Source organism: Acinetobacter sp. TY2 (genome assembly GCF_046269225.1).
In the GTDB taxonomy this organism is placed as follows: domain Bacteria; phylum Pseudomonadota; class Gammaproteobacteria; order Pseudomonadales; family Moraxellaceae; genus Acinetobacter.
The window spans coordinates 1-57671 of sequence record NZ_JBJZOR010000015.1 but is presented as its reverse complement, the minus strand read 5'-3'; the positions used below and the strand labels follow the sequence as shown (position 1 = coordinate 57671).

The 57671-nt window shown below is 37.6% G+C and carries 58 protein-coding genes and 1 tRNA gene (1 of these 59 running past the window's edge); 31 read left to right on the top strand and 28 right to left on the bottom strand.

Annotated features, from left to right (window positions below):
• The 4 genes from ACK1JC_RS10965 to uvrB all read right to left on the bottom strand — a co-directional run.
• A protein-coding gene (locus tag ACK1JC_RS10965; RefSeq protein WP_409511910.1) for a hypothetical protein crosses the window boundary here: on the bottom strand, window positions 1–1569 show its 5' portion. The gene continues 165 nt to the left of window position 1, outside the view; 1569 of the gene's 1734 nt are visible here — the first part of the coding sequence; the start codon lies at window positions 1567–1569; its stop codon lies off the left edge, out of view.
• A 146-nt stretch (window positions 1570–1715) separates the two neighbouring features.
• Window positions 1716–2645 carry an EamA family transporter RarD gene (gene rarD / locus ACK1JC_RS10960; protein ID WP_409511909.1) on the bottom strand — a complete coding sequence of 310 codons (930 nt, stop codon included), beginning with the start codon at window positions 2643–2645 and terminating at the stop codon, window positions 1716–1718.
• Window positions 2646–2743: 98 nt separating this feature from the next.
• Entirely contained in the window at window positions 2744–3277 is a 534-nt protein-coding gene (locus ACK1JC_RS10955; RefSeq protein ID WP_409511939.1) for a lipocalin family protein, read from the bottom strand.
• A 152-nt stretch (window positions 3278–3429) separates the two neighbouring features.
• Complete coding sequence (uvrB, locus tag ACK1JC_RS10950) at window positions 3430–5451, bottom strand: excinuclease ABC subunit UvrB (protein WP_409511908.1); 2022 nt, start codon at window positions 5449–5451, stop codon at window positions 3430–3432.
• Window positions 5452–5620: 169 nt separating this feature from the next.
• Between uvrB and ACK1JC_RS10945 the strand changes: the two genes are divergently transcribed.
• The 3 genes from ACK1JC_RS10945 to ACK1JC_RS10935 all read left to right on the top strand — a co-directional run bounded on the left by ACK1JC_RS10945 (window position 5621) and on the right by ACK1JC_RS10935 (window position 8487).
• Window positions 5621–6400, top strand: a complete 780-nt coding sequence (locus tag ACK1JC_RS10945) for a hypothetical protein (protein WP_409511907.1) — start codon at window positions 5621–5623, stop codon at window positions 6398–6400.
• A gap of 227 nt (window positions 6401–6627) precedes the next feature.
• Window positions 6628–6822 (top strand): hypothetical protein, encoded by a 195-nt coding sequence (locus ACK1JC_RS10940; protein WP_409511906.1) that lies wholly within the window; start codon window positions 6628–6630, stop codon window positions 6820–6822.
• 222 nt (window positions 6823–7044) lie between these two features.
• Window positions 7045–8487, top strand: coding sequence for a diguanylate cyclase domain-containing protein (locus tag ACK1JC_RS10935; protein ID WP_409511905.1), 1443 nt, complete (start codon window positions 7045–7047; stop codon window positions 8485–8487).
• Window positions 8488–8787: 300 nt separating this feature from the next.
• Here ACK1JC_RS10935 and ACK1JC_RS10930 read toward each other — a convergent pair whose 3' ends face one another.
• Window positions 8788–8970 (bottom strand): hypothetical protein, encoded by a 183-nt coding sequence (locus tag ACK1JC_RS10930; protein ID WP_409511904.1) that lies wholly within the window; start codon window positions 8968–8970, stop codon window positions 8788–8790.
• 218 nt (window positions 8971–9188) lie between these two features.
• Here ACK1JC_RS10930 and ACK1JC_RS10925 point away from each other — a divergent pair, with 218 nt between their 5' ends.
• From ACK1JC_RS10925 to ACK1JC_RS10915, 3 genes are all read left to right on the top strand, one after another.
• Window positions 9189–10415, top strand: a complete 1227-nt coding sequence (locus ACK1JC_RS10925; RefSeq protein WP_409511903.1) for a pyridoxal phosphate-dependent aminotransferase — start codon at window positions 9189–9191, stop codon at window positions 10413–10415.
• A 365-nt stretch (window positions 10416–10780) separates the two neighbouring features.
• Window positions 10781–11026 carry a hypothetical protein gene (locus ACK1JC_RS10920; RefSeq protein ID WP_409511902.1) on the top strand — a complete coding sequence of 82 codons (246 nt, stop codon included), beginning with the start codon at window positions 10781–10783 and terminating at the stop codon, window positions 11024–11026.
• 127 nt (window positions 11027–11153) lie between these two features.
• On the top strand, window positions 11154–11597 hold the full coding sequence (locus ACK1JC_RS10915) for a PaaI family thioesterase (RefSeq protein WP_409511901.1): 444 nt from the start codon (window positions 11154–11156) through the stop codon (window positions 11595–11597).
• 98 nt (window positions 11598–11695) lie between these two features.
• On the opposite strand, the gene ACK1JC_RS10910 is transcribed toward ACK1JC_RS10915, so the two are convergent.
• Complete coding sequence (locus ACK1JC_RS10910) at window positions 11696–12154, bottom strand: hypothetical protein (protein WP_409511900.1); 459 nt, start codon at window positions 12152–12154, stop codon at window positions 11696–11698.
• A 249-nt stretch (window positions 12155–12403) separates the two neighbouring features.
• Between ACK1JC_RS10910 and ACK1JC_RS10905 the strand changes: the two genes are divergently transcribed.
• Window positions 12404–12479: transfer RNA gene (locus ACK1JC_RS10905), tRNA-Asn, on the top strand.
• 137 nt (window positions 12480–12616) lie between these two features.
• Here the strand turns inward: ACK1JC_RS10905 and ACK1JC_RS10900 are convergent.
• The 11 genes from ACK1JC_RS10900 to ACK1JC_RS10850 all read right to left on the bottom strand — a co-directional run bounded on the left by ACK1JC_RS10900 (window position 12617) and on the right by ACK1JC_RS10850 (window position 22053).
• Window positions 12617–13267, bottom strand: coding sequence for a tRNA-(ms[2]io[6]A)-hydroxylase (locus ACK1JC_RS10900; protein WP_409511899.1), 651 nt, complete (start codon window positions 13265–13267; stop codon window positions 12617–12619).
• 44 nt (window positions 13268–13311) lie between these two features.
• Window positions 13312–14037: a pyridoxine 5'-phosphate synthase gene (pdxJ, locus tag ACK1JC_RS10895; protein ID WP_409511898.1), complete on the bottom strand. Its 726-nt coding sequence runs from the start codon at window positions 14035–14037 to the stop codon at window positions 13312–13314.
• A gap of 33 nt (window positions 14038–14070) precedes the next feature.
• On the bottom strand, window positions 14071–14790 hold the full coding sequence (locus ACK1JC_RS10890) for a DNA repair protein RecO (RefSeq protein ID WP_409511897.1): 720 nt from the start codon (window positions 14788–14790) through the stop codon (window positions 14071–14073).
• Between the two features lie 22 nt (window positions 14791–14812).
• Complete coding sequence (locus ACK1JC_RS10885) at window positions 14813–15004, bottom strand: NF038104 family lipoprotein (RefSeq protein WP_409511896.1); 192 nt, start codon at window positions 15002–15004, stop codon at window positions 14813–14815.
• 40 nt (window positions 15005–15044) lie between these two features.
• Window positions 15045–16073 carry a GTPase Era gene (gene era, locus ACK1JC_RS10880; protein ID WP_409511895.1) on the bottom strand — a complete coding sequence of 343 codons (1029 nt, stop codon included), beginning with the start codon at window positions 16071–16073 and terminating at the stop codon, window positions 15045–15047.
• Window positions 16074–16078: 5 nt separating this feature from the next.
• Complete coding sequence (gene rnc / locus ACK1JC_RS10875; RefSeq protein WP_409511894.1) at window positions 16079–16771, bottom strand: ribonuclease III; 693 nt, start codon at window positions 16769–16771, stop codon at window positions 16079–16081.
• Entirely contained in the window at window positions 16743–17117 is a 375-nt protein-coding gene (locus ACK1JC_RS10870) for a DUF4845 domain-containing protein (RefSeq protein WP_409511893.1), read from the bottom strand. The genes rnc and ACK1JC_RS10870 overlap by 29 nt, the downstream gene beginning before the upstream one ends.
• 30 nt (window positions 17118–17147) lie before the next feature.
• Complete coding sequence (gene lepB / locus ACK1JC_RS10865; protein WP_409511892.1) at window positions 17148–18002, bottom strand: signal peptidase I; 855 nt, start codon at window positions 18000–18002, stop codon at window positions 17148–17150.
• Window positions 18003–18028: 26 nt separating this feature from the next.
• The gene (gene lepA / locus ACK1JC_RS10860; RefSeq protein ID WP_409511891.1) at window positions 18029–19846 is read right to left on the bottom strand and encodes a translation elongation factor 4; all 1818 of its coding nucleotides are present in this window, start codon (window positions 19844–19846) and stop codon (window positions 18029–18031) included.
• Window positions 19847–20056: 210 nt separating this feature from the next.
• A complete protein-coding gene (locus ACK1JC_RS10855) occupies window positions 20057–20494 on the bottom strand; it encodes an acyl-CoA thioesterase (protein WP_409511890.1) in 438 nt (145 codons plus the stop codon).
• Between the two features lie 167 nt (window positions 20495–20661).
• Window positions 20662–22053 (bottom strand): Do family serine endopeptidase, encoded by a 1392-nt coding sequence (locus tag ACK1JC_RS10850; protein WP_409511889.1) that lies wholly within the window; start codon window positions 22051–22053, stop codon window positions 20662–20664.
• A 236-nt stretch (window positions 22054–22289) separates the two neighbouring features.
• Between ACK1JC_RS10850 and nadB the strand changes: the two genes are divergently transcribed.
• Entirely contained in the window at window positions 22290–23954 is a 1665-nt protein-coding gene (nadB, locus tag ACK1JC_RS10845) for an L-aspartate oxidase (RefSeq protein ID WP_409511888.1), read from the top strand.
• Window positions 23955–24034: 80 nt separating this feature from the next.
• Here nadB and ACK1JC_RS10840 read toward each other — a convergent pair whose 3' ends face one another.
• The 4 genes from ACK1JC_RS10840 to pabC all read right to left on the bottom strand — a co-directional run bounded on the left by ACK1JC_RS10840 (window position 24035) and on the right by pabC (window position 27056).
• The gene (locus ACK1JC_RS10840; protein WP_409511887.1) at window positions 24035–24454 is read right to left on the bottom strand and encodes a PaaI family thioesterase; all 420 of its coding nucleotides are present in this window, start codon (window positions 24452–24454) and stop codon (window positions 24035–24037) included.
• A 99-nt stretch (window positions 24455–24553) separates the two neighbouring features.
• Window positions 24554–25153, bottom strand: a complete 600-nt coding sequence (gene tmk / locus ACK1JC_RS10835; protein WP_409511886.1) for a dTMP kinase — start codon at window positions 25151–25153, stop codon at window positions 24554–24556.
• Between the two features lie 9 nt (window positions 25154–25162).
• Entirely contained in the window at window positions 25163–26227 is a 1065-nt protein-coding gene (gene mltG, locus ACK1JC_RS10830; RefSeq protein ID WP_409511885.1) for an endolytic transglycosylase MltG, read from the bottom strand.
• Window positions 26220–27056: an aminodeoxychorismate lyase gene (gene pabC, locus ACK1JC_RS10825; protein WP_409511884.1), complete on the bottom strand. Its 837-nt coding sequence runs from the start codon at window positions 27054–27056 to the stop codon at window positions 26220–26222. Before pabC ends, mltG begins: the two co-directional genes overlap by 8 nt.
• Before the next feature lie 165 nt (window positions 27057–27221).
• On the opposite strand from pabC, the gene ACK1JC_RS10820 reads away from it, so the two are divergent.
• The 6 genes from ACK1JC_RS10820 to ACK1JC_RS10795 all read left to right on the top strand — a co-directional run bounded on the left by ACK1JC_RS10820 (window position 27222) and on the right by ACK1JC_RS10795 (window position 32737).
• Window positions 27222–28226 (top strand): sulfate ABC transporter substrate-binding protein, encoded by a 1005-nt coding sequence (locus ACK1JC_RS10820; RefSeq protein ID WP_409511883.1) that lies wholly within the window; start codon window positions 27222–27224, stop codon window positions 28224–28226.
• Window positions 28227–28272: 46 nt separating this feature from the next.
• Window positions 28273–28878 carry an RBBP9/YdeN family alpha/beta hydrolase gene (locus tag ACK1JC_RS10815; RefSeq protein WP_409511882.1) on the top strand — a complete coding sequence of 202 codons (606 nt, stop codon included), beginning with the start codon at window positions 28273–28275 and terminating at the stop codon, window positions 28876–28878.
• A gap of 78 nt (window positions 28879–28956) precedes the next feature.
• A complete protein-coding gene (gene cysT / locus ACK1JC_RS10810; protein WP_409511881.1) occupies window positions 28957–29790 on the top strand; it encodes a sulfate ABC transporter permease subunit CysT in 834 nt (277 codons plus the stop codon).
• Window positions 29787–30674, top strand: a complete 888-nt coding sequence (gene cysW, locus ACK1JC_RS10805; protein ID WP_409511880.1) for a sulfate ABC transporter permease subunit CysW — start codon at window positions 29787–29789, stop codon at window positions 30672–30674. Before cysT ends, cysW begins: the two co-directional genes overlap by 4 nt.
• 11 nt (window positions 30675–30685) lie before the next feature.
• A complete protein-coding gene (locus ACK1JC_RS10800) occupies window positions 30686–31747 on the top strand; it encodes a sulfate/molybdate ABC transporter ATP-binding protein (protein ID WP_409511879.1) in 1062 nt (353 codons plus the stop codon).
• Between the two features lie 60 nt (window positions 31748–31807).
• Window positions 31808–32737 carry a CysB family HTH-type transcriptional regulator gene (locus ACK1JC_RS10795; protein ID WP_409511878.1) on the top strand — a complete coding sequence of 310 codons (930 nt, stop codon included), beginning with the start codon at window positions 31808–31810 and terminating at the stop codon, window positions 32735–32737.
• A 78-nt stretch (window positions 32738–32815) separates the two neighbouring features.
• Here the strand turns inward: ACK1JC_RS10795 and carO are convergent, their stop codons facing one another.
• Window positions 32816–33544 carry an ornithine uptake porin CarO gene (carO, locus tag ACK1JC_RS10790; protein ID WP_409511877.1) on the bottom strand — a complete coding sequence of 243 codons (729 nt, stop codon included), beginning with the start codon at window positions 33542–33544 and terminating at the stop codon, window positions 32816–32818.
• A gap of 314 nt (window positions 33545–33858) precedes the next feature.
• On the opposite strand from carO, the gene dapD reads away from it, so the two are divergent.
• The 5 genes from dapD to ACK1JC_RS10765 all read left to right on the top strand — a co-directional run bounded on the left by dapD (window position 33859) and on the right by ACK1JC_RS10765 (window position 37136).
• Complete coding sequence (gene dapD / locus ACK1JC_RS10785) at window positions 33859–34680, top strand: 2,3,4,5-tetrahydropyridine-2,6-dicarboxylate N-succinyltransferase (protein ID WP_409511876.1); 822 nt, start codon at window positions 33859–33861, stop codon at window positions 34678–34680.
• A 110-nt stretch (window positions 34681–34790) separates the two neighbouring features.
• On the top strand, window positions 34791–35501 hold the full coding sequence (gene queE, locus ACK1JC_RS10780; protein ID WP_409511875.1) for a 7-carboxy-7-deazaguanine synthase QueE: 711 nt from the start codon (window positions 34791–34793) through the stop codon (window positions 35499–35501).
• A gap of 30 nt (window positions 35502–35531) precedes the next feature.
• Window positions 35532–36200 (top strand): 7-cyano-7-deazaguanine synthase QueC, encoded by a 669-nt coding sequence (queC, locus tag ACK1JC_RS10775; RefSeq protein WP_409511874.1) that lies wholly within the window; start codon window positions 35532–35534, stop codon window positions 36198–36200.
• A 15-nt stretch (window positions 36201–36215) separates the two neighbouring features.
• On the top strand, window positions 36216–36614 hold the full coding sequence (locus tag ACK1JC_RS10770) for a hypothetical protein (RefSeq protein WP_409511873.1): 399 nt from the start codon (window positions 36216–36218) through the stop codon (window positions 36612–36614).
• Between the two features lie 63 nt (window positions 36615–36677).
• A complete protein-coding gene (locus tag ACK1JC_RS10765) occupies window positions 36678–37136 on the top strand; it encodes a peroxiredoxin (protein ID WP_409511872.1) in 459 nt (152 codons plus the stop codon).
• Between the two features lie 152 nt (window positions 37137–37288).
• On the opposite strand, the gene ACK1JC_RS10760 is transcribed toward ACK1JC_RS10765, so the two are convergent.
• Complete coding sequence (locus tag ACK1JC_RS10760; RefSeq protein ID WP_409511871.1) at window positions 37289–37894, bottom strand: LysE/ArgO family amino acid transporter; 606 nt, start codon at window positions 37892–37894, stop codon at window positions 37289–37291.
• Between the two features lie 174 nt (window positions 37895–38068).
• Here ACK1JC_RS10760 and ACK1JC_RS10755 point away from each other — a divergent pair, with 174 nt between their 5' ends.
• Entirely contained in the window at window positions 38069–39001 is a 933-nt protein-coding gene (locus tag ACK1JC_RS10755; RefSeq protein WP_409511870.1) for a LysR family transcriptional regulator ArgP, read from the top strand.
• A gap of 16 nt (window positions 39002–39017) precedes the next feature.
• On the opposite strand, the gene ACK1JC_RS10750 is transcribed toward ACK1JC_RS10755, so the two are convergent.
• Window positions 39018–39587, bottom strand: coding sequence for a nicotinate-nicotinamide nucleotide adenylyltransferase (locus ACK1JC_RS10750; RefSeq protein WP_409511869.1), 570 nt, complete (start codon window positions 39585–39587; stop codon window positions 39018–39020).
• Window positions 39588–39686: 99 nt separating this feature from the next.
• Here ACK1JC_RS10750 and ACK1JC_RS10745 point away from each other — a divergent pair, with 99 nt between their 5' ends.
• Window positions 39687–40487, top strand: a complete 801-nt coding sequence (locus tag ACK1JC_RS10745) for an enoyl-CoA hydratase-related protein (protein ID WP_409511868.1) — start codon at window positions 39687–39689, stop codon at window positions 40485–40487.
• Window positions 40488–40603: 116 nt separating this feature from the next.
• Window positions 40604–41362, top strand: a complete 759-nt coding sequence (locus tag ACK1JC_RS10740) for a nitroreductase family protein (protein WP_409511867.1) — start codon at window positions 40604–40606, stop codon at window positions 41360–41362.
• 119 nt (window positions 41363–41481) lie between these two features.
• On the opposite strand, the gene ACK1JC_RS10735 is transcribed toward ACK1JC_RS10740, so the two are convergent.
• Window positions 41482–41796 (bottom strand): NGG1p interacting factor NIF3, encoded by a 315-nt coding sequence (locus ACK1JC_RS10735; protein WP_409511866.1) that lies wholly within the window; start codon window positions 41794–41796, stop codon window positions 41482–41484.
• Between the two features lie 302 nt (window positions 41797–42098).
• Here ACK1JC_RS10735 and ahcY point away from each other — a divergent pair, with 302 nt between their 5' ends.
• The 9 genes from ahcY (at window position 42099) to ACK1JC_RS10690 (ending at window position 54814) form a co-directional block, all read left to right on the top strand.
• Entirely contained in the window at window positions 42099–43481 is a 1383-nt protein-coding gene (gene ahcY / locus ACK1JC_RS10730; RefSeq protein WP_409511865.1) for an adenosylhomocysteinase, read from the top strand.
• 161 nt (window positions 43482–43642) lie between these two features.
• Window positions 43643–44479: a methylenetetrahydrofolate reductase [NAD(P)H] gene (gene metF / locus ACK1JC_RS10725; protein ID WP_409511864.1), complete on the top strand. Its 837-nt coding sequence runs from the start codon at window positions 43643–43645 to the stop codon at window positions 44477–44479.
• A gap of 43 nt (window positions 44480–44522) precedes the next feature.
• Window positions 44523–45230: a 16S rRNA (uracil(1498)-N(3))-methyltransferase gene (locus ACK1JC_RS10720; protein ID WP_409511863.1), complete on the top strand. Its 708-nt coding sequence runs from the start codon at window positions 44523–44525 to the stop codon at window positions 45228–45230.
• Between the two features lie 184 nt (window positions 45231–45414).
• On the top strand, window positions 45415–48279 hold the full coding sequence (locus ACK1JC_RS10715) for an EAL domain-containing protein (RefSeq protein ID WP_409511862.1): 2865 nt from the start codon (window positions 45415–45417) through the stop codon (window positions 48277–48279).
• Between the two features lie 135 nt (window positions 48280–48414).
• Window positions 48415–50694, top strand: a complete 2280-nt coding sequence (locus ACK1JC_RS10710) for an NADP-dependent malic enzyme (RefSeq protein ID WP_409511938.1) — start codon at window positions 48415–48417, stop codon at window positions 50692–50694.
• A gap of 92 nt (window positions 50695–50786) precedes the next feature.
• Entirely contained in the window at window positions 50787–52028 is a 1242-nt protein-coding gene (locus tag ACK1JC_RS10705) for a multifunctional CCA addition/repair protein (protein WP_409511861.1), read from the top strand.
• Between the two features lie 250 nt (window positions 52029–52278).
• Window positions 52279–52779 (top strand): GNAT family N-acetyltransferase, encoded by a 501-nt coding sequence (locus tag ACK1JC_RS10700; protein WP_409511860.1) that lies wholly within the window; start codon window positions 52279–52281, stop codon window positions 52777–52779.
• A 200-nt stretch (window positions 52780–52979) separates the two neighbouring features.
• Window positions 52980–53582: a TetR/AcrR family transcriptional regulator gene (locus tag ACK1JC_RS10695; protein ID WP_409511859.1), complete on the top strand. Its 603-nt coding sequence runs from the start codon at window positions 52980–52982 to the stop codon at window positions 53580–53582.
• A gap of 77 nt (window positions 53583–53659) precedes the next feature.
• A complete protein-coding gene (locus tag ACK1JC_RS10690; protein ID WP_409511858.1) occupies window positions 53660–54814 on the top strand; it encodes an MFS transporter in 1155 nt (384 codons plus the stop codon).
• Window positions 54815–55116: 302 nt separating this feature from the next.
• Here ACK1JC_RS10690 and epmA read toward each other — a convergent pair whose 3' ends face one another.
• The 3 genes from epmA to ACK1JC_RS10675 all read right to left on the bottom strand — a co-directional run.
• Window positions 55117–56100 (bottom strand): EF-P lysine aminoacylase EpmA, encoded by a 984-nt coding sequence (gene epmA / locus ACK1JC_RS10685; protein WP_409511857.1) that lies wholly within the window; start codon window positions 56098–56100, stop codon window positions 55117–55119.
• Window positions 56097–57164, bottom strand: coding sequence for a 4-phosphoerythronate dehydrogenase (locus ACK1JC_RS10680; RefSeq protein WP_409511856.1), 1068 nt, complete (start codon window positions 57162–57164; stop codon window positions 56097–56099). Before ACK1JC_RS10680 ends, epmA begins: the two co-directional genes overlap by 4 nt.
• A gap of 204 nt (window positions 57165–57368) precedes the next feature.
• Window positions 57369–57671: citrate/2-methylcitrate synthase (locus ACK1JC_RS10675; RefSeq protein ID WP_409511855.1), on the bottom strand; the 303-nt coding region annotated here is incomplete at its 5' end.

Below are 57671 nucleotides of genomic sequence, written 5' to 3'. Positions count from 1 at the left end.
TGAAGTTAAGCTTTCAAACTCAATGAATACGCTATATCTAAGTAAACTTTTTGGTACAGCAATAATATCAAGATAGGCTTGTTTTTTCATACGCATAGCTGCCGCTTCAGCCTGAATTAAATCTTTTTCAACTTTTTCACCTTTAATAATACGTTTTAAAAACGAACCCTTGGTCATGGTTTGTTCTTCTAATAAATGTCCCATATAGGTTTTTAAATCAAAGAAATCCTGCATATGAAATTCAAGTAAATCTTGGATTTTACGCACAGGTTGCTGTGAGCGCTCATTCATTTTTGCCCATTCGGTACCATACATGGGAATAAAAATTTCATCTTTACGTTTTTCAAGTAATTTCAAATATGCCATAATTCGATATTCAAGCAACTGAATATCGGTGTTAAAAAACAAAGATGGCTGTTCTTTAAAATCACGATAATGTCCCAAAATTTCAGACAAAATCCGATGTACACTCATAAATAAATATTCAAACTCTTCAATATGCGATAAATCACTTTTCACAGCATTCCGAAGAGGTAAAAATATATAACTCATGATCATATTTTCAATATTTTTCAGGTAATCATTCACGATTCCTTCGCTATTTTTAGTATTCAAACCCAATGGCTCCATTAAGTATGGAACCAATTTTTTATCTACAAAATGTTCAAAATCAGCGACAATTTCAAGCACGTCTTTATGTACTTGATGCTGAATGGTAATCATCTTTTGTAAATAATTTGATACTTCTTCTGCATAAGTTCCCTCTTTAATTCGGCTCAGTTCAACAACTACACTATTTAAGTAAATCTGCTGATGCCCCTCATACTCCATTTGCTCTTCAATTAGAAAACGGCGTATCGAATACGGATTATGGCCAAAATGCTGAATTGGTGCGATTAAAAAAATAAATTCTGATGTTTGCACAATATCAAATTTACGAAAATCTTGTTCTTTTAAAAGGAAATATTTAAAAAATGGATGTTGCATCATTTGAGAATATTTTGGCAACAAAGGTTTAAACCAATAGCCTAACAATTGTTGTTTAATATAGACCTCAATAATAAAACACTTAATTTGTTCAGCCGTTAACTGACGAATACCTTTGGGTGGAACAAGTTTCAACTTACGAATAATATTGGCAACATCTTGTAAAAAAACACGGCGAATCAATAATTTTTCGCGTTGTAAAGTAAGGTCATCATTTACAGGAATCAAATCAATTTGTTGTAATGCATTTTCTAAATAATCGGCAATCTGCAAACTGTCTGTAGTTTTTTTCAACCATTCAGTCGAGTTCGTAAGTTTTGCAGCAATTGAATGCATACGTTCATTTGAAAAACTGTGTTTTAAAATATGCAATGAGTTACTGATCTTATACTCAAAACTATTTGTAACACGATTCCACTGAATTTCTTTAGGTTTTAAAATTTGACGATCAATTTCTTCTCGAACATCAATTTCTTCATGTTCTAAAATTTCAGACACGATTTCTTTCCAATTCAAATCAGTGCTTGGCTCTAATTGCAATAATGTTGCTCGGATTTGATAAGGAATCATGACTGTGTTCATTTTAGCACCATCTTATTGCTTCTAATTTAGCAAACACTATTTCATTTTATTGTGACCAATTTAACATTTTTATAAATTATCATTCAACAATTATCTTTTAAGGAAGTATAAATCAACCATTTAATGCCATAAATGGCTGTTTTTTGTCACTCAATTCGCTCATTATACTTTTCAACATTCCTTTTTAAATTCTGAGTTTTACGTTGCTGTATATACATATGACGAATACCTTCGATCACAAGTACAATCACTGCCATCCAAATTGGGATATATGTCAGCCATTCATCAGGCCCAATACTTTCCCCTAAAACCAACGATGCACCTGCAAGTAATACTGGTTCTAAGTAACTCAGCAAGCCAAATAAAACCATAGGTAAATAACGACTTGCGAGAATATAGCTACCCAAACCAATAGCACTGAGTAAGCCTAACCCTGCAATGACCAATAATAAAATTGGAGCCCCTATTACTTGTGTTATGGACTCACCACTTGCTTGAATAAAGTAAATTGCCACAGGAATGCAAAGCAATATATCCCACCAAAAGCCGCCCAAGTTATCGGTCTGGATTTTTTTACGAATCATGAAATACAAACAATATCCTACGGCAACTGAAACCGTTTCCCACGCAATACTACCTAGACGCCAAAATTCATGCCCAACACCAAAAATAGCAAGCGCCACTGCTATTTTTTGTAAAATGGATAATTTTTCTTTATAGACAAAACGTCCCGTCAAAACCAATGCTAAAGGTAAAAGGAAATAGCCCAAAGAGACCTGTAATCCACGACCATTCATCGGCCCCCACAAAAACAACCACAATTGGAAACAGGTGAGAAAAGAGGTAAGTAAGAAAACAAAAATGAGAAACGGATTTTTTAGTAATCGCTGCCCAATAGATCTTACATGTGCAAAATCACCACTAAACAACATAAACAAAGTCAAAAATGGTAAAGTCGAAACAATACGCCAACCAAAGGTTTGCTGACCATCAAAATCACCCAATAAACGGGTGTAAAAATATAAAATACCAAATGTGATTGAAGCCAATACAGATAATGCGATTCCTTTATACATTTCTGCACACCATCACAAAAAAAAGAATGGTTATTTCCACATTAATTAAGTTAAAAGTCAACCTTTCACAATACAACGTTATTACAACATCAATACCGCTATGGATGACTCTGCTTTGTATAAATTACATCATCAAGTTGATAGCCCAAAGAACTCGCATATTTTAAATATTCACCGATTAAATGCGGATTCGGTTTTGGATCTCTAGACAACACCCATAAATATTTGCGATGTGGTTCACCAACCAAAGCCATTTGATAGCTTTTGTCTATTTTTAAAATCCAATAATCCCCTCGCCCTACAGGTAACCATCGAATAGCTTCAGGAATAAAACTCACTCTAAGTTTACTGTTATAAGGCTGATTAATGACAAAAGCCTCACCTATAGAGCGCTTTTCTTGGGCTTCACCATCTTCACAACGATTGTCGACCACGATATTACCATTTTCATTTAAGGTATAACGTGCGGTGACATTTCCTACACAATCTCTTTGAAAATAGAGCGGTTTTCTTGCAACTTCATACCAAAGCCCTAAATATTTATCAAGTTCAACATGTGAAACTACAGGTAGTTTTTTGTCCTCTGCATATGTCACATGACTAAATAAGAACAACAGACCAAATAGAGAAATGACAAATCCCCATCGGCTCTGTTGATTTTGGTCATTCACTTTTCTTATCAACATTCGTTACCAAGACCGAAAAATTGGTTTTATTTCAATTTAAGATAACGATATTCACATCGAATAAGTGTAGATAAATGTATCTATTCAAATAATCTTGATTATTGAATCAACATTGCCTTCATGCGTAAAATTTCATCACGTAAACGTGCTGCTTGTTCAAACTGAAGTTCTTTCGATGCTTTGAGCATTTCTTTTTCAAGTTTGCTCATGTGTTTTGCCAACAGTTTTGGATCAGACAACAAATGCTGCTCATCTGCTGTCACACTTCGATTTTTTTGCAGCGCAGACTCATCAAGTTGCTCATCTTCAAACACCTCACCTGTATCAATTGACTTGGTCACTTGACGTACTGTACTACGTGGTGTAATACCATGCTCAGCATTAAATTCCATTTGTTTTTGTCGACGACGTTCTGTTTCATCAATGGCTTTTTGCATAGAGTCAGTAATACGATCAGCATATAGAATTGCTTTACCTTTCACATTACGTGCTGCTCGACCAATGGTCTGAATCAGTGAGCGTTCTGAGCGTAAAAATCCTTCTTTATCGGCATCTAAAATAGCCACAAGCGATACTTCAGGCATATCTAAGCCTTCACGTAAAAGGTTAATCCCCACAAGTACATCATAAATACCTGTACGTAAATCATGAATAATTTTTACTCGTTCAACGGTATCAATATCGGAATGTAAATAGGCAACTTTCACGCCATATTCTTTTAAATATGAGGTTAAATCTTCCGCCATACGCTTGGTCAATGTGGTGACAAGGACACGTTCATCTAATTCTTTACGAATATTGATTTCGGATAGAACATCGTCAACTTGGGTTAAAACAGGACGTACTTCTAAAATCGGATCGAGCAAACCTGTTGGACGTACCACCTGCTCTGCGACTTGTTCTGACTTTTCCAATTCGTATTTGGCAGGTGTTGCGCTGACATAGACGGTGGTTGGAATAATGCGTTCCCATTCTTCAAACTGCATGGGACGATTGTCGAGCGCACTTGGCAGACGGAAGCCATAATTTACGAGGTTCTCTTTACGTGAACGGTCACCTTTATACATTGCGCCAATTTGCGGAACAGTCACATGCGATTCATCAATAATTAGCAAAGCGTCATCAGGTAAATAGTCAAATAATGTCGGTGGTGCTTCACCCGCAGGACGTCCTGATAAATGGCGGGAATAGTTTTCAATACCATTGGTATAACCCAACTGTTGCATCATTTCTAAATCATAACGTGTGCGTTGTTCAATACGTTGTGCTTCAAGCAATTTATCATGTGCTTTAAAAAAGCCTAGACGCTCTTTAAGCTCCTCACGAATCGTACCAATCGCACGTTCTAAATTATCTTTAGGTGTTACATAGTGGCTTTTTGGATAAATCGTCACGCGTGGTGCTTTGCGAACCATCTTCCCTGTCAATGGATCGAACCATCGAATGGAATCCACTTCATCATCAAACAATTCAATACGAATAGCATGTTGATCCGATTCCGCAGGGAAAATATCAATAATTTCCCCACGAATTCGATATGTACCGCGTAAAAACTCAAGTTCATTACGGGCATATTGCATTTCAACCAAACGACGAATAATGTCATCACGACTAATACGATCGCCCTGTACAATGTGCAACAGCATATTCATATAGGCATTCGGGTCGCCTAAACCATAAATTGCTGAAACCGATGCGACAATAATGGCATCACGGCGTTCAAGTAAAGTCCGAGTCGCTGATAGACGCATCTGATCAATATGGTCATTAATCGCTGAATCTTTTTCGATGAACGTATCGGAAGATGGCACATAGGCTTCGGGTTGATAGTAATCATAATAACTAACGAAGTATTCAACCGCATTATTCGGGAAAAATGCTTTAAATTCGCCATAAAGCTGTGCAGCAAGGGTTTTATTATGTGCCATAACAATGGTTGGGCGTTGTAATTGTGAAATCACATTCGCCATAGTGTAGGTTTTACCCGACCCTGTCACCCCAAGCAAAAGTTGATCATGAAAACCTTTATTGACGCCGTCAACAAGTTTTGCAATCGCCTGTGGCTGATCACCCGCAGGTTCATAATTGGTCACAAGTTCAAATGGCTGATGGTCATTCACAATTAATTCCCCGATGGCATAAAAATATAGAGCGCATTTTAGTGAATCCATAAAATACAGCTTAATCACATTATTGGGGTCTATGATCAATAATCAAGTATTTTCCACTTGACCCTGCCCGATTTCAACTGCAACATGAAAGCTAGATCAATCTACTATGTGAGCTGCCATGACATATCACTATCATGATGAAACCATTATAAAAAATTTACCTGATGATACCATTTTTGTTTTTGGTAGTAACATGGCTGGAACACATCAAGGTGGTGCAGCAAAAACCGCACTTTTACATTTTGGTGCAACTAAAGGTGTAGGACGAGGTTGGGCGGGGCAAAGCTTTGCCATTCCAACGATGAATGAACATTTACAGCAAATGCCACTCTCTCAAATTCAGCACTATATTGAAGATTTTAAAATCTACACCAAAAATCATCCAAAAATGAAATATTTCATTACTGCCGTAGGCTGTGGTGTTGCAGGCTATAAAGTTGAAGAAATTGCACCCATGTTCAAAGGTATTTCACGCAATGTCATTTTCCCTGTATCTTTTCGACCATTTGTTGAAAAAACCCTGCCCAAACTAACACAAAAATTAGTGCATACTTTTATTCAAGACAGTGTAATTTTTAGTGATAATCCAAGTGAAACCATTCAAACATTAAATCTAACAGAGGCTGAAAAAAGTTTAGCGACCATTGTCATCAACACCCCGATGTATCCTGAAGATAGTAATGGACGTGATCGTACTTTTGAAATTAGTGATATTTTACAAGCACTCAATGGCAAAATTTTTGAATTCCAAAGTAATTCTGAAGGTCCAATGATTTTTGGTGGTGTCATCCTTGCACTGATGGAACTTTACCAATTCAATGAGCGTGATTTCATAGAACTTTGGAATGGTGAAAAAACCATTGCTCCCCCTAAACCTGAGCATCATGCAAAGAGATAAATTATAGTATGTTTTGTATACACCATAATGACTAAATAAAATCATTTAGTTGCTAGATATATGTATTAGATTTCAGATGCACAAAATAATTTTTTAAATACACAACTTTTCAATATGAACGTTATAGGCATATGGCAAAGTTAGATTTATCTATCTTTGCTCTTTCTCCTATTCGCTTGTAGTTACAAGACTTTAGTAGCGTAAGACAAATTTTTGATGAGTGGACTGTGCAAGGAGTTACCGATATTAAGCAATATCTGCTGGAAGATCCGAATCGTTTTCGCCCTCGTCTTGCGACTATTGAAACTGTACATATCAATCAAAGTACACCCGATGAATCACTAAAACGTGCCAATCAAAAAATGTATAAAAAGAAAACTAAATATTATCAGGAAAAATTAAATCAGGCGAAATTCAATTAATATATTGAAGGGCTTTAAAATCCAACCTAATAAACATATTAAAACCGAGTAGCACCACAACAAACGATTAAAGGTAAAAAATAAAGAATTACTAACCAAAAACAAACAATAAATTCATATTTTGCAAACCACATCACCTATTTAAAATTTAACTATTTTTTAATCACAATATTAATGTTATATTTTTAATAATTAAAACCAATAATATGCTTGGATAGCGCAATGGAAATATTTGAATCATCAATTTTTGATTTATCGCCTATACCAATGTGGCTAGAAGACTACAGTGAAGTAAAACAACAGTTTGACATTTGGAAACAGCAAGGTGTTAATAATTTAGCTGGATTTCTTAAAGAAGATCAAAGCCGTGTTACGTTATGTTCGCGAAAAATTAAAATTTTACAGGTCAATCGTAAAACATTAGAGCTATTTGAAGCGCAAAATTTAAATCATATTTGCGATAATATACATACCATTTTCAAACAAGAAATGTTTGAGTCACATATTTATGAGTTAGTTGCATTATGGAATGGTGAAAAAGAGTTTTCGAGTACTACCATCAATTATACATTGAGTGGAAAACGTCTTGATATTAAATTGCGTGGTGTTATTTTACCAGGAGCTGAGCAAAATTTATCTCGTATTTTACTCACTACTGAAGATATTACCGATTATAAAAATGCTTCACGAATGGAAGAAAAAAATCGTATTTTAGCCGAATCACGATTTAATTATTCACCTTGCTCACTTTGGGTCGAAGATTTTAGTCGCGTTAAAATCCGTATGGATCAACTGCGCCAGATTGGTATTGAGGATTTTCGAACTTTCCTTGATGTGCATACCGATTTTATTCAACAATGCATAGAAGATATTATTTTAATCGATGTTAACCAAGCCACACTCGATTTATTTAAAGCACCCGATAAAGAAACTTTATTTAAAAATTTACACAAAATACTCACTAAAGAGATGCACCAAACTTTCCGTGAACAACTGATTGAACTATGGAATGGTAATATCCATCATCAACGTGAAGCAGTGAACTATGCTTTAGATGGATCGATACGCAATGTACTTTTACAATTTACGGTTTTTCCGGGTTATGAACATGATTGGGGCTTAGTCCAACTCGCCTTGACTGATATTACTGCACGTAAAAAAGCTGAAAGTTACCTCGAATATTTAGGCAAACACGATGTGCTCACCAAATTATTTAACCGTTCATTTCATACCGATGAAATCAATCGCCTGCAACGCAGCTTACTGCGCCCTGTTTCTGCAATTTTTATTGACATGAATGGTTTAAAATCAACCAATGATAATCTTGGACATGACGTTGGCGATGATATGTTACGCCGTATGGGCAATATACTCTCACGCAGTATTCAGCACACGACTTACACTGCTTCACGTATAGGTGGAGATGAATTTGTCATACTGATGTCAGGTGCAGAAGAAAAGACGACCGATGCGATTGTGATGTCAATTGAAGAATTATTAAACATTGATAATCAATACTACTCAAGCCATCAAATTAGTATTTCTTTGGGACAAGCAACAACTCTTCTACATGAAAGCATAGAATGTATGCTTAAGCGTGCAGATACTCATATGTATGAAAATAAAAAGAAATATTATGATTATATAGCGCTGAAAGAAGCTTAGAATTGCATGATCACTGTAAATACAATTTTAGATGTTGCTTTACTATTCCAATTGGTCTTATTAGAAATCCGCTTTGGTAAACTGTTCCATATCATTCATAAGGTGGGAGATCAAATTACCACTAAAGATGCTACTAAAAGGCAGTAGATATAAAGTTGAATCGTTTCAATTTGGCAATGATGACTGCTTTTATCTTAAAAATTTAGACTATCAACAACATTATATTTAAATTTATAAATTTTTCAGATAAAAAAACAGGCGCACATGCACCTGTTTTTTATTACAACTCAAACCATAAACTTAACGTTTACCCATAGAGCGACGTGTACCACGAGGTGGCATCCAAGTGCGATCTGCATAAGGTTGTGGTTTCGGACGCATATCTTCAACCTCTTCATCTGCAGCTTTCGCATCATTCGCCTGTTTTACAGGAAAGGGTAATTTTACAATGGCTTTTTTCTTGGGAGTACTTGGGGAGCTCATATGATTCACTCAATTCAATCTGCGTATATTGTACGGAAATTTTATAAACAGTGCGAGTCAGCATTACAAAGTTCGTTGTTTAGATTTTTTTTGAAACAGTAATTCTTCAGTTTTTGTTCTTTTTTTAAGGTTTGGTGACATTTTGTACGGCTAAATACAACTTTTTAGGCTAAGATGGTGTGCTTTTATTTTTTATCCCAATAAGAAGGAATATTGCCGTGGACGTACGTCTCTCTGATCGTGTAAATGCCATCAAACCGTCCCCAACGCTTGCTGTTACCAATAAAGCTGCTGAATTAAAAGCAGCTGGTAAGAACGTAATTGGTCTGGGTGCTGGCGAACCTGATTTCGACACTCCGCAACACATCAAAGATGCTGCAATTGCTGCAATTAACAATGGTTTTACAAAGTACACCGCTGTTGATGGTACACCTAGCTTAAAAAAAGCAATTATTGCAAAATTTAAGCGTGACAATAATCTTGACTATGCTGCAAACCAAATTTTGGTTTCATGTGGTGGTAAACAATCTTTCTTTAACCTTGCACTTGCATTGTTAAACAAAGGTGATGAAGTGATTATTCCTGCACCATTTTGGGTAAGCTATCCAGATATGGTGATCATCGCTGAAGGCGTTCCTGTTATTGTAAAATGTGGTGAAGAACAACGCTTCAAAATCACACCTGCGCAACTTGAAGCTGCAATTACAGACAAAACACGTCTAGTCGTATTAAACAGCCCTTCTAACCCAACAGGTATGATCTATACCAAAGCTGAGCTTGAGGCATTGGCTGAAGTACTTCGTAAATACCCTGAAGTATATGTTGCATCTGACGATATGTATGAACCGATTCGTTGGGATGATGAATTTTATAACATCGCAACTGTTGCACCAGACCTTTACGACCGCACAATCGTGTTAAACGGTGTATCTAAAGCTTATGCAATGACAGGCTGGCGTATTGGCTATGCAGCGGGTCCTGCAAAACTTATTGGCGCAATGAAAAAAATCCAATCTCAATCAACTTCAAACCCAACTTCTATTTCACAAGTTGCTGCTGAAGCTGCATTGAATGGTCCTCAAGATGTTCTTGAGCCAATGATTGAAGCATTCAAACGTCGTCATGACTTAGTAATGGCTGGTTTGAATGATATTAAAGGTATTTCTTGCTTACCTGCTGATGGTGCATTTTATGCATATGCAAACATTCGCCCATTGATTCGTGCAAAAGGTTTAAAATCTTGCACAGAATTCTCTGAATGGTTACTTGAAGAAACAGGCGTTGCTGTTGTTCCTGGTGATGCATTCGGTCTAGGCGGTTTCATGCGTATTTCTTATGCTACTGCTGATGAAGTCCTTGTTGATGCGCTTGCTCGTATCAAAAAAGCGGCTGATTCAATTGAAGGCGTTGACGCTGCGATTGCATCAATTACTGCCGAAAAATAATTTAAACCTCTCCAGTTGATGTTTAGAAAACCTCGTCTTTTGAAAAAATGGCGAGGTTTTTAAATTTCAAAATACGTTTATCAAAAACATCTAGATAAATATAAAGCGCGCCCAAAGTAATGAATCTAGTAATAATGTTATAGGTCACAACAATACAACGCTTTAATTCATCACACGCAGTTAAAACTCTAATTTTAATTCTGTATGATGACAAACCATTCACTTAACTACGCTTATATTTTATGTATAAATTAAAAGTTGAAAATTATACAAAAAATTAAAAAAACATTTTTTTGTTTGAATATTTAATAAAAATATTTTTAAATATGCAAATACAACAAATTAAATATACTGTTTGGAGAAATATGCGCTACAAAATTATTGATGTATTCCAACAACAAAACCTCCCTCAATACATCGCTCAATGCCTAAAGCAACACTCTCCTCGTTTTATTATTATTTCTAGCAGTCGTATATTGTGTAAAGAAACTGATATTATTGATGTCGATTTCAATCTCATGTCTGCATCATGGGCGACAGGTGAAAATATTGCCTTAAATATTCTCCACAGCGCAGATAGCCTCGATAAATTTTACGAATCTGACCACTAAAAGAACAAAAATAATAATATTACCCTGCTATTTAATATTCAACCTCATTGGTTCACGCTATTTCTTTGACTTATAAGTTCCTTTTTGGAACTATAAAAACATAACAAACCAGACAAAGGATCTTAAAATGAAGCACCCAAAAGAAATGACAGGTATTGAATTTTTACAAGCCATGGCTGCAGGTCATATTCCACGTGCAAGCATCAGTGAAACCATTCCAATGGAAATGAAAGAGTTTTCAGCAGGCACGGCTATTTTCATGGTTAAAGCAGGCAATCAACACCTCAATCCTTTAGGGGGCGTACATGGTGGTTTTGCAGCAACGGTGCTTGATTCTGTAACGGGTTGTGCGATTCACACCCTACTCGATGCAGGTATAGGCTACGGTACAATTGATTTGAATATTAAAATGTGCCGTCCTATTCCCAAAGATAAAGAACTGACTGCAATTGGTACAACCATCAATATGAGTAAAAACTTAGGTATTTCTGAAGGAAAAATTGTCGATGAGGATGGAAAACTCTATGCCCATGCAACGGCAACATGCATGATTATTCATCCAAATAAATAGTTTTAAATATATACGCATCGATTACTTTAAAAGTGCAATCACTCGATTGCACTTAAAGATAAACACAGAAACTATTTGAATCAAGTATTTTGAGTATATTAAACTGCTGACTTTAAAGCAGTTAGTAATTGCTTACGATCCAACTTGTGTGCTGAAGTACCTTTATAGTTCGCATAATATTGAAATACACTATTTAAACTAACATGTACTGCTTTATTTTCAGACTGTGACCATACCTGAGAACGATTACTCCCTGACAATGCACTGCCTGCCAATTGGTACAGATATAAATCATTTTCACGTTGAAATGATGTTTTACGACCATCATCTTTATGCTCACCTAAACGTAAGCATGAATCATTGATTAACCATTTTTCACTAAACCAAAGATGTAATAAATCACCTAAAAATAAATCAATATGCCCCAAAGGCCACACACGAATATAAGCATTTTCAACAGGTGTAAAATATTGGTCAGGGTGAGATAAGATAGAAAGATAATGTGTCTTGTAATAATCAAGGTTTTGGAAAATATCTGAAATGCTAAGCGTATTCATTCGCTGTCTCCTGTTTAGCCATTTTAGTGCTGGCAAGTTGGTTGAAATCCACACAGTTTAAGTTTGTACTTAAACATTAAGTTATGCATTAAATCTAGCAAGCTTAAACTAAGGATGCAAGGCAGAAATTCATTTTTTTACGATTTCTCATTTTTTCGATTAAATAAAAACCATACGATAAAAAAATGAAGTTGTTATGACAATTTTAACTTGACCCAATTTAAAATCCCCTTATAATCGCACTCAGATTCTCCAATAGCTCAGTCGGTAGAGCGACGGACTGTTAATCCGCAGGTCCCTGGTTCGAGCCCAGGTTGGAGAGCCAAATACTAAAAAGCCCACTCATCTGAAGTGGGCTTTTTTCTGCCCACTATTTCCAAACTTTATTTGAATAAGAAATCAAATCAATCCGATGATATAAAAAATATTCAATCATAAAAAAACCTCCCGTAGGAGGTTTGATTAAGCCGATGCAGGTACACCGCTATGAAAACGAAATAGCGCATCAGGTTCTAAAATCAGATTTTTTTCCACTTCACGAATATACTCAATGCGTTTTTGGATATCCTCTTCAGGATCTTTCAATTTCGCTGATTTAGCAACATCGAGAGCAAGCGCCAAGTAATCCTCATAATGACGTGATTCCGACTTAAGTAAATAACGATAGTATTTACCCAACTCATCATCAACAAGCGGTGCAAGCGCATAAAAACGCTCACATGAACGCGCCTCCACAAATGCACCAATCACCATAACATCAATCAATGCTTCAGGCTCATAAGTGCGAATTTCTTTACGGAGCCCCCCCGCATAACGCCCTGCACTCAAACCTTCCCATTTCTGACCACGTTTGGTCATAAACTCAAGTACTTGTTCATAGTGCAACATTTCCTCACGTACCAATTGCGCAAGCTTGACCTGTAAATCAGTGAAAAAACTGTATCGGAACATCAAATTCATTGCTGTTCCTGCGGCTTTTTTTTCACAATTGGCATGATCTTGCATGAGTAATGGAAGATTGTTTAATGCCTCATCCAACCATGCTTTTGGTGTTTCACAACCCAAAAAAGCAATGACAGGTTGCATCAGTTCATCATAATTTAAATTTGACATGCTTGATTTTTCTATCCGTTTTACATTCGACTCAAAAACACGAATTAACGTGCTGCTCGAATCGCTTTCTTCATATCTTGTACAGCTTGCTCAAGCCCAACAAACACACTTTCAGCAATAATCGAATGACCAATATTTAACTCGTGAATTTGTGGAATTGCTGCAATAGGAGCAACATTTTGTAAGTTCAAACCATGACCTGCATTCACGACTAAACCTTTCGATGCTGCATATTCAGCACCCTGAACAATACGCTGTAATTCAGCGTGCTGTGCTTCTTCTGACTCAGCATCAGCATAAGCACCTGTGTGTAACTCAATGGTCGGTGCACCACATGCCACTGCTGCATCAATTTGTGCAAAATCAGCATCAATAAATAAAGAAACATCACAACCGATTACTGACAGTGCCTGTGTTGCAGCTTTAACATCATCAAAGTGTCCAACCACATCTAAACCACCTTCTGTCGTGATTTCTTGACGTTTTTCAGGTACAAAACAAACATGCTGTGGCTGAATTTCTTTTGCAAAGGCAACCATTTCATCGGTCACAGCCAACTCAAGGTTCATATGAGTTTTCAGTAAAGGACGCATACGGCGCACATCATCATCTTGGATATGACGACGATCTTCACGTAAATGCAGTGTAATCCCCTCTGCCCCTGCTTGCTCACAAACTAATGCCGCTTTTACAGGATCAGGATAAGCCGTACCACGTGCCTGTCTAAGCGTTGCAACATGATCAATGTTCACACCAAGCAATGCAGCCATAACATTTTCCTAATAAGTTTGATCGATAAAACGTTATCGATTTGCAATTTTTGATTGTGCGTTTTGAATCCACAATTGACGGCTTTTCAATGGACGATCGCCCAATAAAGCACTAATCATTTGCCGATAAAGCTTCGTTAGTAATTGTAACTGTTCTAAGTTGAAATCCATACCTTTTTCATAATACTGCATACACAGAATCTGCTCCCCTGTCAGCACAGTAGAAGCGGTATGTGAAACAGGAATAAAGCCATCGGTCAATTGAAACTGATAACGCTGATTGCTTAATATTTGATTCTGCATTGAATCTTGACTGTAATCGAGCGGATAGCCCAACTCTTCAATTAAGGCATACTCAAACTGACGTAAAATTTGCCTGAGAAAAGCATTTTGATCAGCCTGTGTTGCCATATTTTGTAGTTGATTTAAAGTTTGATGATATTGTGCAAAAGTTTCTACCATTGCCTCTTCTAAAGGACAAAGTCGCAAAATAATTTCATTCAAATAAAAACCTGAAAAAAAGGCATCACCATGAAAAAATATAGGCTGATTAAGTATTTCGAGTTTAGAGAAATTTTTGAGTTCAGATTTACCTGAGGCTTGCACGGTGATCGGTTGATATTGTGGTGGTGGTGTCTGTCGCAAAATACCATCGACACGCCCATGCTCCTGCGTAAATAGATGAACAATATGGCTACGCTCACGGTATTTACGGTGATGAATCAAATAACCATGTAGAACTTCATTACGCATTCAACGATCACTTTATTGGATATTAATCGTCTTTATCTTTCTTCTTTTCATCTTCATCATCGCCATCAGGAATGACTGCGCCAACGACAGCAGCCGTACCTTTAACGACACCTTTAGTCACACCATACGCAGCTTTAACAGGAACTGTAACAAGTTTGTGAATACATCCTTGCAACATGAATACACATGTCAACACAGTAAAAATACGAATCATCACAGTTCCTTATTTATCGCTCGAATGAAGGACTTAACGATTAAATATCGCTATAACCCAAACTTTTCAGTGCACGCTCATCATCGGACCAACCGCCTTTAACTTTAACCCAAAGCGTTAGCATGATTTTTTGTTCGAACATTTTCTCCATGTCGACACGTGCATCCATACCAATTTTTTTCAGCTTAGCACCTTTTTCACCAATCACGATTGCTTTCTGACCTGAACGATCTACAAAAATAGTGGCATCAATATAAGTACAAGCAGGCTTTGGACGACCTGTTTTTTCATTGACAGTCGCATCTTCTGTCTTAAATGATTCAATCTGTACTGTCAAATCGTAAGGTAGCTCTTCACCCAACTGACGCATGATTTTTTCACGAATCACTTCTGATGCTAAGAAACGCTCAGAGCGATCTGTAATTTGCTCAAGTGAATACAGTGGTGGTTGAAACGGCAAATATTTCTCAATTGTATTACGTAAATGATCTAGATTTGCACCACGAAGCGCAGATACTGGAACAATTTCAGCAAAATTCATCAATTTTGCACGTTCTTGAATCAGCGGTAATGCATGATTTTTATTTTCAAGTGTATCAATTTTATTGATAACTAGAATCACAGGCATATCCGCATTCTTTAGTTTTTCTAAAACCAATTCATCATTTTGTGTCCACTTGTCTGCATCGAGTACAAACAACACAAGATTTACATCACGCAATGCAGAAGAAGCTGCTTTATTCATCATTTTATTGATAGCACGCACTTCTTTTTTGTGCATACCTGGTGTATCAACAAAAACAGCTTGAGATTTTTCACGACTATCAATACCAACAATTTTATGACGAGTCGTTTGTGGCTTACGTGAGGTAATCGATAATTTTTGACCTAAAATATGGTTCATTAATGTCGATTTACCCACGTTTGGTCGCCCAACAATGGCAACAAAACCACTTTTATAGTCCGCAGGAATTTCTGTGCCTTGCTCGCTAAAGAATTGATTAATTAAATCATTGCCGCTGTCTTGCGACTCGTGATCAGCATCGATGTGATCGGAATGTGTATTCATGTAGATTACTGCTCCAGTAATTTTAAAAATTCTGCCGCCACTGCCTGTTCAGCAAAGCGGCGACTTAAGCCTTCGCCCATCATGACAGGTAAACCTGCCACTTCACATTCCACTTTGAAATGTTGATTAGGTGCATCGCCCTGAATATCTACAACCTCGTAAACCGGGAGAGGTTTTTTACGTGCTTGTAAATACTCTTGTAAGCGTGATTTAGGATCTTTCAACTGATCTGTTGGCTCAATATGTTCTAAATAAGGTTCATACCATTTTAAAACAATATTCTGTAGTTGGGGCAAATCCTGACAATCAGTATAAATTGCCCCAATAATTGATTCTACTGTATCGGCTAAAATTGATTCTCGGTGATGACCACCTGATTTCAACTCCCCCGTACTTAAAATCAAACTATGACTAAGTTTAAGATCATGTGCAATTTTCCCTAATGCTTCCTGACGAACCAAAGTCGCTCGCATGCGTGTCAAGCGACCTTCATTTTCGTTTGGGTAAGCATGATATAGATAATTTGCAATGATCATACCCAACAATGCATCACCCAAAAACTCTAAGCGTTCATAATTGGTTTTATGACTGACCGATCGGTGTGTCAGTGCTAATTGAAGTAATTCAATGTTTTTAAACTGATAACCGATACGGCTGAGTAAGCGTGGATCACTTACTTTGAACTGACCTTTGATCAAAACTCTTCTCGAATGTTAGGATGATATCAATATTCAGCATGAATTTTTTTCGCACTTCATATTTTTTCATCACTTCTAAACCATTTTTTGTTGAAACAGTCGCAATATCTTTGAAATGAATATCATGGATATTGTTCATGACTAAACGTTTATCCATCTGATTGATAAAATTAGATGGTGTAATATCATTTGGACTACTTTTAACCAACTCAGCAATCTGCCCATCAATCACACGATCATCCCAATAAGATGGCCATACTGCGATTACAATCTTTGCCATAAAAGCAAAAGCAACCACCCCTAATAAAATCCCGATATAGGATACACCTTGTTGAGTCTTGCGCATTTTTATTATCCGTCTTTCGCTGCAATATAATTAGTCAATTGTACCATTACGACTGAATGAAGGAACTTTCAAACCCGGTTCCTTATGCATCCAAATATAAATCGCATGACCTGTTAAGTTCTCTTCAGGTACAAAACCCCAAAAACGACTATCAGCACTTTGATCACGGTTATCACCCATAGCAAAGTAATGTCCTTTTGGTACAATCACTTCCCAATTTTCCCCATTAGATTTTACAAAACGATCATTAGCTTTGGCAACATAAGGTAAATCTTGTTTTTTCTGTGCATAATTAAATGCTGAAACAAGCGTATTTTGACCTTCAAGTAAACGCACCAAGTGCTTATGCTCACCCATCGTTTCATAATAATAGATCGACTGTGCTGTATCATAAATATCTTTCGGGCGACTAAACTGGGTTGGCGTTTGTGTCACTTTCTGACCATTAATGAATAACTGACCATGATCCGATTCTATTTTATCACCAGGTAAACCAATAATACGTTTGATATAACTAATTTTTGGATTTGCTGGATAACGAAATACCGCAACATCACCACGTTTCGGCTCGCCAATATCTAAAATTTTTGTATTGGTAATCGGTAAACGTACACCATACTGATATTTATTCACCAAAATATAATCACCAGTTTCTAAGGTAGGTACCATAGAGTCCGATGGAATATTAAATGGTTCAAAGAAAAATGAACGCAACACCAATACAACTGCTAAAACTGGCCAAAAATCATATGCCCATGAAATAATGAAATTTTCATTACCACGCCCCTTTTCTGCACGTTGCTTGAAAACAAATTTATCGAGCAGCCAAATGCCAAAAAACAACAGCGTTGCAGGAACGAGTATTAAATTAAAATCAAAATCCATGAGCTATCTGACCTTTTTCTCTTATTTTATCTATCTACTTTCAACACAGCAAGGAACGCTTCTTGTGGGATTTCAACACTACCCACTTGCTTCATGCGTTTCTTACCTTCTTTCTGTTTAGAGAGAAGTTTCTTCTTACGAGAAACGTCACCACCATAACATTTAGCCAATACGTTTTTACGCATTGCTTTCACAGTAGAACGCGCAATAATTTGTGCACCAATGGCAGCTTGAATCGCCACATCAAACATTTGACGCGGAATCAAGTCTTTCATCTTTTCAACGAGTGCAATACCACGATGACGCGCATCATTACGGTGACAAATCATAGCTAAAGCGTCGACTTTATCACCATTAATTAACACATCAACTTTAACCAAAGATGAACTTTCGAAACGTACAAAGTTATAATCAAGTGATGCAAAGCCACGTGAACAAGATTTCAATTTATCAAAGAAATCCATCACCACTTCAGCCATTGGTATTTCAAACGTGATTGCAACTTGGTTACTGACAAACTTCATATCTTTCTGAACGCCACGACGTTCAACACATAAAGTCATCACATTACCCAAATACTCTTGCGGAACAAGAATATTACATTCAGCAATTGGCTCACGTAAATCTTCAACTGTAGAACCTTCAGGCATTTTAGATGGACTATCGATATAAATCGTTTCGCCATTTTTCATCAATGCTTCATAAATTACAGTCGGTGCAGAAGAAATCAAATCAAGATCGTATTCACGCTCTAAACGCTCTTGTACGATTTCCATGTGGAGCATACCCAAGAAGCCACAACGGAAACCAAAACCTAAAGCATCTGAACTTTCAGGTTCAAAGAAAAGTGCAGAATCGTTAATTTGAAGTTTATGTAAAGCTTCACGGAACGGTTCAAAATCACTAGCGTCAATAGGGAATAAACCCGCATAAACCTGTGGTTTAACCTTTTTAAATCCTGGTAAAACTTCAACTTCTGGAGTATTCGATAAAGTAATGGTATCGCCCACTGGCGCACCAAAAATATCTTTAATACCTGCAATCACAAAGCCAACTTCACCCGCTTCCAACATACCTGTTTCTGTATGTTTCGGGTTAAAAATACCCACAGATGTCACAATGTGCGTTTGACCTGTTGATTTTACAAGCATTTTATCGCCTTTGCGAATACGACCATGCTTCACACGAACAAGAGAAACCACACCAAGATAGTTATCGAACCATGAGTCAACAATTAGGGCTTGTAATGCAGCATCACGATCACCTGTTGGTGGTGGAATAACATTGACTAGTGTTTCTAAAACGTCCTCAACGCCTAAACCAGTTTTTGCAGAACATGTTGGTGCTTCTGTTGCTTCAACACCAATAATATTTTCAATTTCTTCAATAACACGCTCAGGTTCTGCTTGAGGTAAATCAATCTTGTTCAAAACAGGTAGAACTTCAAGACCTTGCTCAATGGCTGTATAACAGTTTGCTACCGATTGTGCTTCTACACCCTGTGCAGCATCAACAACCAATAACGCACCTTCGCATGCCGCTAACGAACGAGATACTTCATAGGAAAAGTCAACGTGTCCTGGGGTATCAATAAAGTTGAGTTGATACTCTTCACCATTTGGATGCGTATAATACAGCGTAACTGAAGCCGCTTTAATGGTAATCCCACGTTCACGCTCAATATCCATAGAGTCAAGAACTTGCGCTTGCATTTCCCGATCTTGCAAACCACCACACGTTTGAATAAAACGATCAGCAAGTGTCGACTTGCCGTGGTCAATATGAGCAATAATACTGAAATTACGGATATTTTTAATATCTACAGATTTTTTAGCTTGCGCCATGGGCTACCTTGAACATTCAATTGCGTTGCGTACAAAAAGAAAATACACAACAAAAGCGATTAATAAATTGCGTGAGATTATAGCAGATGACTTTTTTAAAGTATTCATATTAATCATAGCAGTTAAATAATTATTTCAATGTACCGTTTTCAACCGTCAATATAGTAACCTTCACAAATCACGACTCAACACAATTAATATATGGCTTTTCTAAAAATGATACGGATCAAGTTCAGAATTTAACGGTTGATAAGCCTGAATAAATGTCGGTGACATCCGTTTTGGTCGCCCTGTTGCAATTTCAATACATGCCCACTTGGTATTGCCCGTAAAAAGTACGCTTTTGTCACTTGCTCGGAAAAATGCATACTGACGAAAAGAATATAAGGCATTGATATCATAGAACCATGTCCGCAGAATCACATCATCACCAAGCATTGCAGCTTTTCGATATTGAACATGATGCTCTACTGCAACCATAGCATGCTTTAGCTCTAAATATTGTTCAAGACCAACACCTAATGCCTCAATATGTGCTGTTGCGACATCTTGCATCCATGCCACATAAACTACATTATTAACATGCCCTAACACATCAATATGCTCAGGTTTGACGGTAATTTTTAGATCAAAATATGAGGTGCTCACGTATCCATCCTGTGATTTTTCAAGTATTTTATCGGCAATTTAACAAAGTACTCGCCAAGTTGAAATCTTTGGCAACAAAAAACCACTCCGAAAAGTGGTTGATTGAATCTTCATTCATCTTTCATAAAACAACCAACAATCATTTATTGTGACAAAACAATTAACAATTATTGAATGCGTAAACCCAATATTGCGTGCTGACCTTCACGGACAATAGCAACACGAGCCACTGTATTTTTCTTTAATTCTGAAACTGCTGAAACAAAATCATTAGGGTTATCAACTTTTATATTATTAACTTGAGTAATCACATCACCCGCTTGAATATTTGATTGATATGCCAAACCGCCTCGCACTACATCTTGAATCAACACACCACCCTTGATATTTAAACGGCTCTTTTCAACATCCGATAAGGCACGAATAGACACGCCCAATATAGGACCTTTTTGCGGTTTTGCCGTATTGGTATTCTCAGCTTTTGCTGGGGTATCATCTGGCGCTGAAGTTAATGTTGCCGAAATGACTTTCGCTTTATCATCACGTAAAACTTCAAGCTGAATATTTTGATTTGGCTGAGTTCGGTTCAAATAATTGAGTAATTCTGAGGTTCTTGAAATTGGTGAGCCATTATATTTCATAATCACATCGCCCGATCTAAAACCAGCTCTATCTGCTGGAGAACCCGAAGCGACCTGTGTAATCAATGAACCTTCAGGTTTTGGTAATTTATAAGCTTCAGCCAAATTACGATCAATATCTTGTAACATCACACCCAAATATGAACGTGTTACTTTACCATTTTTCTTTAACTGATCTGCAACATCCATTGCCACATCAATAGGGATAGAGAATGACAAGCCCATGTAACCGCCTGTCCCACTAAAAATTCGTGAGTTCACACCAATCACTTGACCTTGTTGATTAAACAATGGCCCACCTGAATTACCTGGATTTAATGCTACATCGGTCTGAATAAACGGTACTGAGGTTTCACCCATCATATTACGAGATTTAGCACTCACAATCCCTGCCGATGCAGAATAATCAAAACCAAAAGGCGAACCAATCGCAAGTACAGGCTGTCCAACTTTAAGCTGATCAACATTGCCTGTTGCAAGCGATGGAAAATTATTGCCCTCTACTTTTAATAATGCAACGTCTGTGCGTGCATCACTTCCGACCACGGTGGCATCAATTTCACGGCGATCATTCAACATAATCGTAACTTTAGATGCATCCTCCACCACATGGTGGTTTGTCAATAAATAACCATCTTTACTGATAAAAAATGCACTACCATACGCTGTTTTTTCTTGTGGGGCTTGTTGCTGTGGAATAATGATCTGATTACCAAAGAAGCGTTTTAAAATCTCAGGCACTTGTTGTTGTAAAAGCTCTTCCTGAGTCATTTTTTTTACAACATTGACACTCACAACAGCAGGACTAACTTGCTCAACTAAATTAGAAAAATCAACTGGGGTGGCTGCCTGTGCTTGGGTTACTGCAACAGTAAAAACAGCGGCATACATTCCGTTTTGTATTAGGCGACTATTCATAAATATTTGAACCCATCTGTGATATTTTTAATAAAACTGTTTGTAACATACAAAATTATATCTTTGCGTAATAATATGTTGCGATGTTTTATAAAACAATTGCTTACTTAAGTAAGTATTAAGCCTAAATGAATATTTTATTAAATTAATCTGCCAAAAGTACGCTTTTGCCTCATAAAGCTATTGAATTTTGATCAAAAAAAGAGTGTGATGATCGGACTTTTTTAAATTAGCTGATGGACATGTCTAATTTCGAAACATCACATCAATTTGATGTCATCGTTGTGGGGAGTGGTGGCGCAGGGCTAAGCCTAGCATTGTCTCTACCTGATCATTTTAAAATTGCAGTTTTAGCTAAATCAACCCTTACCGATGCAAGCACCTATTTTGCTCAAGGAGGTGTCGCTGCGGTTTTAGATAAAACTGATTCTATTCAGCAACATATTGATGACACCATGATTGCAGGTTCGCATTTGTGTGAAATAGATGCAGTTCGCCAAACCGTTGAAGGGGGTCGTCCTTCTGTAGATTTTCTGCTTGAACAAGGTGTTCAATTTACATTAGATCATGATGCTCAATTGCATTTAACCCGTGAAGGTGGACATTCACAACGTCGAATTATTCATGCCGCAGATGCTACAGGCAAAGCTATTTCGACCACTTTGGTTGAGCGTGCACAACAAAAAGAAAACATTAGTATCTTTGAAAATTTTATTGCTATTGACCTCATTACCACACAAAAACTCGGACAATTTGATGTCGAAAATCGTGCTGTAGGACTTTATGCACTCGACGAAGCCAATGAAAAAGTTCATACATTTTTAGCACCCTTTACTGCCCTTGCTTGTGGTGGTGCCATGAAAGCCTATTTATATACCTCCAATCCCGACATTGCCACAGGTGATGGGATTGCGATGGCTTACCGTGCAGGTTGTCGGGTTGCCAATATGGAGTTCAACCAATTCCATCCCACCTGTTTGTATCATCCTCAAGCTCGCTCCTTTTTAATTACTGAAGCCATGCGAGGCGAAGGTGCATATTTACGTTTGCCTGATGGTGAACGCTTTATGCTCCGTTTTGATGAGCGTGCTGAACTTGCTCCTCGTGACATTGTTGCTCGTACCATTGACCATGAAATTAAACGTTTAGGTATCCGTCATGTATGGTTAGACATTACCCATCAGCCCCCTGAATTTGTGAAAGAACATTTTCCAACTTTATATGCACGTCTACTTGAACTCGGCATTGATATCACTACAGAAATGATTCCTGTTGTACCTGCTGCACACTATACCTGTGGCGGTGTTGTGGTTGATGAACACAGTCAAACTGATATTGCCGGTCTATATGCGATTGGTGAAACCTCTTATACAGGGTTACACGGTGCAAATCGTATGGCGAGTAACTCTTTATTAGAGTGCTTTGTTTATGGTATGAGTGCAGCAAAACATATGACCGAGCAATCGAATCAGCATTTCAAAGCACCGACTGTACCTGAATGGGATGCGACACAAGTGACTAATGCCGATGAAGATGTCGTAATTTTACAGAACTGGGATGAATTACGACAGACCATGTGGAACTATGTCGGTATTGTACGAACTACAAAACGTCTACAACGTGCCTTGCACCGCATTGAAATGTTGAAGCGTGAAATTACCGAATACTATCAAGATTACCATGTGAGTAAAAACTTAATTGAACTGCGTAATTTGGTCTTGGTTTCAGAAATGATTGTACGTTGTGCGATGCAGCGCAAAGAATCTCGTGGCTTGCATTACACGCTTGATTATCCTGAACAGTCCAATGAATTAAGAAAAACCATTTTAACGCCACCTGATTTTGGCATTGAAACACCATTGGTCAATGTCGATTTATCTCAAGTCGCATCGATTGCTTAATCAGTCGATTAAGACCATAAAAAATGCCTGATTAATTCAGGCATTTTTATTCATCAAATTTTATGTATCAAAGATATCAATTAAGATTTTTGCGGTGGAATTGAATAGGTTCCTGTCACATGCGCAACAGGTTCATCCTGATCTATAGAATAAATCCAAACTTCAGCCACAATTAAGACTTTACCTACTTTCATCAATTTACATACCCCACGCAAATCAACACCACCTGAAGGCTTGCGTAAAAAATTGATATTCATGTTGGTAGTCACAGCCAAACCAATAATGCCAATTTCACCTAAAATAGCAACATACATGGCAAAATCGGCAAGTGTCATCATAGTTGGTCCTGAAATCGTGCCACCTGGACGTAAATCATTGCCACCAACATGCCATAACATGGTTGCACCGCAATCAGTGACTTCTTCGATTTCACACTTTTCCAAACTTTGTGGGAAGTATTGCTGTAAAAATTGAATAATTTCTTGTTTATTACTTTTCATGAAATTCCATCTTTATGTTCTTTTGTACATCAAAATATAAAGACTTTATCATTGAAAAACATGAACCCAATGGTTCTATTTTATCAAGTAAACAAAATATTAATTCAGATAAGACAAAGCATCTTTAAAGACCTGTTCAGGCACTTGAGTCGCATCCAAGCGTTTCATACGCTCAGGTTCATTTTGATGAATTTCCTCAAAACCTGTACGAACTTTTTCAAAGAAGCTGATTTTTTCTTGTTCAAAACGATCTAATGCACCGCGCTCACGTGCACGAGTCATCCCAAGTTCAATAGGTGCATCTAACCAAAACGTAATATCAGGCATTTTAGCGACAAAGTTAATATTTAGTAACTGTAACTTGTCACGACTTAACCCCCGCCCTGCACATTGATAGGCAAAACTTGAATCACTAAAACGGTCACACAGAACAATTTTACCTTCTGCCAATGCAGGTAAAATCACACGTTCTAAATGTTGCGCACGTGCGGCATACATCAAGAGCAACTCAGTATCATGACTCATTTTTTCATCATGATTGACTGAAAGTAATAAAGAACGAATTTGCTCAGCAAGCGGTGTTCCACCTGGCTCACGAGTTAAAACAACATCTTTACCTGCAAACTGAAAATGATCATACAATTTTTGGATCAGTGTGGTTTTTCCTACACCTTCGGTGCCTTCAAAACTAATAAACATCACCGCTCCTTAATTTTTAGATTGCATAACAGCGCGGTATTCTTGCACTGCTTGGTTGTGATCAGACAAATTAGCGGTAAATTTATGACCACCATTGCCTGTTGCCACAAAGTAAATATTGTCTGAATTATCAGGATGCATTGCAGCTTCAATGGCTTTTTTGCTTGGAAGTGCAATTGGTGTTGGCGGTAAGCCATTGATAGTATATGTATTATATACTGTTGGTGTGCGTAAATCTTGCTTGGTAATATTACCTTTATATTGATCACCCATACCATAAATTACAGTTGGATCTGTTTGCAAACGCATCCCCAATTTTAAACGACGCACAAAAACACCTGAAACTTGTTCTAATTCACGATCAACACTGGTTTCTTTCTCGATAATTGACGCCATAATCAACGCCTCATATTTGGTTTTATACGGCACAGTTGGATCACGTTTTTCCCAAGCATCGTCTAAAATTTTCATTTGACGCTGATACAAATCTAATAAAATTTGTTTATCTGAAGTTTCTTTTGCAAAAAAATACGTATCGGGGGCAAATAATCCTTCAGGATGCTCAAAAGGAATATTAAGCGCTTGCAACATTTCACGAGTTGGTAGGTTTGTCACCTCATGCACAACCAAGCTGTCTTTTTTGAGTGCTTTGATTAAATCTTTAGCAGTTGTTCCTTCAATGACCAAAATGCGATTCATTTGCGCATTTTCAGCATTAGAAACCATTTCCAAAACTTGACGATAACTCATGCCCTGAGTTACTTCATATACACCTGCTTTCATGGTGTCGTGTATGAAAAATTTACGATATAACTTTAGAACAAGTGGAAAGCTAACCTTACCATCTTGTGCTTGTTGGTCAATAAAACGAGTATAATTTTCACCATTAGTCACTGAAAGCTTTTGTTTTTCTCCTGCTACAGGAAAAGGTTTAAACAAGCTCATTTTCAAAACAATACCAATAACAACGAGAATTGCAATAAGGGCTATTGCAATCACTTTTAAAATCTTTTTACGCTTTAGAGCAAGCTGTTGCTGTGCTTTTTTATTAGATTTAGGCTGGGTTTTAGACATAAGGCTTAAACTGATTCAATTTTAAAGTTTCAAATAACTCAACACAAGGTTGAAGGTCTAATCTGCGTTGTTGAAATGCATCTAAGTCAAATGTCTCTACAGCTTTCATGGGACTCAGCGCATTACAGAAAAATAAGCTTTGTATAGTTTGAATTTCATCAATTTTCACCTGACGTCGCTCACAAGCAATACTATGTTGTTGCATACGTTGCAAAATTTCTGCACGCATCACACCATGCACACCATTATAACGAAGTTCAGGCGTAACCCATGTATTGTTTATGCGTAGAAGACAATTACTGCTTATACCTTCAACAATCTGCCCATTTAAATCGCAAGCCAATGCCTCTAACCACTGTTTCTGTACAGCTTCTTGCTTCAACATAACTTGCTCAAGTCGATTTAATGTCTTTATACCGACCAATTCAGGCATATTTAAGCCCATTTTCCGCTCTAATACACCGCTATTGATCTGCTCAAACTTAAAATCAGATGTCTCTTGCGGATAAAACAAAACATAGATATCAGCAGGATGCTCAGGCAATGCATAGCCACGATTGCCCTCTCCACGTGAAAGCATAATTTTTAATGTGCCATTCAACTGCTCAAAATGCTGTCTTAATAATGCAATACTAATATCGATTAACGTGAAATCTACATCAAGCAATAAGCGATGTGCCGAATCAACCAAACGATTTCGATGAGCGGTTTCAAGCTCAAAAATATCTTGATGAAAACGTGCGGTGGTAAAACAACCATCACCATACTGAAATGCTCGATCTAAAATTGAAACTGAATCAACCCATTGAGCATTTTTAAGATATAACATTTGATCAAAACCTTCCTGTATTCAGCATAATCCACCTCTAAATTACGACACCAATTAGCATAAATATTCATATAAAATTCATTTTTTATTATTTTTTATGAATAAAGACAACCGCTATGCTTCATCCATATTTATGAACTTCACAAAAATATGGGAACAATCACCATGCAATTTTCAAAACTAAAAGTAAGCTTACTTGTCGCTCTCGTTTCTGTTTCATCAATCACTTTTGCTGCAAAAGACTTTTTAAATGTCTCTTATGATCCAACTCGTGAATTATACGATGATTTTAATAAACAGTTCGGTGCTTATTGGAAAAAAAGTACGGGGCAAGATATTAACTTCAAACAATCACACGGCGGTTCAGGTAAACAAGCGCGCGCCGTGATCGATGGCTTAAGTGCAGATGTTGTTACATTGGCTTTAGCTGCCGATATTGATGCAATTGCTGAAAAGACGAATTTACTTCCAAAAGATTGGCAAAAGAAATTCCCTCAAAACTCAACACCATATACATCAACCATTGTATTTCTTGTACGTAAAGGCAACCCAAAAGGCATTAAAGATTGGGGGGATTTGGTTAAACCAGGCGTAGAAATTGTGACACCAAATCCAAAAACTTCAGGTGGTGCGCGTTGGAACTATCTTGCTGCATGGGCTTGGGCAAAACATAAATACGGCACAGATGCAAAAGCACAAGATTTTGTTCGTCAAATTTACAAACAAACCAAAGTACTCGATTCAGGCGCACGTGGTTCAACCACAACCTTTGCCGAGCGCGGTATTGGTGATGTGTTACTTGCTTGGGAAAATGAAGCTTTCTTAGCACAACGTGAGCAACCAGGTAAATTTGAGATCATCACACCAACTTTATCTATTTTGGCTGAGCCACCTGTAGCAATTGTCGAAAAAAATGTACAAAAAGATGGTAATGCCAATGTCGCAAAAGCTTACTTAAACTTCTTGTATTCGCCTGCGGGACAAACTATTGCAGCAAAAAATTACTATCGTCCACGTAATGCAAGCATTTTGAAGCAATACAGCACTGTATTTAAACCTTTAAAACTGGTAACGATTGATAAAGAGTTTGGTGGTTGGGCTAAAGTTCAAAAGCAACATTTTGAGAATAACGGTGTATTTGATCAAATTGTAAAAGAGAATAGTAAATAATCATCAATCAATACGCATCACGTAGGTAAAAGTAAGGAGTAAAGACATGATTCACACGATAATTGTTCCGGGAGTGGGTGGCAGTGATTCTGATCATTGGCAGTCTTGGTTACAACGTGAACTTATGTCTTGCTCTCGTGTGCAACAAAAGGATTGGAATCTTCCTATACTCAAAGATTGGATGAAGAGTTTTGTGACTTTAGTTGCCAAAACTGAAGCACCAATCCAAATCGTTGCACATAGTTTCGGTTGTTTGACCAGTGTTGCTGCATTAGCACAACATCCAGAGCTTACATCAAAAATCAAAAAATTGATTTTAGTTGCGCCTGCTAACCCTGCCCGCTTCGGTGCGAATGGTTTTGCACGCAATAGTCCAAATGATTATGCAGCTTACTTTCATCAACTCAAAATTGCCGTACCCACTGAAATGATTATTTCTGAAAATGATCCTTGGTTAAACTTCGATGATGCACTTGCTTTGGCGAAAGCTTGGCGAATTAAACCTCGCAACTTAGGTCAAGTCGGACACATCAATGTTGCTTCAGGTTTTGGATCTTTTCCAGAAATTTATGACCACCTCATCAGTGAGCCACAGCACGCTTATATCAATAATATTGATGATAACAAGTTGTTTTTTAAATTTGCAATTTAGTCCCTGCCTTTTATGCTTGGCAAAATTTATTTTATAGCTCACTGATTTCAGTCAGCTTTCTCTCTTTGAGGAGTTCTCATGTCGCAGCGTTCCAGAGTGCTGCCAGGATTTGGTCTTTCACTAGGCTTCACCCTAGCGTATTTATCATTAATTGTGCTGATCCCATTGTCTGCCGTATTCATCAAATCCCTTGGAATTGGTTGGGATGGTTTATGGGAAATCCTCAGTTCTGAACGAATTTTAAAATCACTACAACTGAGTTTTGGTACAGCGATTATTGCTGCACTTATTAATGTTGTTTTTGGTTTATTGCTTGCTTGGTGCCTTGTTCGTTATAGTTTTCCCGGCAAACGTATTGTTGACGCATTGGTTGATTTACCTTTTGCACTGCCAACGGCTGTGGCAGGTATTGCACTCACATCGCTGTATGCACCTACAGGCTGGATTGGGCAATACCTTGAACCTATTGGTATTAAAGTCGCATATACCCCGATTGGGATTACCTTGGCCTTAATTTTTATTGGTATTCCTTTTGTGGTACGTACGGTACAACCCGTCCTTGCCGATTTAGAAACCGAACTTGAAGAAGCGGCATCTGCGCTTGGCGCAAATCGTTTTCAAATTATCACCAAAATCATTTTACCAATTTTATTTCCTGCATTACTGACAGGCTTTGCACTTGCATTTGCACGGGGCGTCGGTGAATACGGCTCAGTGATTTTCATTGCAGGTAATCAACCTTTTGAAACTGAAATTGCACCATTGATGATCATTTCACGCCTCGAAGAATATGACTATGCTGGTGCAACCACGATTGCTGTGGTGATGCTTGTACTTTCATTTTTTATTCTCTTTTTGATTAATCTTATTCAAGCTTGGGCAAGTCGCCGTACAGGGAGAACTGCACGATGAGTTCATCTTCTAGCAGTGCTTTAGCACAAAAATTACAATCTCGAGATGCGACACGAGAACCTACTTGGGTCAAAGTCACCCTTATTGTCATTGCAATGATTTTCTTTTTAAGTTGCTTAATTCTTCCTCTGATTTTAGTTTTCGTGGAAGCGTTTAAACAAGGTGTTGCTGTTTATTTTTCAGCATTGGTCAATCCTGATACATTGTCTGCTGTTAAATTAACATTACTCACTGCTGCTATTGCTGTTCCACTTAACGTGGTATTTGGTGTTGCTGCTGCATGGTGTGTGGCGAAATTTAACTTTCGTGGTAAAGCTATTCTCACCACCATTATTGATACACCATTTTCAGTATCACCTGTAATTGCAGGTTTAATGCTTGTGTTGATTTTTGGTTCACAAGGTTGGTTCGGCGGTTGGTTGATGGACAATGACATCAAGATTTTGTATGCGACTCCTGCAATTGTATTGGCGACTATATTCATTACCGTCCCTTTTGTTGCTCGTGAATTGATTCCTCTAATGGAAGCACAAGGCACAGAGGAAGAAGAAGCAGCAATTGTACTAGGTGCATCTGGTTGGCAAACATTTTGGAATGTGACTTTACCCAATATTAAATGGGGTCTGATTTACGGCATCATTCTGTGTAATGCCCGTGCAATGGGTGAGTTTGGTGCAGTTTCTGTCGTTTCTGGTCACATTCGTGGTGAAACCAATACATTGCCTCTCCATGTTGAAATTTTATATAACGAATATACGTTTAGTGCAGCATTTGCTGTGTCATCGCTGCTTGCTCTGCTTGCGATTCTTACCCTAATTTTAAAAACGTGGGTTGAAATCCGTCAGGAAAAACAAGACCGACGCAATGACGATGCAACTGTTTAAGGAATTACATTATGAGTATTCAAGTTAAAAATATTGAAAAACATTTTGGTGCGTTCCATGCACTTAAAGACATCTCTTTAGACTTTCCTGAAGGTCAGTTGGTTGCATTACTTGGACCATCGGGTTGTGGTAAAACAACACTGCTTCGCATCATTGCTGGTCTTGAATCTGCAGACAAAGGTCAGGTGATTTTAGAAGGTCAAGATGCCACGAATATTCACGTTCGTGAACGCCAAGTCGGCTTTGTATTTCAACATTATGCTTTGTTCCGTCATATGACTGTATTTGACAACATTGCTTTTGGTTTACGTGTACGTCCACGCGCAACACGTCCAAATGAAGCAGAAATTAAAAAGCGTGTGACACGTTTGCTTGATTTGGTACAACTTGGCTTCCTTGCTGATCGTTACCCTGCTCAGCTTTCAGGTGGTCAGCGTCAACGTATTGCGCTTGCACGCGCCTTGGCGGTTGAACCCCGTGTACTTTTACTTGATGAACCTTTTGGTGCCCTCGATGCTAAAGTCCGTAAAGAATTACGCCGTTGGTTACGTACTTTACATGATGAATTACATATCACTTCTATTTTTGTGACACATGATCAAGAGGAAGCACTTGAAGTTGCTGACCAAATTGTGGTGATGAACAAAGGTGATATCGAACAAATTGGTTCACCACGAGAAGTGTATGAAAATCCGACCACGCCATTTGTCTTTGACTTCTTGGGTCAAGCCAATCGTTTTGAAGGTACGAAATCTCAAGGACTGATTCAAATCGGTTCTGACAGCATTCAACTGCCTGAGCCACAAAATGTATCAGACGGTCAGGTGGTTGCTTTTGCACGCCCACATGAATTACGTATTCATGCACAACCGACTGAAAATGCATTCCAAGCAACCTTCTTACGTGAAATTTGGATTGCAGGAAAAATCATGGCTGAGTTACAAGACAGCGCAGGTAATCTGATTGAAATTGCACTCAGTTCGGAAGATGCTAAATTACATCAGTTCCGACCAAACCAAACCGTATGGATCAGCGCATCTGCACTACATCTTTTTGCAAATCAGGTTGCGTAATACAACCTCAGGATGAGCAGCACATTAGCTGACTCATCCTTATTTAAGGTATCGAAGAACATGAACTTTCAGCAATTAAGAATTATCCGAGAAACAGTTCGTCAAAATTATAATTTAACCGAAGCTTCGGCTGCACTCTACACCTCTCAATCGGGCGTGAGTAAACACATTAAAGACCTTGAAGATGAGCTGGGTGTTCAACTTTTTGTCCGTAAAGGTAAACGCTTATTGGGTTTAACAGAACCTGGTCAAGCACTGCTCAGTATTGTTGAACGCATGCTCATTGATTCAGATAATATTAAACGCCTTGCTGATGACTTTAATAAAGTCGATGAAGGAACATTAACGATTGCAACAACACATACTCAAGCTCGTTACGTTCTTCCACCTATCGTCAATGCATTTAAAAAATTATTTCCAAAAGTCCATTTGATTTTGCAACAAGCAAGCCCGACTGAAATTGTTGAAATGCTGTTACTGGGTCTAGCTGATATTGGTATTGCAACTGAATCACTCATGGCTGAAGATAATTTAGGAAGTGTGTCATTTTATAATTGGAAGCACTGCATCATTACACCTAATGATCACCCATTAGCACAGCTTAATCCAAGAGAAATCACTTTAGAAAAATTGGCTCAATATCCAATTATTACCTACCACGGTGGTTTCACAGGACGTTCTAAAATTGATACTGCTTTTGATGATGCAGGACTCAATGCCGATATTGTGATGTCAGCGCTCGATGCCGATGTCATTAAAACCTACGTTGAACTCGGTATGGGTGTCGGTATTGTCAATGATGTGGCTTATGATACTGAACGTGATCATCGTTTAAAACAAATTGATACCGATTTATTTGGAGTCAATACAACATGGATAGCTGTCCGTAAAGGACATCTTCTACGTGGTTACGGCTATGAATTCATTTCTATTTGTGCACCCGATGCCGATGTTAAAGCATTGAAAAAAATTGCTTACCCTGAAGACTAAAACATATTTTTAATAACCCCAACAACAAAAAAACAGGCTTATGCCTGTTTTTTTGTTACATTACATTCGGATCAAAACTTACCAATGGAAACTTACACCCACTTTACCAACTGGTAACCATTGGTACTTGTCATCATTACTAATTTTATCTTCTTCAGCGGCTAAATCTCTATCGAAATCTGCACCATTGACATTTACAAAATCTCCGCGAGATTGTAAATTCACATTAGGATTACCTGTGTAATATGCACCAACCTCACCAAATACACCCCAGTTTTTATTAATTTTAGGTGCAAAACCTAAACCGACATATGGGGAAATTTTGTTCTCATAATCCATTTTACCATTCACTTCACCATTAAAGTTATAGTTATTACCATTCACTTTAATTACGCCATCACTTGAACGTTTGCTAAGATCATATTCAGAATCGATATAGCCCACACCAGCGGCTACATACACCCCTTGAGCCCAACGGCTTTGACTTGTACCCCATGGACGAATCTCCGCATTTAAATACGCAAGCTTATTATCCATATCTACATCGTATTTTGTACCATTGATAGATAAATCATCTGACCAAGAAATATCTCCCCCGTTATAACCCAGTGCCAAACCAACATATGGATTAGCTGTCCATAAAAGTGCACCACCGTAACCTGTCGTACCGACTTCTACACGCGCACCTGTTGGAATGAGTTGGTTTGTATCAAAAGTTTTACCGCTATCAACCACTTGATAATCTGCCATTGCAAAACCAGATGCAGTTAATGCTGCTGTAATCGCAAAAAGTTTAAACACTTTCATTTGTATCTCCTCAAAAATTGAGCTTGTTATTTAATTCATTCATGTTTTTTTGATTTCAGTTTTATCTTAGTTCAAAACCCCTGATAAAAAGGTGACTTCTTGATGAATTTTTGCTTAATTATGTTAACTTTTGATACAATTTAGTATAAGTATCGGTATTTAAACGCTTAAAATTTACAAATTTTTTCAGCTTTTATACATTTCTGTAAGCGCTATTTTTTTATTTACTACTTTTAGCATTGTGATTTGATTTTTAGAGAATTTACCAACCAATTTGGTGTAGAATCTGTAAAATTTTTTGGAAAGAGAAGATCATGTCTCAGCTTTCAACGATCATCGAGCAAGCATTTGAAAACCGTGCAAATTTCACAGCGGCAGATTGTCCAGCTGAAATCCGTACTGCAGTTGAAGAAGCGATTTCAGCTTTAGATAACGGTACATTACGTGTCGCTGAAAAAATTGACGGTGAATGGATTGTTCATCAATGGTTGAAAAAAGCGGTATTATTATCGTTTAAACTCAACGACAACAAACCAATTGAATCATGCGACCTTCAGTTCTATGACAAAGTTGATACTAAGTTTACAGGTTGGACTGAAGAACAATTTAAAGCCGCTGGCGTACGTGTAGTACCTCCTGCTGTTGCACGTAAAGGTTCTTTCCAAGCAAAAGGCGTGATCTTGATGCCTTCATATGTGAACATTGGTGCATATGTTGATGAAGGTACTATGGTTGATACATGGGCAACTGTTGGTTCATGTGCTCAAATTGGTAAAAATGTACACTTGTCAGGTGGCGTAGGTATTGGTGGTGTTCTTGAGCCACTTCAAGCAAACCCGACCATTATTGAAGATAACTGCTTCATTGGTGCACGTTCTGAAATTGTTGAAGGCGTGATTGTTGAAGAAGGTTCTGTGATTTCAATGGGTGTATTCATTGGTCAATCAACTAAAATCTTTGACCGTGCAACTGGCGAAGTTCACTATGGTCGTGTCCCAGCAGGTTCAGTTGTTGTTGCGGGTAGCTTACCGTCTAAATGCGGTACTTACAGCCTTTACGCTGCAATTATTGTGAAAAAAGTTGATGCAAAAACTCGTTCAAAAACGAGCTTAAACGACTTACTTCGCGAAGACTAATTCTTTTATTTCTTGCGGAACTTTCGCCGCCTAATGGCGTAATAGCTTCTCGTCTCTACGGTCAATTCTGATCGTAGAGATTTTTCATTTTGTACACTGTGGTAAATGTTATGAATACTCTCCGCTCTTCTGCTATTCCTGTTTCTGATCCGTCTGCGGGTTTACGTATTACGGAGATTTTTTATTCCCTACAAGGTGAAGCCAATGCAGCAGGCTTACCGACTGTTTTTATTCGTTTAACGGGTTGCCCTTTACGCTGCACCTACTGCGATACAACTTATTCTTTTGAGGGTGGTCAACGTCAGTCATTGGACAGTATTATCCAAACCGCAACAGATTTTAATACCCCTTATATTTGTGTTACAGGCGGTGAACCACTTGCACAGCCAAATTGCATTCCATTATTACAACAATTATGTGATTTAGGTTTTGATGTTTCACTCGAAACAAGTGGTGCACTTGATGTATCTTCTGTAGATACACGTGTATCAAAAGTGCTCGATCTCAAAACGCCTACATCTGGTGAGCACACACGTAATCTTTTAAGTAACCTTGATCATTTAACCCCACATGATCAAATTAAGTTTGTCATCTGTAATCGTGAGGATTACGAATGGTCAAAACAGCAAGTTGCAGAATTTGAGTTAAATGAGCGGGTCAGTACTGTGTGGTTTTCACCAGCTTTTGCTGTCGAAAAAAATACAGCTCGGCTACCTGCTTTAGCGCGTGATTTAGCGCAATGGATTTTAGACGACCAACTCCCTGTTCGCTTTCAATTACAATTGCATAAATTGTTATGGAATGATGAAACTGGTCGTTAATCCGCCCTGTTATAAAATTGGAGAAGTGTTATGCGTCCTCGTGCGATCGTTTTATTGTCAGGTGGTTTAGATTCCACCACTTGTTTAGCTTGGGCTCAAGCCAATTACGACTGTATTGCAATCAGCTTTATGTATGGTCAACGCTCAACAACTGAGTTAGATGCTGCCCGTGCATTAACTCAACGTGCTGGTGTGGAACACCGTGTAATCAATATTGATTTAGGTAATTTGGGTGGTTCTGCCCTCACCGATCATAGTATTGAAATCCCAGATCATGAACAAGCTGGTATCCCAATTACTTATGTGCCTGCACGTAACACCATTTTCTTGTCTTATGCGCTTGCAGCTGCCGAAGTATTTGATGCACAAGCCATTGTCATTGGTATTAATGCTGTTGATTATTCAGGTTACCCTGATTGCCGTCCTGAGTTTATTGATGCCTTTGCCAATATGGCGCGCCTTGCAACCAAAGTTGGCGTGGAAGGAAAACCACTTAAATTTGAAACACCTCTGTTACATTTATCCAAAGCAAATATCATTCGCTTGGGTATAGAACATGGCGTAGACTACAGTCAAACAGTGTCATGCTACCAAGCTGACGACCAGGGACGTGCTTGTGGAAAATGTGATAGCTGCCGTTTACGCAAACAAGGTTTTGCTGATGCAGGTGTAACAGATCCTACACGCTATATACCGTAATAATAGGTAATGATGATGAAAATTTCTAAAACAGGTTTACTACTGACTTCACTTTTCTCTGCTGCAATGTTCGGTTCTACACTTGCTTCAGCAGATGCGGCAAGTATTGCAAAAAGCACTAACGTGAAAGCTGCGATCATTGCTGAGTGTAAAACTCAAATCACTAAAAAAGGTGGTTTAACTGCAACTGAAGCAGGTAAATACTGTACTTGTGATACCGATATCAAAGGTAAAACAACACTTGCTCAACAGTGGGAGCTACAAAGCACACTCAATGCGAAGAAAAGCCCATCTACGTTAGCATTTGTTCAGAAGCAAAATGCAGACATGAAGGCATGTCTTGGTGCACCACTGGTTAGCAAGATTCAAACACTTGCTGAAGCTGAAATGAAAGCTGCACAAGCGAAAAAATAATCGTTAACCACAGTCTAAATTCAGCCACTTTTATGTGGCTGAATTTTTATGGAGAATATGAATATGAGTTCAAGTATTACTTTACCAAATCAAACTTTCCAAACAACTACAGGCGAAATTAATTTAGCTGAAGTTACATCAGAATGGTTACTCATTTATTTTTACCCTAAAGATTCAACACCAGGCTGTACAGTCCAAGCTGTTGATTTTTCAACACTGAAAGAGCAGTTTTCTGCACTAAATACCACGATTATTGGGGTATCTCGTGATTCTGTGAAAGCACATCAGAATTTTACTGAGAAGCAAAATCTCAGCATTAACTTGATTAGTGATAAAGAAGAAGTACTGTGTCAGCATTTTGATGTAATTAAAGAAAAAAATATGTATGGTAAGAAAGTGATGGGCATTGAACGCTCAACGTTTATTTTCCATAACGGCACATTGGTCAAAGAATATCGTAAAGTCAAAGCTGCAGGGCATGCTGAACAAGTTTTAGCAGATTTAAAAGCACTTCAAGCTTAAGTAATTACGCCGTATAACGATTAGCCCACATACTTCATGTTTTAGATGTATAAATATATTGATTATTGAATATTTGGGCTGATCTTATAGTTAAAAAAACTATCCTAAAACAAATATAAACAGCCTTAAATTTCAAATCATTCATTTAAATGTCATACATTTAAGATCAGTGAAATTGCAATTCCCCACATTACCAATGCAATCACTCCATCTAAAATCTTCCAAGCCTTTGGATTTTCAAAAATAGGAATAAATATTCTTGCACTATAGCCCAATGCAAAAAAGAATAACCAAGATGCCGTCACTGCACCTAAAGCAAAATATAATTTCGTATTTTCAAATTGTGTCGAAATTGAACCGAGCAAAACCACCGTATCCAAATATACATGCGGATTGAGCCATGTTAAAGTCAAACAAATTAAAATGATTTTACTTAAATGTTGCGTTTCATCTGCACTAATTTGCATCTTTTGTTCTGAACCAAAGGATTGCAAGGCATGTTGTAATCCATACCAAAATAAAAACAGCGCCCCACCCCATTTAGCCCACTGTATTAATTGAGGGTACTGTTGTATCACCACTGAAAAACCCGTTACACCTAAAATAATGAGAATAGAATCGGACAATGCACATACCAAACAGACCCAAAACACAGATTGTTTTTTTAAGCCTTGTTTCAGTACAAATGCATTTTGTGCCCCAATTGGAATGATCAGGCTAAAACCCATCATTAGTCCCTGTATGTAACTATTTACCATGACCATGTAACATTCAAAAAATTGTGGATGCATTATCCTGAAATTTTCATAAGATTGATTATTTCTTAGAAAATATCAATCTAACTAAATTTAATTAAGTTTATAATTAAAATTAAATACACTAAAAAATACTATTTTTACATGAATTGAAAGTTTCAAGTAGGATTAAAAATTATGCTTAATCATAAACATTGTGCAGCATTTTTAGCTGTTGCAGAAACAGGTAGCTTTGATCTTGCCGCAGTACAGTTATGCATTACAGCTTCGGCAGTGACTTTACGTGTGCAAAGTTTAGAAAAACTACTCGGACATTTACTGATTGTTCGTGAGCGTCCATGTCGAATCACACAAGCAGGTCAGTCTTTATTGCACTATCTACAGCATAGTCGTTTACTTGAACAAAATTTATTGCAAAATTTGACAGGAAAAACTGAAAAATCACAGTTTTATCGAATTAACATTGCCACCAATGCCGACACACTTGCCACTTGGCTACTGCCATTATTCAAAAATATTTTGATTGAACATAAAATTGTTGTGCATTTTCAATTGGATGATCAATCACAAACGCATCATTTGCTAGAAGCTGGCTTAGTTAATGCTTGTCTAACAACTGAGCCGAATGCAATGAAAGGTTGCGTAGCACATTCTTTAGGACAAATGCATTATCGTTTTGTTGCGACACCACAATATATTGCACAGTGGTTTCCACACGGCGTAAATCGTGATGCTTTACGTGACGCACCTGCACTGATTTTCAATGAGAAAGATCATATGCACACTGGATATATTCAGCAAAAATTTGGCTTAAATCCAACCCAATATCCACATCATTTTATTCCGTCATCAAGTGCATTTGTTGATGCGATTGTCATGGGATTGGGGTATGGATGGCTACCTGATTATCAACTTAATCCACATTTAGACAGCGGAAAATTAATTGAGATATCAGATGAATTAGCGATTGATCTGCAACTCTATTGGCATCATTGGAAACAACAATCTGAACCGTTGTCAATATTAACTGAACATATTAAAATTCATGCAAATCATGCGATGAATCTCGCTCAAAACCTCACAGATGAAGATTCACATATAGAACATTAATATTTATATAAAAAATCTATTCAAGATTAGACTTATCATTTAGTGCAAATTTTTTACTTAATTGTGTATAAATAGGCGTTTGTTGAAAATTGTGTAAAAAATCAATGCTCCCTTGTGGAAAGGCGTTCTTCAAAATTTCTCCACGATAGTAAGCTTCACGCAGTGGTGTTGCAGACATCGCCCCGACTAAACTGTCAAGCTCAAGCATTTTCCACTCAGGAAAAAATTTCAAATAATACGAAGAGTCATCTTTAAAGTGCCCAATTAAACCGACCCGATCCCCTTTGTGAATCACTCCACCCACTTTGAGTTTAACTATTTTTTGCCATTTTTCATCATTATAAACATCAATTACAGGAACAAAATGAATCCGTTTTTGATCCTCGGCAGAAAAATTCGATAAAATCATCTGTGCACGTTCATCAGCAAGAAATGGATTTTTAATATTACGTTCATTTTGCGCAGAACCTAATGCCAAAATAACGTGTTTACTGTGTTGTAGCGCAATATTCACAGTTTCCAAATGTGCCAAATGAAAAGGCTGAAAACGACCAATAAAAACGAGGTAATCAAATATATAGTTCATGCTGATTCTTTTTTATGAACTCATGAGTTGCACCACATTTGCAAATATGCGACATAATGGACTCATAAGAATATTTCAATTGAAAGCAAGGATAGTACGATGACACTCAGTTGTATTCAACAACCACATCAACATTTAAACGCAAATTTGGAAAATGGTGTACTGACTTTAGCCATTAACCGACCAGAAGCAAAAAATGCATTGTATGGTGAATTGTACCTTTGGATTGCCAAAGCATTCGATGAAGCAGATCAAGATAATGATGTACGTGTCGTGATTCTACGTGGTGCAGATACTGATTTTAGCGCAGGTAATGATATGAAAGACTTCATGGCTTTCATTTCACAACCCCTTGAAGGTAAAGAAGGTGATGGTCCACCTTTTGTGCTATTAAAATCTGCCGCACGTTTATCTAAACCATTGATCTGTGCTGTGCGTGGTGTTGCAATTGGAATCGGTGTAACTGTTTTATTACATGCAGATATGGTTTATGCAGACAATACTGCCCTATTCCAAATTCCGTTTGTGAGCCTTGGTCTTTCTCCAGAAGGTGCTTCGAGTAAATTACTCATTCAGCAAGCAGGCTATCATAAAGCGGCTGAATTACTTTTAACTGCTCAGAAATTTAACAGTGAAAAAGCCTTAAGTGCAGGTTTAATCAATAGCATTGAAGATGATGTTTACGGTCACGCATTACGTCAAGCGCAAACCCTTGCTGCTCTTCCATTGGCTTCAATCAAACAAACTAAAGCGATGATGAAACATAATCTTGAAGAAATCATCCAATGTGTTGATGATGAAGCTGTTATCTTTATGCAACGTGTTAAATCTCCTGAAATGGCAGAAGCTGTTGCCGCATTTATGCAAAAACGCAAACCTGATTTTGCACAATTCAACTAAGTTTTAAAACTAAAAATGAATTGAAAATAAAACCACTGACTTTATGAGTACAGTGGTTTTATTTTTTAAAACATATTATTTTAAAACAATGTAAATCATTAAAAAGGTTAAAAATCATGTCTAAAGCCAATACAGAAAAAAAACGTTACTATGAACCTGCACCGCAAGATATTGATGTTGAAAACTTTAAAAAAGTGGTTCAAAGCCGACGTTCCGTACGTAAATTTACCGACAAGGTGATTCCTGCTGAAATTTTAGATGATTGTCTCGACATGGCATTATTAGCACCAAACTCGTCCAATTTACAGCCATGGACATTTTATGTTGTGCAAAATCCATCTAAGAAGAAGCTATTAATTAAAGCGTGTTTAGGTCAACTTGCGGCAAAAACTGCTGCTGAACTGATTGTTTGTGTAGCTCGTACTGACCGTATTGATGACATGGCAAAACGTAATATCAACGAATTTCCATTTCCTGAAGTTCCACCTTTGGTTAAAAAATATTACACGTATATTCCACTGAACTATAAAACAGGTTACTTCAATGCATTGGGTAACTTTAAGAAAGTGGCATTTAAGGTTGCACGTACACTCGACAAGCAACTCCCAGTGACTGCATTTACCCCTGCCGATGCTGTACTTTGGGCAAGTAAAACCACAGCTTTGGCTTGTGAAAACTTAGTTTTAGCTTTACGCGCACATAGTTTTGACAGCTGTATGATGGAAGGCTTTGATGAACCTTTAGTACGTAAAATTTTAGACCTCAATGATCAACAATACCCTGTCATGGTGATTGGTGCAGGCGAACGTGCTGAAGATGGCGTATTCTTTCCACAATATCGCTTTGATCGTGAATTATTTATTCAGAAAGTTTAACCTTTTGTAAGTCCTTCACCTTTAGACAAAGAGATTGACTTATTTTCATTTACTTTTTGTACTTTAATCCCTCTTTGCGAAGCAAAGCTCCTATCCCTTTAAAAAGGGAGGGGCTTTATTTATCCAATCTCAACCATCTGAATAAACTCAAATGCAGGCTCTTCATAAGGATGGCTTGCTTTTAATGCTTTTGCCACTGCACCAGCAAATTTATCAGGCACGATGGTTTCCACTCGCCATTCAGGCACTAGCTCTAAAGTATCCAATTCACCAATAAACGGATTTGCACCTTTAATAGGCTTAAATTGCCCTGTGCCTAATACTTGCCATGCACAATGCTCATAATTTCCTATTCCACCTGCACCTACATTAAAAATGGCAGTTTTAGTACTTTCTAAATAAGCCTCAGGCACATAATAAATCAGCTTTAACATCGCGTTCCCTTTTCATGCATCACAATAAACCCCCATCAATACATGCTAAAAGATCAAATGACACGCTGACAAGTTTTTGATCAATTAAAAAATGAGTCTGACGAAAATATAGAATATTAGCGCTTTCAACTTGGAACACTTTTCGAATCCAAGTACAATAGCCCGCAGTCGAGGGGTGCTGCGACTTTTTCACAGACTCATAAATGTGAAATCGCTAGGCTCGACCATCGGTATTCTATTCAGAACAACCAAAAACGGCATCCGCGAACATACTGATCCATTTTTTCATATAGGAGATCGTGATGAACGCGGTTAATGCTTCATTTACAGATTATAAAGTTGCCGATATTTCACTTGCAGATTACGGCCGTAAAGAAATCAAACTTGCTGAAGCTGAAATGCCTGCTCTAATGGGTTTGCGTAAACGCTATGCTGCTGCAAAACCACTTGCTGGCGCAAAAATTCTTGGTTGTATTCATATGACCATTCAAACTGCGGTTCTTATTGAAACCCTAGTTGAATTAGGCGCAGAAGTTCGTTGGACATCTTGTAATATTTTCTCAACTCAAGACCATGCTGCTGCTGCTATTGCTGCTGCAGGTATTCCTGTTTTTGCTTGGAAAGGCGAAACTGAAGAAGAATACAACTGGTGTTTAGATCAACAAGTTAATGTAAATGGTACGCCTTGGGATGCCAACATGATCTTGGATGATGGTGGTGATTTAACATTACTTGTTCATGAAAAATATCCACAAGTGATTGCAAAAATTCACGGTGTTACTGAAGAAACAACTACAGGTGTTCAACGTCTGTATGAAATGCTTCGTGACGGTACGTTGAAAGTGCCTGCAATCAACGTAAATGACTCTGTAACGAAGTCTAAAAACGACAACAAATACGGTTGCCGTCACTCGTTAAATGATGCGATTAAGCGTGGTACAGATATGCTTTTATCTGGTCGTCGTGCGCTTGTGATCGGTTATGGTGACGTTGGTAAAGGTTCTGCACAATCACTTCGTCAAGAAGGTATGATTGTACGTGTAACTGAAGTTGATCCAATCTGTGCTATGCAAGCATGTATGGATGGTTATGAAGTTGTTTCTCCATACAAAAATGGCGTACAAACAGGTAAGAAAGAAGACATCAATCTTGATCTTCTTCAAAATACTGACTTGATCGTAACAACAACAGGTAACTATCACGTTTGTGACTCAGCTATGCTTGATTCATTAAAAGCAGGTTCAGTTGTATGTAACATCGGTCACTTTGATACTGAAATCGACACCAACTACTTACGTGGTTACAAATGGGTTGAAGTTAAGCCACAAGTACACCAAGTGTATCGTTCAGAAGACGAAAATAACTACCTAATCCTTCTTTCTGAAGGTCGTTTGGTGAACCTTGGGAATGCAACAGGTCACCCATCACGTATTATGGATGGTTCTTTTGCTAACCAAGTATTGGGTCAAATGCATTTATTTGCAGAAAAATTTGCTGATCTTCCAGAATCTGAAAAAGCAGCTCAAATTCGTGTAGAACTTATTCCTAAGAAATTAGATGAAGAAGTTGCTGCTGCAATGGTTGTTGGTTTTGGCGGCGTCTTGACTCAATTGACTCAATTACAAGCAGATTACTTAGGTGTAGCTGTTGAAGGTCCGTTTAAGTCTGAGACTTATAAGTACTAAGTTTTTTCACCTCTCCTAACCTCTCTTGTTAGGAGAGGGACTTTTCATTACGGTTTTAAATAATGTAATGGATTCTCTTTCTCTTACGCCATATATGGCTCAGGGAGAAGGTTGGAATGAGGGTTAATAAAAAACAAGTCTTTGATAAAAAGGATTTAACCATGACCAAACGTGTTCCTATTTCGTTTGAGTTTTTCCCAACAAAAACCGATGCAGGTGCGGAAAAACTTAAAATCGTTCATCAAGAATTACAGCGATTAAACCCTGAGTTTTTTTCCATTACTTATGGTGCGGGTGGTTCAACTCGTGAACGCACTTTAGCTGCAATTAATGATTTTAATGGTAAAGGTACGCCTGTTGCCCCTCACCTGTCTTGTATTGGTGATGACAAAGTCCGTATCGCTGAGCTTTTAGATATTTATAAAAATCAAGGCATTGACCGTATTGTAGCGCTTCGTGGTGACTTACCTTCAGGTCAAGTCGGCTTAGGTGAATTGCCTTATGCACAGGATTTAGTTCGCTTTATTCGTGAACATTCAGGTGATCATTTCCACATTGAAGTAGCAGCCTACCCTGAAATGCATCCTCAAGCCGATAGTTTTGATAAAGACATTCAACGTTTTTGTGAAAAAGTTCGTGCAGGTGCAAATGCAGCATTAACTCAATTCTTCTTCAATCCAGATGCGTATTTCTACTTTATCGATCGCATTCAAAAAGAAGGTCTTGATATTCCTGTTGCACCAGGCATTATGCCAATCACAAATGCAAGCAACTTAATTCGCTTTGCTGATGGTACAGGTGCTGAAATTCCGCGTTGGATTCGCAAACAACTTGCGGCCTATGGTGATGATACTGCAAGTATTAAAGCATTCGGTCATGAAGTGAATGTTAAGCTTTGCGAACGCCTGATTGCAGGTGGTGCGCCAAGTCTGCATTTCTATACCATGAACCATACAGAACCAAATCGCCAATTGGTGCTTGACCTCGGTTTAGCCTAATTATATATCATCCAATTTTGTACATTTAAAAGAGTAAGCCTGAATGCCTCGTTTTTATATTGAAACTGATTTAGCAGTAAATACTACGGTTGAACTGACTGAAACAGTATTTCATCATTGGGTTAAAGTCTTACGTGCTAAATTGGGTGAAACAGCCACCTTGTTCAATGGACAAGGTGGTGAATATTATGTGACATTGTCAGAAATCAATAAAAAATCTGCACAGGTTTTTGTTGATGCTTTTAATGCTGATAATCGTACTCCGTCCAAAAGCACTCTACTCGGACAGGTCATGAGCAAAGGTGATCGGATGGATTACGCTATTCAAAAGGCTGTAGAATTGGGCGTTGTAAAAATTCAACTTTTAACCTCTGAACGTTGTGAAATGCGCCTTAAATACGATCGTGACCAAAAGAAAATTGAACATTGGCAAGGTATTGCTATTGCTGCTTGTGAACAATGTGGTATGAACCGTGTACCTGAAATTTTAGCACCAATCTCATTAGAGGCATGGCTACAAAGTGATTTACCTGAAAGCCGTCTTGTCCTAGCACCCAATAAAAATCAGCAAAATGTCTTACAAAATACAGGCTCATCACTTGCTGTACTGATCGGTCCTGAAGGCGGATTGAGTGAAACTGAAATCAATATGGCCAACGAGACAGGCTTTATGAGTTGGTGTATTGGTGATCGGATTTTACGCACAGAAACCGCACCCGTAGTCGCACTTACACTCATAAACTTTACCTAAATCTACATTTACATAAAAAATGTTAATTAGTTAGAATTATATTGATTTTTAAGCCTAACAAAAGTAACGTAATATTGATGAAAAGAATAAATTTAATCATTGATTCAACGTGGCTTTATATTGAAAATATTGTTCAATCATACTTCCAATATATTAAATTAATACAGCGATAGGTGTACTGCATATGATTGAAGTTCAAGGCGAGCCTCTTTCTCCGAGTTCGTATGCATCACAAATTAAAAGTGTCAGCCATCATGTAAGAGTTTTTTTTATATGGGTTGTATTTATTGGTTTTTTTACCTTAAATCTTTTTCAATTAAACTTTACTCATGGTCCAATCACGTTAAAGTATTGGTTTTTAGCCCTTTGTTTAATTGCAGGGATTGCTTGGTTCAACATTCATCATGGTATATCCCGTTCAAGTTTAAACCCGCTCAATCTTGATGCCTTAAATCAACTGTATTGTTTATTGACTGGTTGTGTAATTGGAGTGGGGGTATATCTCATTCACCATTATCTTGTGATTAAAAGTGATAACCAAACCATTTTACACCTTATGATTATGGCAAATACCATGCTGAGCATGGTATATATCATGGGAATTATTTATCTCACACAACGTTTTCGCTACTTTCTTTGGATCTATCTCCCCTCCATTCTTCCTGCATTTTGTATTGAATTATTGTTTCCTAAATCAATTCCAATACAATATCTATTAATGCAAGATATTTGGTTTGTCATGATTTTTATGGGCGCCTTTATTTCTCATAAAAATCATCAAAAACTTGATAGTATGAATATTAAAAATATTGAGCTATTTAACCAATCACAAAAACATTTAGAAGAAGCACAACAATTACAGCAACAATTACAAGCAGAAGTCACAATCACAAAAACTGTGAAACAAGAACTACAAATTAACAATCAATTGCTTGAACAAAAAGTTAAAGAACGTACACACGACATTAAACAGATTAATGATCATCTTGAAGATCATCAGGCAAACTTAGATTTTGCTCATGAAACAGCGGGTATAAATTCTTGGCTATGGAATATTGAAAAACGAGTTTTTTCTTTATCCAAAAATAAATTCGTAAATAATTTTAGCCAGACACTCCCATCGACAATCATGACCGAATTAAATATTCATCCTGATGATTTTGGATATTACCGTCAAAATATGCGTCAACATTTACGTGGTCGTACAGAACGTTTTGAAGCAACTTATCGTATAAAACATAATGATGAGTGGACATGGATTCAAGATATTGGCAAAGTAATTGCAAGACATCCAACCAATCACAAACCACTTCGCATGGTTGGAATACATCGTGATGTACAAAAAGAAAAGAAAGATCAAGAACAAATTCGCTTAGCGACCAATGTTTTTGATCAGGTTGCTGAAGGTGTATTTGTCCTCGATAATAATTTATGTTACCTCGATGTGAATCCTTATTTTGAACAACTCTTAGGTTTCAAGCTCAATGAAATCATTGGAAAGCACCTTTTTGATGTCACCATTCATGATGAGCCTATAGACTATCAGAGACATACTGAGTTTGCGAAACAACTCATTACCAAAGGCGAACATGAAATTGAAATCACTGAGCAATTTATTTCGGGTAAAAAACTGACCCTTTGGGTGCATATTAATGCCATTAAAGATGATAAAAATAAAGTCATCAATTATGTTGGTATTATTACCGATTTAACTGAACGTATTGAACGTGAGCAACGACTTTCCTATTTGGAAAACTTTGATTTACTGACAGATTTACCAAATCGCTTTTATTTCAATCAGCAATTACATCATTATGTTACGAGTAAAAATCAGGCTTTAAAATACTTTGCACTTATTCGCATTAATATTGACCGTTTCAGATCATTCAATGAGTCTTTAAGTAATGATGCAGGCGATGAACTGCTAAAACAAGTATCTGAACGCCTACGTCAATCATGCTCAGATGCGCTGCTAATTTCCTATTTAAACAATGATGATTTTGCGATTATTTACAATCTCAATCAGAATAATTTTTCTATTCAGAAACGTGCAAAAATCATCTTAGATGCCTTCCAATTACCTTTTACTATTTTAAAAAAAGAACAAACAATTTCCATTTCTATTGGAGTTGCACTTTACCCTGAACATGGTCGTCAAATTGATAGCCTAAATAGCCACGCTGAGCTTGCACTGTCAGAAGCGAAAAATGTTGGGGGCAATACCATACATTTTTATGCCAATAAATCGGGACAACTGCTTAATCATGGAGTAAACCTTGAAAGTGAGCTAAGAAAAGCCATTAAAAATAAAGAATTTATGGTCTATTATCAGCCCAAAGTATGTATTAAGACCAATCGAATTTTTGGTTTTGAGGCATTGGTTCGATGGCAACATCCTGAACTCGGATTAGTCCGTCCAGATATGTTTATTCCCCTTGCAGAAGAAACGAGTTTAATTAATGAAATTGGACAATTTGTACTATTCGAAACCTGTAAACAACTGAAAAAATGGCAAAATGCAGGTTTTGATTACATTCGTGTTTCGGTCAACATTGTGGCGCAACAAATTCACCGAGGTCATTTACTAAATGATATTGATCATGCACTTGAAAGTAATCAACTTTCGGGTGAGATGCTTGAAGTTGAATTGACTGAATCATCATTACTCGATAAATCGGATCATGTCATTGAATTATTAAAACAAATTAAAGAGCGAAAAATTTCAATTTCATTAGATGACTTTGGCACAGGCTACTCTTCCCTCGCTTACCTTACCAACTACCCTATTGATACTTTAAAAATTGATAAAGCTTTTATTAGCCGTATTGGGAAAGAAAAAGATGAAGCCATTGTAAATGCCATAATTGTTTTAGGACAAACCATTGGCATGATGTTGGTGGCTGAAGGTGTCGAAACTATTGAACAAATTGAGTTTTTAAAAAATCGTGGTTGTTATATTTTCCAAGGTTTTTATTACTCAAAACCACTGACTGCCACTCAAAGTACACAGTATCTTGAACAAAATGAGCTGATTGCTAATTTCTCTTAAAAATAACTTTTTAAGTCTAAGTTAGCCTAAAAAACGGGCTGAATGACTGTCCGTATTGCTCAACAAGTGTTATATTCGGTTGAATTTAGCCAAAACTGCCAGCCTCGCTGGAACATTGTAACAATAGAGATTCAGATGGACGATCAATCATTAAAGCAACAAGCCCTTTATTATCATGAATTTCCTACGCCAGGAAAAATCAGTGTTACGCCAAGCAAACAGCTTGTTAATCAACACGATTTAGCTTTAGCGTACTCACCAGGTGTTGCTGCACCATGTCTTGAAATTGAAAAAGACCCATCTAAGGCAGCACTTTATACAGCACGTGGTAACTTAGTTGCCGTGATCACTAATGGTACTGCTGTATTGGGCCTAGGGAATATTGGTCCTCTTGCTTCTAAACCTGTGATGGAAGGCAAAGGCGTTTTATTTAAAAAATTCGCTGGTGTTGATGTATTTGACATTGAAATTGACGAAAATGATCCAGACAAAATTGTCGATATTGTTGCTGCACTCGAACCTACTTTTGGTGGTATCAACTTAGAAGACATTAAAGCACCAGAATGCTTTTATATTGAACAAAAACTTCGTGAACGTATGAATATCCCTGTGTTCCACGATGATCAGCACGGTACATCCATTATCGTTGGATCTGCTCTACTGAATGCGTTGCAATTAAATGGCAAAAAAATTGACGAAATTAAAATCGTTGCTTCAGGCGCAGGTGCTGCGGCACTGTCTTGCCTAGACTTGCTTTGTGCGATTGGTGCGAAAAAAGAAAACATTATTGTTGCGGACTCACGAGGTCTACTGACAACAAAACGTGAAGGTCTAGACGACTCTAAAAAACGTTATGTACAAGACATTGAAGGCACTCAACTTGCTGATGTTATTGCAGATGCAGATATGTTCTTAGGTCTTTCTGCCGCAGGTATTTTAACCAAAGAAATGGTTAAAGTCATGGCGAAAGATCCTATTATCTTTGCCCTTGCCAACCCAGATCCAGAAATTTTACCTGAACATGCACACGAAGTTCGTAATGATGTGATCATGGCAACAGGTCGTTCAGACTATCCGAACCAAGTGAATAACGCACTTTGTTTCCCATATATTTTCCGTGGTGCTTTGGACGTTGGTGCAACCACCATTAACGAAGAAATGAAGATTGCATGTGTACATGCAATTGCACGTATGGCACACGTTGAAGCAGATGCCGCATCTTATGGTGAAAAATCTGCATCATTTGGTCGTGATTATCTTATTCCACGTCCACTTGATCAGCGTTTGATTTTGGAAATTGCGCCTGCTGTTGCACAAGCGGCAATGGATTCAGGTGTTGCAAGCCGTCCAATTCAAGATTTCTCAGCATATCGTCAACGTCTTTCTGAGTTTGTTTATAACTCAGCACTTATGATGAAACCGATTTTTGCACAAGCTAAATCTGATCCTAAGCGTATCGCTTACGCAGAAGGCGAAGATTTACGTGTACTTCGTGCTGTACAAATTGCCGTTGATGAAGGTCTAGCGCATCCAATTCTTGTCGGTCGTACTTCAGTGATTGAAGCAAACATCAAAAAGCTTGGTTTACGCCTTGAAAATGGTGAAAATATCACGATCGTTGATCAGGAAAAAAATCCTGATTATGAAGAGTTTGCAGCCGACTACCACAGCATTATGCAGCGTAAAGGGGTTACACCTGAGTATGCACAACGTGAATCACGTCGTCGCTCTACGCTCATTGCTGCAATGTTGGTCAAATTTGGTAAAGCGGACGGTATGCTTTGCGGTACTTACTCAAGCTATGATATTCATTTAGATTTCGTACAAAATGTCATTGGTTTAAAAGAAGGTCGTAATAACTTCTTTACTCTCAATGCATTGATGCTTGAAGATCGTAATTTGTTTATTGCAGACACATATATCAACCGTAATCCAACGGCTGAACAATTGGCTGAAATGACCATATTAGCGGCTGAAGAAGTGCGCCGTTTTGGTATGACACCTCGTGTTGCACTCCTTTCTCACTCGAGCTTTGGTTCAGATCAAAACGATGCGAGCGCACAAAAAATGCGTAAAGTGTTTGAAATCTTGACTGAAATTGCACCTGAGCTTGAAGTTGAGGGTGAAATGCATGCTGATGCTGCACTTGATGAAAATATTCGTCATTTTGCATTCCCGAACTCACGCTTCAAGGGTTCTGCAAACTTGTTGATTATGCCAAACTTGGATGCTGCAAACATTTCATTCAACTTGTTAAAAGCAACTTCAGGCAACAATGTCACCATTGGTCCAATTTTATTGGGTGCAGCGAAACCTGTTCATATTTTAACACCAACGGCAACAACTCGTCGTTTAGTGAATATGACTGCACTTACTGTTGCTGAAATTCAGGAAGCTGAAAAAGACGCTCTGTAATTGGTATTCACTTTGTGACTTGAATTCACATCGAGTCACTTGAGAAAACCTCTATTCTGTTGCATGATGGCATTAAGAATAGAGGTTTTTTCATGCGTGTTTATTTAGTCGGTGGTGCTGTCCGAGATCGTTTGTTAGGGCATCCCTATCACGAAAAAGATTATGTGGTTGTCGGTGCAACACCTGAACAACTGATTGCTCAAGGTTACCAACCTGTGGGTAAAGATTTCCCTGTGTTTTTACATCCTAAAACAAAAGAAGAATATGCACTTGCCCGTACTGAACGTAAGTCTGGGCATGGTTATCATGGCTTTGAATTTTATACCGACCCTTCTGTTACCCTTGAAGATGACCTGATTCGTCGTGACTTAACCATCAATGCGATGGCTATGGATGACGAGGGTACAGTTTATGACCCTTATGGTGGACAACAAGATTTAGCCAACAAAATTTTACGCCATGTTTCTCCTGCTTTTGCCGAAGACCCTTTACGTGTTTTACGTGTGGCTCGTTTTGCAGCTCGTTATGCACAGTATGGTTTTACTGTCGCCGATGAAACTCTAGTTTTAATGCGTCAATTGACTGAATCGGGTGAACTCAATGCATTGACACCTGAGCGAGTTTGGAAAGAAACTTCTCGTGCACTTATGGAAGATTATGCTGATGTTTATTTTGAAGTATTACGTGAATGTGGTGCTTTAAAAATCCTCTTTCCTGAAATTGATGCTTTGTATGGTGTGCCGCAACGTCCTGAATATCATCCTGAAATTGATTGTGGGATTCATACCATGATGTCTTTACGACAAGCTTGTAAAGCTCACTATTCATTGGATGTTCGTTTTGCCGTTTTGGTACATGATTTAGGTAAAGCCCTGACGCCAGTCGATGAATTGCCTCGTCATATTATGCATGAAGAACGTGGTATCGCACCTGTCACTCAAGTCTGTGATCGTTTACGTGTACCAACCAATACTAAGCAACTTGCACTTGCTGTGTGTAAGGAACATTTAAAGTGTCATCAAGCATTTACCTTAAAAGCAGGTACTGTTTGGCGCTTGTTACAGCGTTTAGATGTGCTGCGTCGCCCTGAACGTGTTGAAGCTTTCCTTCAAGCCTGTGAGTGTGATGCTAAAGGTCGATTAGGTTTAGAAGATCGTGCTTATCCGCAAGCGCAGTATTTGTTGGATGTGATGCATAAGGTTCGTAACATTAAGGCTTCTGACTTACCTGCGGATGTAAAAGGTCCTGATATTGGTGAAATGCTCATTCAAAAGCGAATTGAAGCGATTTCTGACTTTAAGCAAAATTATACTCAGCCTGATCAAGTGGTTTAAAAATCCTACTCAGAAATAGCGGGAACGCTCGAAGAGCTAGCAGATTTTAATAGCTCTTCAGCTAATATAAAGCATTTACAATTTTCAGGAACTTCTTGATCGTGGTTTTCATGCAATCATAAAAATTTACTTAAAAACTTCCATTTTTTAAGACCAGCTATTTTATTTCCCATAACACATTGAAATTAATTAATTTATTCCATCTCTTCCGTATAAGTTTTATTATGATAATTTTAGGTGAATTGAAAAGATGAGCACATTTGAGACCAAAAATTTATCTTTAAGACCATTTTCTAAAGAAAATTTAAATGAAGCTATCTTACTATTTCAAGATGAGGACTTTATGGCTTTTTCACCTAATGGTTCATTAAATGTTAAAGATGCTACAAACCGTTTTTATGAAATTTTAGAGCATTATGAAAAATACGGATTTGGAAAAATGGCTATTATCTCCAAAAATACAACTAAGATTATTGGTTACTGTGGTTTTGAAATATGTACTTTAGATGGAAGAGATCAAGCCGAATTAGGATTCAGATTAATCAAAAGTGAACGAGGTCAAGGGTACATCGTTGAAGCTGCCTCTAAATTAATAGAAAATATGAAAAATAGAGGCTTTAAAAATGTAATAGCCTTTTCTGAAGAACAAAACTTACCAGCTCATAATCTTCTAAAGAAGTTAGGATTCAGTACAACTTTCAGATCTAATTTTTTAAATATGGATGTTGTTTTCTTTAATAAAAATTTCTAAACTATTAAGTATCTAATATAATATTCTTCACAACTTATTATAAAATATTGATTTAATTCATTTATTTAATTTTCCAGAAGGAGTATAGCATTAATTTTAGACAATCCATGAACTAGCAATTATTTTTTTGATTTAATATTTGACAAGTCGTTCCATAATATTTAGTATTCCTCTCAGTTCACTCCCACTCAGGATCATCCATGAGTGATGACAAATCTAATTATCCAGGCCGTCCTAGACAGTTTGAAGATAAAGAAATCATTGATGCCGCTATAACTGTCTTTAGTAGTAATGGCTATGCAGGTACTTCTGCGCAAAATTTATGTGATGTTACTGGATTAGGGCGAGGAAGTTTATATAACGCCTTTGGTAGCAAACAAGCTTTATATGAACAAGCTTTGCTACGTAGCCATGAAAAAACCATGGCAGCACAATTATCCATTCTCACACAGTCAGGACTGTTCAAAGAACGATTACGATCCCTTTTACTTTGGGGGATTGCTGAGGATCTTTCACAATCAGAACAGCATGAAGCCATGGTCTTATTCTCTGCTTTAGAGATGGGAGATAAAGATCAGGTTGTTTCAAGCCTGAATCTAGAATATCGACAACGCCTAGAGAATTCTCTCCTCACGGTATTTGTCGAAGGACAAGCAAATGGGGAATTCAGTACAAAAGCCTCAGCTCTTGAAATGGCAAGAGGCTTTTTAGCTGGATACTACGGTTTGCGTGTACTAAACAAAAATATTTCAGATAAAAGCTTTCTAGAAGATGTCGTTAATGGTCTCTTAGCCAACCTCTAACTGCGTCATCACTGCGAAAGAAATTAAACTCTTTATTTTTGTAATGATCGTTAAAGAAATAGGAATGTATTAACAAAATGCCGTTAGCAGTATATATATTAGGTCTAGCAATTTTTTCAATTGGTACAGCCGAATTGATGGTCGCAGGTATGACCGCCACTTTATCCCAAGCCTTTGGAATCAGCGTAGGTGACGTTGGACATTTAATTTCATATTATGCCTTTGGTGTCATGTTCGGCGGGCCTGTACTCACCTACTTTTTTCTAAAATATAAAGTCCAATATCGAAAAGTTTTGCTAATTCTTTTCATACTTTATGTTGTGATCCAAGGTTTAAGCGCTTTCAACTCTAGCCATGCTATTTTAATTGTAATCCGTTTTGTCACGGGTGTCTTATGTGCAGGCTGTCTGAGTCTTTCTCTTGCCATAAGCATGGCGATGGTTCCGAACCATAATAAGCCTCGAGCAGCAGCCATTGTTATTGGCGGCTTTATGATTTCCAATGTGTTTGGAGTCCCTCTTGCAACAATGATTGATCAACAATGGGGCTGGCGTATTACCTTTGGTTTAGTCGCAGTATTGGTATTCATTTGTTTGATTGCTCTAGTACGTCTTTTACCTGAAGTATCAGGCGGTGGGCAACTTAGAATGGAAGAAGAGATCAAAGCCTTTAAAAATAAAGCGTATTGGAAAGCTTGTGCAACAAGTTGCCTAATTTTAGGTGCTAGCTTTGCAGCTTTTAGTTATTTCGTTCCTGTTTTGGTCGATATCACTGGATTTAGTATGCAAGTCGTTCCATTTATTTTAATGGCATTTGGTTTCTCAAACATTGTAGGGAATATGATCACAGGTCGCTTAGCACATGACCATAGCCTTAAAATTATGCTGATTGGACTAACCGTATTAAGTATATCTTTATTTGCCTTTGCAATATTTGCCGAATATAAAACTATAGCAATCATTGCAATAATTTTGATTGGATTATCTGGTGTTCCAATGAATCCTGCAATGATGGCAAGAATTGTCAGTGTTGCGCATCCGGGTCCTATGGTCAATGCAGTACATACCTCAGTAATTAACATTGGCTTAGGTGGAGGTTCCTATATAGGTGGTTTAGCAATTACAAATGGTTATGGCTTACGTTCAGGCTTATGGATTGGTGCAGTATTGGCAATATTGGCATTGGCTTCACTTCTGCCTTACGTACGTAATCGTCAACAAGGTTGGTCTTGATACAAATGTAACGTAATCATTCTATATAATGGCACCTATGATAAATATTTTTATTTAAAATTAAATACTTATATTCAAAAACAGACTCATTATCTACAACAAATCCGATATGAAACCATATCGGATTTGTTTAGTTGATTTTGATCCATTTTACAATTAAAAATAATATTTTTGGATAAGTACCAATAAACCTTATTTAGTTAAGCATCGCTATCTATACATCTTTTTGTAGAGAACTTTTGTTCCTTACAGAAAAGAAAAATTGTATTAAATCCCATTTTCATCTATTTATCGTTTATAAATTACGACACCTCAGCAGGGAAACTGATGACTTTTTCTAACTTCATCTGATTTTGTACCACCATCAACAAGCGGTCTATTCCCAAAGCAATTCCTGAACACTCAGGCATATTCGGCAAAGCTGCGAGTAAATACTCGTCAATTGGCATCACATGTAAACCTAACTTTTCACGCTCTGCATTATCGTCTTCAAAACGACTACGCAACACATTGGCATCAATCAATTCATCATAAGCATTGGCAAGCTCTAAACCTTCAATATATAACTCAAAACGAGCTGCAACCAACTCACCATCTGCATCAATACGTGTTTTGGCAAGAGAAGCCATTTCAGGTGGAAAATCGGTTAAAAATACAGGCGTATCAAAACCTAAACTCGGTTCAACCATGTGAGAGAACAACAGGTCAATATAACCCAAACGATCATTGCCCAAATCTAGATTTAAACCAACACGGTGACAGGCATTTTTCAATTCCTGCAAAGTCGCCTTGAGCGGATTGAGATCCAAACGATCCATAAAAGCATGTTTGTAGCTATAAATGGTCGGACGAACTTCTCCGAAACGTTGTGCTAAAACGACATTGAGCAAATCGGTCACTTCAAGCATTAAATCTTTCAATGAAAACTCAGGGCGATACCATTCCAACATGGTAAATTCACTATTGTGCTTACGTCCATGTTCATCATCACGAAATACCTTACAAATCTGATAAATCGCCCCACTGCCACTCGCCAATAATCGCTTCATGGCAAACTCAGGTGAAGTCTGTAAATAATGCGTTTGTTTTCGACCATCGATATGACGCAATGCCTGTACAGAAGCCAAATGTATATCAGTGACGCCAGCTTGCGAAAGTACAGGAGTCTCAACCTCCAACACAGTGCGTTCAGAAAAAAACTGACGTAATTGTGCATACATTTTGGCACGGGCTTTTAAGGCGTTGAGGTCACACGTTGGCTGATATTTGATACGAGAATCATTCATGCTTTTGGCCCGCCATGTGCAGCCCATTCACGACGTAAAGGATAGGTTTTACGTAAATAATCAAAAGCTTTTTGATCCACTTTGCCATCTTTTAATGTTGCTCTTAAATTGGCATCATCGCGGGCAATGTCATAAATGGTTGATAAATATTTTTTCAGGGTTTGTTTAATGTTATTGCCATAAAAATATTGTTCACAGGCAGGTAACTTCGTTTCAAATTTTTTATGCGCGCTAAAATCAAATGTTTTGCAAAATGCATCATAAATCATCTGTGTACCACGAGCTTTACCTTCTAGGCTATAACCAGCAATGTGTGGCGTAACAAGCGTAATAATTTTTAATAATTCTTCTGAAATTTCTGGCTCATGCTCAAAAACATCAAGCACTACTCTACGCTGATTTTTTAAAATATCTGCAATTAAAGCCGCTTCTTCAACCACTGCACCGCGTGCTGAATTAATTAAAATGGTTTCAGGTTTCATCATTGCCAAAGTTTCTGCATTGATTAAATGATAGGTTGGATGCTCACCTGTTTGGGTCAGTGGTACATGCGTAGTAATGGCATTAGCTTGCTTTAATAATGTATCTAGCTCAACCTGTTGAATATTTAAATTTTTTACAAATGGATCATAACCAATCACATTCCAACCTAAAAGTTGTGCCATATATGCCAAACGTGAACCGACATTCCCTAAACCAATAATACCTAAAGTAAATTGTTTACCCAAATCTAAAAATTGAGCATCAATGTGCAATAAAGCAGTAATTACATATTCAGAAACCGCTTGCGCATTGCAACCAGCTGCATTTGACCATGCAATTCCCTGTTGTTCCAATGTGTTAATATCTAAATGATCTGTGCCAATGGTTGCACTACCGACAAATTTTAGTTTTGTATTTTCAATCAGTTGCTGATTCACCTTCGTCACTGAACGCACCAATAAAGCATCGGCATTTTTTACATCTTCATGTGTAATTGTACGCCCTGCTTGATTGTTAATTTCTCCAAATTCGGCAAAAAAATATTCAGTAAATGCGAGATTTTCATCTGCAACGATGTTCATAGTGTTATTCCACATTTCAGTATCTTCATCATACCGTTTTGCTGAAATGATCGCTATATCGCATCTGTAGTGAATTCATCCATTTCGTTCAAACAAATCTATGCAGCAGGAAAAAATAGAATTAAAAATGCCCAATCATTAGATTGGGCATTTTTATCTTTTACATCATGCATTTATAAACTGATGCATGATACTGTTATATGATTAAGCAGCTTCACGCTCTTCAATCGGCAATACTTTACGAAGTTCATAACCCGTATAATCCGCACTTGGACGAATAATACGATTGTCTGCACGTTGCTCCATGACATGTGCAGCCCAACCAGTCACACGACTCATCACAAAGATTGGTGTGAATAGCTTGGTTGCAATGTCCATAAAATGGTATGCCGATGCATGGAAGAAGTCTGCATTACAGAACAATTTCTTCTCACGCCACATCACTTCTTCACAGCGCACTGATACTGGGTAAAGTGTGGTATCACCTACATCTTTCGCTAATTTCTC

Bases quoted from the DNA above. Each gene is read 5' to 3' on its own strand.
- rarD (WP_409511909.1), bottom strand. From the start codon at position 2,645: ATGTATAAAGGAATCGCATTATCTGTATTGGCTTCAATCACATTTGGT.
- ACK1JC_RS10945 (WP_409511907.1), top strand. From the start codon at position 5,621: ATGACATATCACTATCATGATGAAACCATTATAAAAAATTTACCTGAT.
- ACK1JC_RS10935 (WP_409511905.1), top strand. From the start codon at position 7,045: ATGGAAATATTTGAATCATCAATTTTTGATTTATCGCCTATACCAATG.
- ACK1JC_RS10930 (WP_409511904.1), bottom strand. From the start codon at position 8,970: ATGAGCTCCCCAAGTACTCCCAAGAAAAAAGCCATTGTAAAATTACCC.
- ACK1JC_RS10920 (WP_409511902.1), top strand. From the start codon at position 10,781: ATGCGCTACAAAATTATTGATGTATTCCAACAACAAAACCTCCCTCAA.
- ACK1JC_RS10915 (WP_409511901.1), top strand. From the start codon at position 11,154: ATGAAGCACCCAAAAGAAATGACAGGTATTGAATTTTTACAAGCCATG.
- ACK1JC_RS10910 (WP_409511900.1), bottom strand. From the start codon at position 12,154: ATGAATACGCTTAGCATTTCAGATATTTTCCAAAACCTTGATTATTAC.
- ACK1JC_RS10900 (WP_409511899.1), bottom strand. From the start codon at position 13,267: ATGTCAAATTTAAATTATGATGAACTGATGCAACCTGTCATTGCTTTT.
- pdxJ (WP_409511898.1), bottom strand. From the start codon at position 14,037: ATGGCTGCATTGCTTGGTGTGAACATTGATCATGTTGCAACGCTTAGA.
- ACK1JC_RS10890 (WP_409511897.1), bottom strand. From the start codon at position 14,790: ATGCGTAATGAAGTTCTACATGGTTATTTGATTCATCACCGTAAATAC.
- ACK1JC_RS10885 (WP_409511896.1), bottom strand. From the start codon at position 15,004: ATGATTCGTATTTTTACTGTGTTGACATGTGTATTCATGTTGCAAGGA.
- era (WP_409511895.1), bottom strand. From the start codon at position 16,073: ATGAATACACATTCCGATCACATCGATGCTGATCACGAGTCGCAAGAC.
- ACK1JC_RS10870 (WP_409511893.1), bottom strand. From the start codon at position 17,117: ATGCGCAAGACTCAACAAGGTGTATCCTATATCGGGATTTTATTAGGG.
- lepB (WP_409511892.1), bottom strand. From the start codon at position 18,002: ATGGATTTTGATTTTAATTTAATACTCGTTCCTGCAACGCTGTTGTTT.
- lepA (WP_409511891.1), bottom strand. From the start codon at position 19,846: ATGGCGCAAGCTAAAAAATCTGTAGATATTAAAAATATCCGTAATTTC.
- ACK1JC_RS10850 (WP_409511889.1), bottom strand. From the start codon at position 22,053: ATGAATAGTCGCCTAATACAAAACGGAATGTATGCCGCTGTTTTTACT.
- nadB (WP_409511888.1), top strand. From the start codon at position 22,290: ATGGACATGTCTAATTTCGAAACATCACATCAATTTGATGTCATCGTT.
- ACK1JC_RS10840 (WP_409511887.1), bottom strand. From the start codon at position 24,454: ATGAAAAGTAATAAACAAGAAATTATTCAATTTTTACAGCAATACTTC.
- tmk (WP_409511886.1), bottom strand. From the start codon at position 25,153: ATGTTTATTAGTTTTGAAGGCACCGAAGGTGTAGGAAAAACCACACTG.
- mltG (WP_409511885.1), bottom strand. From the start codon at position 26,227: ATGTCTAAAACCCAGCCTAAATCTAATAAAAAAGCACAGCAACAGCTT.
- pabC (WP_409511884.1), bottom strand. From the start codon at position 27,056: ATGTTATATCTTAAAAATGCTCAATGGGTTGATTCAGTTTCAATTTTA.
- ACK1JC_RS10820 (WP_409511883.1), top strand. From the start codon at position 27,222: ATGCAATTTTCAAAACTAAAAGTAAGCTTACTTGTCGCTCTCGTTTCT.
- ACK1JC_RS10815 (WP_409511882.1), top strand. From the start codon at position 28,273: ATGATTCACACGATAATTGTTCCGGGAGTGGGTGGCAGTGATTCTGAT.
- cysT (WP_409511881.1), top strand. From the start codon at position 28,957: ATGTCGCAGCGTTCCAGAGTGCTGCCAGGATTTGGTCTTTCACTAGGC.
- cysW (WP_409511880.1), top strand. From the start codon at position 29,787: ATGAGTTCATCTTCTAGCAGTGCTTTAGCACAAAAATTACAATCTCGA.
- ACK1JC_RS10800 (WP_409511879.1), top strand. From the start codon at position 30,686: ATGAGTATTCAAGTTAAAAATATTGAAAAACATTTTGGTGCGTTCCAT.
- ACK1JC_RS10795 (WP_409511878.1), top strand. From the start codon at position 31,808: ATGAACTTTCAGCAATTAAGAATTATCCGAGAAACAGTTCGTCAAAAT.
- carO (WP_409511877.1), bottom strand. From the start codon at position 33,544: ATGAAAGTGTTTAAACTTTTTGCGATTACAGCAGCATTAACTGCATCT.
- dapD (WP_409511876.1), top strand. From the start codon at position 33,859: ATGTCTCAGCTTTCAACGATCATCGAGCAAGCATTTGAAAACCGTGCA.
- queE (WP_409511875.1), top strand. From the start codon at position 34,791: ATGAATACTCTCCGCTCTTCTGCTATTCCTGTTTCTGATCCGTCTGCG.
- queC (WP_409511874.1), top strand. From the start codon at position 35,532: ATGCGTCCTCGTGCGATCGTTTTATTGTCAGGTGGTTTAGATTCCACC.
- ACK1JC_RS10770 (WP_409511873.1), top strand. From the start codon at position 36,216: ATGAAAATTTCTAAAACAGGTTTACTACTGACTTCACTTTTCTCTGCT.
- ACK1JC_RS10765 (WP_409511872.1), top strand. From the start codon at position 36,678: ATGAGTTCAAGTATTACTTTACCAAATCAAACTTTCCAAACAACTACA.
- ACK1JC_RS10760 (WP_409511871.1), bottom strand. From the start codon at position 37,894: ATGGTAAATAGTTACATACAGGGACTAATGATGGGTTTTAGCCTGATC.
- ACK1JC_RS10755 (WP_409511870.1), top strand. From the start codon at position 38,069: ATGCTTAATCATAAACATTGTGCAGCATTTTTAGCTGTTGCAGAAACA.
- ACK1JC_RS10750 (WP_409511869.1), bottom strand. From the start codon at position 39,587: ATGAACTATATATTTGATTACCTCGTTTTTATTGGTCGTTTTCAGCCT.
- ACK1JC_RS10745 (WP_409511868.1), top strand. From the start codon at position 39,687: ATGACACTCAGTTGTATTCAACAACCACATCAACATTTAAACGCAAAT.
- ACK1JC_RS10740 (WP_409511867.1), top strand. From the start codon at position 40,604: ATGTCTAAAGCCAATACAGAAAAAAAACGTTACTATGAACCTGCACCG.
- ACK1JC_RS10735 (WP_409511866.1), bottom strand. From the start codon at position 41,796: ATGTTAAAGCTGATTTATTATGTGCCTGAGGCTTATTTAGAAAGTACT.
- ahcY (WP_409511865.1), top strand. From the start codon at position 42,099: ATGAACGCGGTTAATGCTTCATTTACAGATTATAAAGTTGCCGATATT.
- metF (WP_409511864.1), top strand. From the start codon at position 43,643: ATGACCAAACGTGTTCCTATTTCGTTTGAGTTTTTCCCAACAAAAACC.
- ACK1JC_RS10720 (WP_409511863.1), top strand. From the start codon at position 44,523: ATGCCTCGTTTTTATATTGAAACTGATTTAGCAGTAAATACTACGGTT.
- ACK1JC_RS10715 (WP_409511862.1), top strand. From the start codon at position 45,415: ATGATTGAAGTTCAAGGCGAGCCTCTTTCTCCGAGTTCGTATGCATCA.
- ACK1JC_RS10710 (WP_409511938.1), top strand. From the start codon at position 48,415: ATGGACGATCAATCATTAAAGCAACAAGCCCTTTATTATCATGAATTT.
- ACK1JC_RS10705 (WP_409511861.1), top strand. From the start codon at position 50,787: ATGCGTGTTTATTTAGTCGGTGGTGCTGTCCGAGATCGTTTGTTAGGG.
- ACK1JC_RS10700 (WP_409511860.1), top strand. From the start codon at position 52,279: ATGAGCACATTTGAGACCAAAAATTTATCTTTAAGACCATTTTCTAAA.
- ACK1JC_RS10695 (WP_409511859.1), top strand. From the start codon at position 52,980: ATGAGTGATGACAAATCTAATTATCCAGGCCGTCCTAGACAGTTTGAA.
- ACK1JC_RS10690 (WP_409511858.1), top strand. From the start codon at position 53,660: ATGCCGTTAGCAGTATATATATTAGGTCTAGCAATTTTTTCAATTGGT.
- epmA (WP_409511857.1), bottom strand. From the start codon at position 56,100: ATGAATGATTCTCGTATCAAATATCAGCCAACGTGTGACCTCAACGCC.
- ACK1JC_RS10680 (WP_409511856.1), bottom strand. From the start codon at position 57,164: ATGAACATCGTTGCAGATGAAAATCTCGCATTTACTGAATATTTTTTT.